This window comes from Clostridioides sp. ES-S-0108-01, from assembly GCF_020662285.1.
Lineage (GTDB): Bacteria > Bacillota > Clostridia > Peptostreptococcales > Peptostreptococcaceae > Clostridioides.
The window spans coordinates 1-47,943 of record NZ_JADGMN010000027.1 but is presented as its reverse complement, the minus strand read 5'-3'; the positions used below and the strand labels follow the sequence as shown (position 1 = coordinate 47,943).

The following is a 47,943-nucleotide window of genomic DNA, read 5'->3' as shown; positions in this document are numbered from 1 at the left end:
GCAAAAATGGAAAAAATATCAAAATAAGGCTATGATTTTTAAAGCCATAGCCTTACCAATAAATGTTTAATTATCACTTAAAAATAAATTTTTATTTAAAGAATACACATAAATATTTCCAGACTCATATTATTTTATGATTTTAAATTTAGATGGAATTTTAACTTCTGCCTTATCTTTTATTTTAGAAGCTTGTTCCTTAACTTTATTTAATAATTCAGCTTCATCTACAACTAATACTTTTCTTTCCTTCATTAACCATTTACCGTCACAAATAGTAGAGTCTACGTTTTCACTAGTCATAGAATAAACTATATTTCCAATTGGATTGTGCATTGGTAAACAATGAATTGTATCTGGATTTAGAATAATCATATCAGCTTTTTTTCCTACTTCAAGACTACCAATTTCTTTTTCTAATAAAGCACATTTTGCTCCATTTATAGTAGCCATTTCCAATACTTCTTCAGCTGGGACGACTGTTGGGTTTAAAGTTCTACCTTTATGTATTAATGAAGTCAAATACATGTCTCTCATAAGGTCCATTCTGTTATTTGAAGGTGCTCCATCAGTACCAATTGAAACAGGTATTTCTTTTTCTAACATTTCAGGAATTGATGCAAAACCTAGAACCACCTTCATAGCTGAACCAGGGTCATGAGAGACTTTTACATCATGTAATCTAAATAAATCAATTTCTTTATGAGTAAGCCAAACTGTGTGAGCAGCTAAAAGATTTGGTCCTAGCACACCTAATCTATCAAGATATTCAACTGTTCCAACTCCATTGTTTTGTTTTACAAATGAAATTTCATCGGCTATTTCGGCGATATGCATATGTATACCTGTATTGTACTTGTCAGCTAACTGTTTAGTCCTAACAAGTAATTCTTCAGTTGTATTAAAAATAGTTCTTAATGCAAACCATATTTTAATTCTCTCATTAGATGTGTTATTAAATTTATGGAATAAGTCTAATTGAGTATTGATTTCCTCATCAGTAGTTTTTTGCCATGCCTCAGGAAGACCATCTCCTGTATCCATAACTGATTTAGCTAAACATGCTCTAAGCCCAGTTTTGTCAACAGCTTCAACCATAGCATCTACATATTGACCACCAGATTCTAAAAATGTAGTGACACCAGATTTTATTAATTCAATACAACATGCAGTAGATGAAATCAATGAATCCTCATAATTGAAGCTACTTTCATATGGCCAGATTCTTTCTCTAAGCCAAGTTAAAAGTACAACATCATCTGCAAGACCACGTCCTAATTGTTGAGATAAGTGAACATGTGTATTGACTAGTCCTGGCATTAGTATTTTTCCTTTAGCATCGTATATCTCAGCATCTTTATCTGCAATATTAATATCAAATTTGCCAACTTTTTTTATAATGTTATTTTCAATAAGTATATTTCCATTTTCATACACCTCTCTATCTGCATTCATAGTAATTAGATATGCATTTTTTATAAGTAATTGTGACATGAATACAACTCCTTTTCTATGTATTTTTATATCTATATATTATGATAATAGATTTTCTATACAAAGTTAATAGCAAAATCAATTTATATATAATTTGATTTTGCTATTTATAAATTTAAAATAAATAAGATTTTATTCTATAGAATTTAAAATATTAACTTAGAACTAAGTTTATAACTGCAAGTAAACCTATAACCCAAAGTGTAATACTGATTTTATCAGTTTCTTTAGCTACAACATGCATTATTATATATGAAATAAATCCAAAGCATAAACCAATACTTATACTATAAGTTAAAGGCATCAACAAAACTGTAACAAAAGCAGGTACTGCTATTTTACTATCGGCAAAGTCAATTTGTTTTATGCTTTCAAACATGAATACACCAACCATAACAAGTGCAGGTGACGCAGCATAAGTAGGAACTATGCCAAGTAATGGTGTAAATATAAGTGTAGCTAAGAATAATGCTGCTGTTACTATTGAAGCAAGTCCAGTTCTTGCACCTGCTGCGATACCAGAAGCAGATTCTCCAAATGTTGTAACTGTACTAGTTCCTAAGAATGAACCTATTAAAGTAGAAGAAACGTCTGCATATAACATTTTTCCTAAATCTTTTATTTCGCCATTTTCATCCTCAAGACCCATTTGTTTACAGCAAGTAATAAGAAATGCTAATGAATCAAACATGTCTATAAACATGAAAGAGAATATAGGTCCAATTAATGAGAATTTCAATGCACCTACAATATCTAATTTAAAAGCAATTGGTGCTATACTAGGTGGTGCTGAAATTATAGCTGTTGGTAAATCTACAAATCCAAATATAATAGATAGTATTGTTGCAACTACTATACTTATTAATATTCCGCCTTTAACTTTTTTGTATTCCAGTATTGCCATTAAGATAAGAGCAAAAAGAGATATTAAAACTGTCGGTGTAAAATCTGCAAGTGAAACTATAGTATCTGGATTTGCTATTATAACACCCATATTTTTTAAACCAACAAAAGCAAGGAAAAGTCCTATACCTGCCGAAGATGCTACTGCTAGTTCTCTAGGAATTGCGTCTGCAATTGTCTTTCGAAGACCTGTTACTGCGAGTGTAAAGAATACACATCCAGATAAAAATACTACTCCAAGACCTGTTTGCCATGAGATTCCTGCCCCTATAACCAAAGAGTATGTGAAAAATGCATTTAATCCCATACCAGGTGCTAGAGCAAATGGTGCATTTCCTAAAAGTGCAAATATGAGTGTACCAATAGCTGTAGCTAGTATAGTAACTGTTATAAGTGCGGCTTTATCCATTCCAGCCTCGGATAATATTGCTGGATTTACAAAAACTATGTATGCCATTGTTAAGAATGTAGTAACTCCACCTATCACCTCTGTTTTAAGGTTAGAGCCACGTTCGCTAAATTTAAACATTTTGTCTAAAAAGCTTAATGATGAATTATTTCCATCTGGTTGTACGTTTTTAGTATTTGGTACCATTTTTACCTCCAAAAAACTTTAAGATATAAACAAAAAATATATATTCATACAGATAGAATAGAATATATATTCAAAGTTGACATTCTATTCATAGAAAACCCATTTAAGGTAGGCTTGTAGAAACTATTAGACCATATTACTAATATTATATGAATATTTTCTATTTGTTTTTCTGTTGTATTATATCGTAATATTGTATTATTTACAATAAATATAATAAAATTATTCGTTTTTTTGTCAATTTTATAAAAATTTAAGGATATTTACTATCAGAAATTATTATTTTCAATAATAAAATGTGTATGTGTATAGTGTCCATTATGCTTATAATATTTTATACTATTAATGGAAGTTTACTATAAATAAGTTTGTGATATAATTATAAAAGTATTGAATACACGGATGTTTCGTAAAAACTTTTTAATATATCAAATATACATATATTAAGTTAATATATTAAAAAAAATAATATCAAAAATAATATAATTTATAGTGGAGGGGAAAATGACTAAAATTATTAAAGTACAAAAACCTAAATTTACAGGAGAATTAGAAACTATTGAAAATATTGAGGATATGATTGAAGATATATTTAATGATGAAAAAATATTTAATAAAATTATAGAAAATAAAGTTATAAGTGATTTAGATTCTGTAAGAGTTAGCTTTGAATCTTGTATATTTAGAAATGTATCTTTTGAGAATTGCAATTTAAAAAAGATTGATTTACTGGATGTGGTATTTGAAAACTGTAATTTATCAAATACATTTTTTGATGGAGGAAGTGTATATAGAGTTGAATTTAAAAATAGTAAATTGATAGGAGTTAGATTCGATGATTGTATACTTAAAAGCGTTTTGTTCAAGGATGTTTTAGGCAAGTATTCTAACTTTTCGTTCTCTAAATTTAAGATAGTTTCTATTTTAGATTCAAATTTTGAAAGTTCTGTATTCCAAGAAGTAAAAAGCGACAATTTAGTATTAGAATATACAAACTTAAAAAAATCAAACTTTAATGGAACTAAACTTTCTGGTGTAGATTTTACTACTAATAATATTGAAGGATTTGAGGTTGGGATAAATGATATTAGAGGAGCAATTTTTGATGTGTCACAAGCAATTGATTTAACGAAATTGATGGGAATTATTATAAAATGAAAAAAAATTCACAAAATATATTGGGAAAACGTTAACAATGTATGAATTTTTACTAGATTGACATTTTTCTGAAAATAAAGTAAGATTATCTTAATATTCAAAATATTTTCAAAGGGGGTAATTTAGTGTGAGTAAGCAGATGAGAGATATTTTTATAGTTGGTTTTGCTTTATTTTCTATGTTTTTTGGTGCAGGAAATCTTATGTTCCCTCCATTTCTAGGAATGGAATCCGGTAAAGACTGGTTAATTCCTCTTGTTGGCTTTGTTGTTGCGGATGCTGGTATAACAATGCTTGTTATTATAGCAACTGCACGATGTAAGGGAAGCATGGATGATGTACTTAGGAGAGCTGGTAAAGGCTTAGCGAGAGTAATGAGTGTAGCTGCTCTAGCATGTTTAGCACTTCTTGTTATACCAAGAACTTGTGCAACAACATATGAAATGGGTATTATACCTATATTTGGAGACCATGGTACAGTAGCTAAAGCAGTATTTTCAGTAATATTTTTTGGATTAACTTTAGCATTTACTATTAGGTCTTCTAAGGTTATAGACATAATAGGTAAATATTTGACTCCAGCGTTATTATTAGTATTATTTGTTTTAATAGTAAAAGGTATAATTTCTCCAGCAGGACCTATGAGTCCAGAGCATATGATAGATAAAAATCTATTTGGTGAAGGTATAGCACAAGGTTATCAGACAATGGATGCCCTAGGTGCAGCATCTATGGCTACAATAATGCTAATGTCTATAATAGGTAAAGGATATACATCAGATAAAGACCAAATAGGTATGACTATTAAAGCTGGTTTTGTAGCTTGTGTATTTTTAGCAATAGTATATGGTGGTCTTGCTTATCTAGGAGCAACAGTTTCAACTATATATGATACTAGTATACCTCAAGCATCTTTATTAGTTGAGATAACCAGTATATTATTGTATGGTCAGACTGGAAAGATAATTTTAGGTATAATTGTAGCACTTGCTTGTTTGACTACTTCTACAGGGCTAACAGCATCGATTTCAAATTATTTTGAAGGAATAAGTAAAGCAACTTATAAACAACTAGTTATAGGTATATGTGTAGCTAGTATGGTTATATCAAATTTAGGTGTTGATTCTATAATCGCGATATCAGTTCCAATCTTACAAACTATATATCCTGTTTTATTAGCAATAGTTACCATGGAGTTGGCTGGCAAGAGTATAAAAAATGACAACGCATTTAAAGGTGCAGCATATGTTACGTTAGTGGTTAGCGTATTATCAGCTGTAAATGGAATGACAGGAAATATTCCATTTATGCAAATCTTACCATTTGCGGGTTTGGGCTTTAACTGGGTAGTACCAGCTATATTGGGTGGAATAGTTGGTAACTTTATAAAAAGCAATAAACAAATAGCATAATAATTTGTAATTAATTTAATTTTATAATATATAATTTTTTAGTACTATGGCTAGGTTTAATTAAAACCTACCCATAGTACTTTTTAGATTGGATTAGAATAATATGCATATAATTTTTTATAATATAATTTTTCTTTGAAGTATGATAAAATTAGTAATAGTGATAAGAAAGTACAAATTTAGGAGGTTTTAACTAATGCTTAGAAAAATAATAGCATTTATGCTATCCATATGTTTAATCATTGGACTTACAGGCTGTAGTTTGCTTGCAGGTAAGAAAGATAAAAAGAAAATTATAGATGACTTTAAAGTTGCGGTAGTAACTCAACCATTATCTGAAAATAAAGTACAATACAATATGGTAGAAGATATGGTAAAAGAATATGAGGAAGCTAATGAAATTGATAAAGAAAAAGATGGTGAATCTAAAGTTAAACAAACTATAAAACATGTTGTATTACCATCAAATTTTACTTCTAATATAGATAGTTCTATAAATAAGATAGTAAAGTTGGCTGATGATGAAGAAATTCAGGCGATTGTAGTATCAACTGACCAAGCAGGGCTTTTGCCTGCTTTACAAAAGGTAAAGGAAAAGCGCCCAGAAATAATAACTATTTCTGCACCTATGGGAGATGACAAAAACCAATTAAGCCAATATGTTGATGTAAACTTAGGAATTGATACAGAAGAAAGAGGAAAGGTATTAGCTGAACGTTCAAAAGAAATGGGAGCAAAAGCTTTTATTCATTATGTTTCTACGGATGACTTGAAAGATGCTAATATAGCTAAAAGACTAGAAAAGATTAAGGATACTTGTAAAAATATAGGGTTGCAATTTGTACAAGTTAATACACCAAATATAAACACTGAAGAAGATAAAAACAAAGTCAAGCAGTTTTTAAATGAAGATATTGAAAAACAAGTTAAAAAATATGGAAAAGATATAAATGTATTTGGTGTAAATGAGTATATGGATGAAGTTATATTGACTAAGGCTTTAGAATTAAAGTATATAGTTGCAGAGCAAAGTAATCCATCACCAATACAAACGTATCCTAGTGTTATGGGCTTAAAAATATCTAAAAAAGATTCTCAAAATTATGATAAAATAAACGATATGATAAGTGAAAAGGCTAAGGCTTTTGGTATGTCAAATAGGCTTGGAGGATATCCTATGCCAACGGATGCTTTTATACAATCACTAGCAATTTATCTTGCTACTGAAATGGTAAAGCAAGACTTAACGCAAGAAGATGTATGTGACCCAGACTATTTAGAGGCATTTGCAGAATTAAAATTTGGAATTGGTTCAGAATTTACACCTTTAACAGACGTACTTTATAATTATCAGTCAATAATCTTAAATCAATTAATTTATTAATATTAAAAGCTATGAAATTAGTAATAAAATGCTAATTTCATAGCTTTTTCTGATAGAAGTAAGTTTTATTCTTTTCTAAAAAAATTTATAAAAAATTTATAGAAAAATAAAACCTTATAATTATAGATATAAAATTTGATAAAGTAAAGATGAATTACTATAGATTTAAATTATATTATTTTCTATTATTTTTATGCTTTTTTCAGTTATAGATGAACCCTTTCTTCCTTTACCAGAAATTAAGTATCCATTGAGTGTTAAATATTCTAGCATATTTCTTACTTCATATTCTGTAACATTATATTCCATAAATTTCATTAGCTTTGTTCTTCCCATTGGTTTCATGTACAATGATTTTAGGATAGAAATACATATGTTTTTGTCATATTGACTTAAATCATTGAATATAGATACATCATTTGACAGATGATTATTATTTAATTTTGAAGCTATATTTTGTGGCAAATCATTTATTGTAAGATAATTAGAGCCCATGTAAGCCATATATTCAATACAATTTCTTAGTTCTCTAATATTACCCATCCAAGTGTATGAATTTAGAGCTTCTAAAAGACTTTTATCGAGTTTGATGTTTTTATAGGGAAGTTCTTTTAAAAATGATTCTAAAAGAAGAGGTATATCTTCTAATCTGTTTCTAAGAGGAGGTAAATCTAAAGTGAACATACTTATTCTATAAAATAAATCCATCCTAAATTTATTTTCTATAATTAATTTTTCTAAATCTTTATTTGTGGCAGCTAATATTCTCACATCAATTGGAATGATACTTGTACCACCAATCTTTCTGATTTCTTTTTCTTGTAAGACTCTTAAAAGTTTAACCTGTAAATTATGTGGCATGTCTCCTATCTCATCTAAAAATATAGTGCCAGTGTGAGCTAATTCAAATAATCCTTTTTTTCCTCCTTTTTTTGCCCCAGTAAAAGAACCATCTTCATATCCAAATAGTTCACTTTCAAGTAATTCACTTGGTAATGAAGCACAATTTATTGCTACAAAAGGTTTATTTTTTCTATTTGAATGATTGTGTATTGATTGAGTAAAAGCTTCTTTACCCGTCCCTGTTTCACCTGTTATTAATACAGGATTATCTGTGAGAGCCATTTTTTTTGCTTTTTTAATACAATCTTTTATAATAGCACTGTTTCCAATGATATTATTAAATTTATATTTAGCTATATAACCTCTTTTAACAGAATCACTTCTTATTTTCTGTTCCAATATTTCTATATTGTTCACATCCTTTAATGTAATTAAGCAACCCTCTATATTTTTATAAAGATAAAATGGTTTTTTAGAAAGTATGAATTTTTTATCTATTTCATCTATGTATATAATCATATTATCTATATTTAAATTCTTTGTAATTTTATCTAAGAAACTCTTTGGCAGATATTCCATTAAGGAGGGAGATTTTATAAGTTTTTTATCTAGTTCCAACATACTAAGCAAAGATTTATTTACAAAAGTAACTTTGTTAAAGGTATTAAAAAATATTAGACCGTCACCTATTTCATCAATAGTCATGTAAAGTATAGTTTTTAATTTAGATATATTATCTAATGACGTATTCAAGAAGTCATGACTTAGTGTCTCTTTGGATAATTTGTATAATTTTTCTATGAATTTCTCGTTTTTTAGCTTTAGTACTACTAATAGTGACATATATGTATCCAATGAAATTTTTCTCCATCCTAAATCAACAATATTTTTTATGTATTTTGGTATAAATCTAATCTGACCTGGTGTTATGGCTGTATCTAAATCATATATTTCGTCACAATCTGGATATGTTGGTACAAAATCTATATGATTTATTCCAATTTTATATAGATAAGTAGCCATCTCAAATGCTGAAGTTTTATTGGTGGTCATAAGCAATGATTTTGTACCTGGAGGTAATTGCATCATTTTTTCATAGCCAAGTTTTGAAAGTGCTTTAGCTCCATGAATAATTTCAATGTCTTCTTTAAAATGCTTTATTAAAAAATTACTAGTTAAAGGTGATAGAGAAAGAACTACATCTCCCTCTAAATTTTCTTTTATACCATCAAGTATATTTTGTGTTTCTATGATTATTTCATCTCCAAAAAAGCTTATCAACTCTTCTTTGTAGTGGTCACTGTTTAATTTATCATATGTTATAAGAATTAATTTTTTTTTGTCCATTTTGTTTCTCCCCGAAAAGTAGTATTTATTTTTCTTTAAAGTATAAGATAAGTTATATTATACAACAAATAATAGAATAAATTTAGAGATTTGATTAAATAATAGGTTTTTTTAGGCTTTTATCCTATAAAAACCTATTTATAAGTGTATTTTGAAAGATAAGTAAGGTGATTTTCTGTATTGTGAGGTTTATATTGGTAAGTAACAAAAAAAATAATCTACTTATAAATTTAAGAAGTTAGTAATTATAAGTTATTTGGTTATTGGCATAAATTTACAGTAAAAATATAAATAAAAAACCCTTATCATTAAAGTATTGGCACAAGTTTTGCTTATTGAATAAATGTACTAATAAATTTTATTCAAATAGGAGGGAGAATTTACATGAGCAAATTGGAATCAACAACAGAAAAAGTAGAGGTAAAATGGTATGGGTACGTGGCATTAATATTGGGTGCATTATTTTTTTCAGGAATATTTAAAGATGCACCAGGTCCATTAAAAGTATTGGACTTTAACAATGTATTGGGTTCTTTTGGAACGCTAGGAACCGTTAATGATGGTGTAGGTACATTGGCTGCAAACTTTAGAGGAGATGGAGGTACTGGTCCTAGAGATGGGTGGTTATATGCATTGACACTAATACCATCAGTTATGTTTGCACTTGGAGTAGTTAGAGTTATAGACCATCTAGATGGAATGAAGGCAGCTCAAAAACTTCTTAGTCCACTATTAAAACCATTATTAGGATTACCTGGATTTGCAGGGCTAACTTTAATAGCTAGTCTGCAATCTACAGATGCAGCTGCATCTATGACCAAAGAACTTAAGGATGATGGATATATAGATGAAAAACAAAAGGCTGTATTTTGTGCATTTCAATTTTCAGGTGCATCTGCAATAACAAATTTCTTTGCTTCTGGAGCAGCATTATTTCCATTTATAGGAGATGTACCAATATTTATACCACTTGCTTTAATATTAATTATGAAATTTGTTGGGGCAAACTTGCTTAGATTATATTTAAATAAATTTGACAAGGGGGAAGCTTAATATGAGTGAGGTAGCAAAAAAAGAAGTAAAAGTTAAAAAAGGAAATGTGATAGACGCATTTATTGGAGGCGCTAGAAATGGATTTCAAATAAGTACAAATTCAATGGCTCCAAATGTTATCTTTGGTTTTGCTATAATTTCTGTATTCAATTTAACAGGTCTTTTAGATTTAATAGGTACAATATTTACACCTGTAATGAGCATATTTGGTCTTCCAGGTGTTGCAGCAACTGCTATAATGACAATATTTATATCAATGGGAGGAGCATCTGGAGTAATAGCAGGTTTGTTTACAGCAGGTCAGATAAACCAAGCACATGTTGCAATTCTCTTACCAATGTTATTGCTTTCAGGAGCTCAGATACAATTTATGGGTAGACTTTTAGGAACAGCTGAATTAAAGACAAAATACTATCCACACATGTTTGTAATAGCAACCTTAAATGGATGTATTGCAATGCTTATAATGAATTATTTCGTAGTATAGGTAATTATAATAAAAATTTAAGATAAATTTAAGGTTTAAAATTTTAAGGAGGAATTATATTATGGAAACTACCAAAGATTATATTGAGTATGTACATAAAGTGTATGACTATCTACACACTATACCAGAAAAGGGATTTGAAGAATACAAGACATCAGACTTTATTTTAAAAGAGCTTGAAAAAATGGGGTTTGAAAATATTAATAAAGGTATTGCAGGAACTGGTATTATTGTAACCATAGACTCTAAAAAAGAAGGACCAGTATTTGCTATAAGAGCAGATATGGATGCGTTGGAATTTATAATAGATGGAGAAAAGAAAATGATACATGCTTGTGGTCATGATGGTCATACTTCTATGCTTTTAACAGCTGCAAAGTTAATAAAAGAAAGAAATCTGGTAAAGAGAGGAAAACTAAAAATACTTTTTCAACCAGGCGAAGAAAAATTATATGGAGCATTAAGAGTAATTGATTCTGGTTTGTTAGATGATGTAGAAGAAATGGTGGGCATGCATTTAAGACCTGGGCAAGATTGTAGGTTGGGAAAGGCTATACCTGCAATGTATCATTGTGCTAGTTGTATAATGGAATTTACGATTAAAGGTATTACTTGTCATGGTTCTAAACCACATTTGGGAGTAAATGCAGTAGATGCTGTTTGCTTAGCTGTAAATGCAATAAATGCTATAAGAGTAAATCCAGCTGTACCAAACTCTATAAAAGTAACAAATGTATCGGTTAAAGGAGAAACTTATAATAATATACCAGATGAAGCATTTATGGCTTTAGATATAAGGGCAGAAAGTAATGATATAATAGAGGAATTAAAAGAAAAAGCTATACATGCTGTAAAAACTGCTGCAAGTTCTATAAATGCAGAGGCTGTATTACTTTCAAAGGATGGAGTACCGGCAGCCGAATTTGATGAAGAGCTTGTAAACTTAGCTGAAGAAACTATAAAAGATGTATTGGGAACTGATGCATCAATAGGTATATTTAAAAATTCTGGAGGAGAAGATTTCCACTATTATACACAAAACCTAAAGTGTAAAACTACATATATTGGATTGGGAGCTGATGCTACACCAGGATTCCATAATCCAAATGTAACATTTGATACAAAAGCTTTAGAATATGGTGTAGATATATGGTGTAGATTGGTTGAAAAGAGATTAGGATAATATCCAAACTAATAATTCTCTATTTAAAATTATATAAATTATAGAAAAAGATTGCTTATGTTAATTGAAAAACAATTAATATGAGCAATTTTATTTTGATATAGTGAAATTGTTTTTGCAATGTTGAAAAAAATTATGTTAATAAAAATAATTATATTTTAAACCTATTGGTCAAAAAAGTGTTATTATTATAATATGTATAATTGTAAAAATATGCTAAATTTCATCTAGTAATAGACTTAATAATTATATAATTTGTATTTTTAGGAGGGGTAAAATGAGTAAATATAATTTTGACAGAGTAATAGATAGGGTAGGAACAGATTGTATAAAATGGGATTTTAGAACTAATTGTTCACCAAAAGCGCAAAAAGATGGTTTACCTTTTTGGATTGCAGATATGGATTTTGAATGTGCAGAACCAATAATAGAAGCATTATATAAAAAAGTTGACCACAAAATATTTGGATATAGTTCTAATGATAGTGAGGAATACTTCAATGCAGTTTGTGGATGGTATAAAAGGAGATTTAACTGGGAAATAAATAGAGAAGATATTATTTTTAGTCCAGGTGTTGTACCAGCTATTGCTATTTTAGTAAGAATATTAACTGATTCTAATGAAGGTGTGATAGTTCAAAAGCCAGTGTATTACCCATTTGAAGCTAAGATAAAAAGCAATAATAGGGAAGTTATAAACAATCCTCTAGTATATGAGAATGGGACTTATAGAATGGATTATGATGATTTAGAAGAAAAAGCTAAGTGTAGTAAAGTACTTATACTTTGTAGCCCTCATAACCCTGTGGGAAGAGTTTGGAGAGAAGATGAATTAAAAAGGGTTGTAGAAATATGTAAAAAATACAATCTGTGGATAATAGCTGATGAGATACATTCTGATTTAATTAGAAAAGGATTTAAACATACTCCTTTACAATCATTATGTCCAGAGTACAAAGATAAAATAGTTACATGTATAGCTCCAAGTAAAACGTTTAATCTGGCTGGAATGCAATTGTCTAACATAATAGTAAATAATGATGAATTAAAAAAGAAATATCAAGAAGAGGTTACAGCTGTTGGAGTTGCAACTTCACCAAATCCTTTTGCTATTGTAGCCACAATAGCAGCATATAATGAAAGTGAAGATTGGCTTAATGAATTGAATGAATATTTAGATAGTAATATAAAATTTATTGATGAATACTTAAAAGAAAATTTACCAAAAGTAAAACTTATTTATCCAGAAGGAACGTATCTAGCATGGTTAGATTTTACTGCTTATGGATTGAATGAAGTAGAACTTGAAGATTTAATGTTTAAAAAAGCTAATGTATTATTTGACGAAGGTTATATATTTGGAAAAGAAGGAATAGGATTTGAAAGAATAAATGTAGCATGTCCACAGTCTCTATTAAAAGAATGTATGGATAGATTAAAGACTACATTTGAAAATTTATAAAGTATAGGTAAAAAGTTATAAGGTGTGTAAAAATAACAAAATAATAAACTTGACAAATTTTAACTAATCACTTATCATACTATTATGAACAAATAGAACACACAAGAGAGCTAAATTTTACTGAATTAAACTCTTAAAGACGTTGAAAGGAAGAGTAGTTATAGAATGTAATTAAAGCGAGTTGGTGATGGTGTGAGACCAATATGAAGTCTATAGTGAAGAACATCCTGGAGTTGCTAACCGAAATTTTAAAAGAGTAGGCTTAGTCGGAACCAAACCGTTATCATATTGGGATGTATCGAGTAATATCTGTACATTATGAGCTGGGTTTGGATTTATTTCAAGCTAATCAGGGTGGTACCGCGGAAAAGCAACCTTTCGTCCCTTTTATATAGGGATGAAGGGTTTTTTTAATGGAAAAATATATAAATTAGGGAGTGAATAATATGAGCACAATAATACCGAAGGATTATAAAAGTAGTTTGAATGTAATTGATACACAAATAGCTATAAAAAAATTAAAAGATTTTTTTGAAATGAGACTAAGCAATGAATTAAATCTTATAAGAGTTTCTTCACCGTTATTTGTACTACCTGAGACAGGTACAAATGATAATTTAAATGGAGAAAAGGCTGTAAGTTTTGATATACCATTTATGAATAAAAATGCAGAGATTGTTCAATCACTTGCAAAATGGAAACGATTAGCTCTTAAAAAATACGGTTTTGAAGTTGGTAGTGGTTTATATACAGATATGAACGCAATAAGAAAAAATGAAGAATTGGATAACATACATTCTCTTTATGTAGACCAGTGGGATTGGGAATTGGTTATAGATAAAAGTAGCAGAAATGAAAAGACTTTAAAAGATGTTGTAAAAAGATTGTATGGAGTGTTTAAAGATACTGAAATATTTGTATGTAGTATGTATGAAGGTATAAAAGAAATATTACCAGAAGAAATAACTTTTATAACATCACAAGAATTAGAAGATATGTATCCAGAATTATCTCCAAAGGAAAGAGAAGATAAAATTGTAAAAGACAAGAAGGCAGTATTTATAACTCAAATAGGAAAGACATTAATATCAGGAGAAAAACATGATGGAAGAAGCCCTGATTATGATGATTGGGAACTGAATGGAGATATATTATTTTATAACCCTATTTTAGATTCAGCATTAGAATTATCTTCAATGGGAATTAGAGTTGACGAAGAATCTCTTGATAGACAATTAAAACTTGCTGGATGTGAAGATAGAAAAGAATTTGACTATCATAAGATGCTTTTAGATGGTGAGCTTCCATATACAATTGGTGGAGGAATTGGTCAGTCAAGAATATGTATGTATTTCTTACAAAAAGCTCATATAGGAGAAGTACAAGTTGGAGTATGGCCACAGGATATGATTAAAAATTGTAGTAGTGCAGGAATTGAGTTACTATAATTTATGAGTTACTATAATTTAAATGTAAACTAATTGATAAAATTTATATCTAATATATTCATCAAATTAATTATATCGGTTATAATGTAGAATAACCTATAATTATAAGAGGTGATAAATATGGATTTTCTAAAAAGAGTTATTAATATAATTTTAGATGTTCTTAAAAAAATTTTGGTGAGATTTAAAGATGCTAAATTTGGTTTGGTTTTTGTATTTGATTTACTTAAACTACCGGATTTTATGACAGATAAAAGAATCAATATAGTTGATAAAATAAAAGTAGTTTCTGTATTAATTTTTACTATATCCTACTTTGTATCTGGAGTTGATATAATTCCTGAGATGATTGCAGGGGCATTTGGTTTTATAGATGACGCTATAGTATTAATTTGGAGTATAGGTATCGTGAATGAAGAAATTAATAAGTATAGAGTTATTGCAAAACAGGATAAACATTCAAATATAATTGAAAATGTAGACTTTTCTATAAAAGATGAAGAAGAATAACAATTTATATCTGTTATTCTTTTTTTTATTAACAAAAAATGGTTAAGTTGTTGACGGAGAGGTAAAACTCTATTATCATAATAAGTGGATATCCAATATTTAACTAAGTACTCAATGTACAAGGATACTTAATTTAAAAAAGTTATGGAGGGTAAATATTATGAAGAAAAAACTAGGTTTAGTGCCCAAACTAATCATCGGTATCATAGTCGGTATTTTAATCGGAAGTTATGCACCAGAAATAATTGTACAAATATTAGTAACAGTTAGTACTTTATTCTCAGCATTCCTAAAATTTGTTATACCATTTATAATTATAGGTTTTGTAACAGCAGGTATAGCTGATTTAGCAACAGGTGCAGGAAAGCTATTGGGAATAACTACAGCAATAGCATATGGTTCTACTCTAATAGCGGGATTATTGTCATTTGTAGTATCTACATTAGTCTTCCCAAATTTTATTGATGCAAGTGTTGCAAGTCAAATTGGAGACCCAGAGGCAGGAATGTTAGCTCCAATATTCACAATTCCATTAGAGCCTATGGTAGATGTAACAGCAGCAATAGTGTTTGCATTTGTAATGGGACTTGGAATATCAGCTTTAAGAAATCACGGAAAAGGAGAGACTTTATTTAATTTCTTCCAAGAATTCCAAGATATCGTAACGAAAACGTTGTCAACAGTAATTATACCTTTATTACCTTTATATATAGCAGGAACTTTTGCAAATATAACTATAGCAGGACAAGTATGGACAATATTAGGGGTATTCTGGAAAGTATATTTAGTAGTAATCCCTTTACATTTTGTATACATGGCATGTCAATTTACAGCAGCAGGAATGTTTTCAGGAAAAAATCCAGTAAAAATGTTAAAAAATCAAGTGCCTGGATATTTAACAGCGATAGGTACTCAATCTTCAGCAGCAACTATACCAGTTAATGTTGGTTGTGCAGAAAAAAACGGAGTAAGTAAGCAAATAAGAGAGTTTGTTGTACCTCTTTGTGCAACAATACACTTATCAGGTAGTATGATATCAATAACAGGATTTACAACAGCTGTTTTGATGATGAATGGTATGCCACATGGCGTAGATGTATTATTCCCTTATATTGCAATGTTAGGTATAGCAATGGTTGCAGCACCAGGAGCCCCAGGTGGAGCTATAATGAGTGCACTTCCTTTCTTACCAATGGTTGGAATACCATCAGATGGTGGTCTTGCAAGTTTAATGATAGCTTTATACTTAACTCAAGACAGTTTTGGTACAGCATGTAATGTATCAGGAGATAATGCAATAGCAGCAGTAGTAGATAAAATAAATGATGGAATGAGTAAAAAAGGAAATATAGAAAATCAAAGTGTTTAGTTTGTAAATAATGAAAAAGGAGGCTGTCTCAAAATAGATAAGCCTCTTTTTCATTGTTGAAATGATGAAAATATATTTGATTTAATATAAAAAATTATAAAATAAAGTAATTTTTTATTTAAAAATTGCCTTAAGAGATGATATTAGTAATTTATTTTCATTAGGTTTTAATATACATACTCTAAAGAAATACTCATCTAGACCTTCAAATGAATAACAATCTCTTATTATTATTTTTTGCGGAATTAGTTTCTCGCGAAGAGATTTAGCAGTCAATTCCCTTGTCTTAATTTTACACAGTATGAAGTTACCCTTAGTATCATATACATCTAAGCTTTTTATATTTTTAAGTTCTTTAAGTAAGTAATCTCTTTCAGTGTTCATTAAAGAAATAGTACTTGATATAAAGCTTAAATCACTAAACATGATTTCTCCCATTTTAGAAGCTATTATGTTTATATTCCATAAATCTAGATTTTTATTTATTTCATTTTTAACATTAGTATCAGATATAAGACCATATCCAAGCCTTATGCCAGGTGTTGAAAAAAACTTTGATGTACCCCTTATAACGAATAAATTAGAATAATCATCAACTACTTGAGTACAAGAGTATATATCTGTATCAGTAAACTCTACATAAGTCTCATCAATCATCAAAAATGAGTCTGTGTTTTTTAAAATTTCTATTACTTCTACTTTAGTAAATGCAAATCCAGTTGGATTATTAGGATTACAAATTACTACCAAATCATAATCTTTAGCGTTTATAGTCTTTATAAGATTTTCCAAATTTATATGAAAATTATCTTCTTCTTTGGCAAAGTATTTATCTATAGAACAATTAATTTTGGATAGCTCTTTTTCATACTCTGAATAAGCAGGAGAGAGTAAAAGAGCATGTTTAGGATTAATTGTATGTATAAATGATGAAATTAGTTCTGTAGCTCCACTACCAAGTACTATATTATCTATAGAACATTTGCAGTAACTGGATATAGAAGTTTTTAAGTCTATGTAATCAGGGTCAGGATACATAGATACTATATCCATATTGTTTACAATGTATCGTTTGGCTAAATTTGATGTACCAAAAGGATTTATATTTGAGCTAAAATCCATAAATTCTTCTTTTGAAAAGCCATATTTACTAGATAAACTATATAGATTAGCTCCATGGTTTGTGCTCATAAAAGTACCTCCAAAAATAAAATTATATAATTGATAAAAATAGCTGATTAATATGTGTACATATAGATTATAATACAAAGGAATATTTATTCCAAATTTTTAATGGAAAAAGCAAGAAAGTATGGATAAGCTGTTAATTTAGATTTAAAAATCCTGAAAAAGATTTTAATTGATATTTTGGTATGCTATAATATATAAGTTAATAGAAGGAAAGCGGGAGGATACAAAATGTACAAAGTTACAGGAAAAATGTTGACAGAAAAACAAATAAAAGAAAAAGTTTATGAATTAGGAAAAGAAATAGAAGAAGACTTTAAAGGTGAAGATTTACTAGTGGTAGGTATACTTAAAGGAGCTAGTGTATTTGTTTCAGATTTAATAAGATGTATAGATTTGGATGTAAATATAGATTTTATGAGTGTTACAAGTTATGGAAACTCAACAGAGTCTTCTGGAACAGTTAAAATATTAAAAGATTTGGATGTAGATATTGAAGGAAAGAATGTGTTGATTGTAGAGGATATAATAGATTCTGGTTTAACATTAAGTAATCTAGTTGCAGCTTTAAAAACTAGAAATCCAAAATCTTTAAAACTATGTACTCTACTTGACAAACCTCAAAGAAGAAAGGCTAATATACCTGTAGACTATGTTGGATTTGTTATAGAAGATAAGTTTATTGTTGGTTATGGAATAGATTATGCTGAGAAGTATAGAAATTTACCTTACATAGGTATAGTTGAGGATGTAGAATAGACTTAAATGTGAATCAAAAGCACTAATCTCTAAGGGAGTTAGTGCTTTTTGGTTAAGTGTATAAAATTTTAGTAAAGGAGATACTGTATGGATATTCAATTAAGTATATTATTATTTTTCCAAAATTTTAGAAATCCAATTTTAAACTTTATATTTCTTTTATTCACGATAAGTACAGAAGCACCATTATTAATATTAATTACAACAATCATATACTGGTGTATAAATAAAAAATATGGACAGAAAATACTGTTTGCTATAATTGGAAATTTTGTTGTAAATTTAGGTATCAAAGAGTTTGTAAAAGCCCCCAGACCAATAGGAATAAAGGGTATTGAGTCACTTCGAGTTTCTACGGCTGGAGGTTATTCTTTTCCAAGTGCTCATACTCAAACTGCAACCACGTTTTGGGTTAGTATTATGACTATATTTAAAAGGAGATATATCCATTTAATAGGTGTAGTAATGGTTTTAGGAGTAGGATTGTCTAGGCTATACTTAGCTGTTCATTGGCCAATAGATGTGATAACTGGTTGGATATTAGGTATATTTTTTACAGTAATATTTGTAAAAATATTTGACTATATTGATGATAATAAAAATTATATTTTACTTGTAGCTTTACTTGTACCATTTGTAATAGTAGCTATATTTCTAAATAGCCCAGAATATTTTGAAAAGTTTGGTATTATAGTAGGGTTTGTGTTTGGATATATAGTTGAGGATAGATTTGTTAAATTTAACACAGATAATAATAACAAAAAAATTAACTTTAGTAGTAAAAGCAAGAAGAGTAAAAATATAATTTTTTCAAGAATATGTAGGTTTTTGATTGGGATAGTAACAATAGGAATGTTATATATTGGCATTAAGTTGTTTATTTCAATGCTAATAGTCACTTTAAATATAAGTGACTCTAGTATTAGTATAATTTTTATGAATTTTATTAAGAATACAGTGGTTGTTTTTTATGGAGTAGCAGGAGCTCCTGCACTGTTTAAACTTTTGAAATTAAATTGATTTGAGTTATATGGTAAATGGTTTAAATTAAAAATATTAAGGGTAGAAAAGAGTGATTATTTGAAGAAGGTAGTAGTAATAGGTGGTGGACCAGCAGGAATGATAGCTGCATCAACTGCATGTGAAAGAGGCTGTGATGTAATATTAGTTGAGAAAAACCATAAATTAGGAAAAAAACTTGCAATAACAGGGAAAGGTAGATGTAATATCACTAATACTTGTGATATAGAGGAATTAATAGAAAATGTTCCTACAAATGGAAAATTTTTGTATAGCGCTTTTTATACTTTTACAAATGATGATGTAATAAGTATGTTTAATAATCTTGGGGTAAAAACTAAAACAGAAAGAGGGAAAAGAGTTTTTCCAGAAAGTGATAAAGCATTTGATGTTGTAAAGGCTCTTGAAAAACAACTCAAAATTAAAAAAGTAAATATATTATTAAATTCGAAAGTAGAAAAAATAATATCTAAAAATAATAAAATTGAGAAAGTAATTTTAAACAATAAGAAAGAAATTAAGTGTGATTCAGTTATAGTAGCAACTGGTGGATTAAGTTACCCACTTACTGGTTCTACTGGTGATGGATATAAATTTGCAATTTCACAGGGACACACAATTGTAGATACAAAACCATCTTTAGTTGGTATAGAAGTACAAGAAAGTTTTACAAAAGATTTAGAAAAATTATCATTGAGAAATGTTGAGATAAGAGTGTTTAATAGCAAAAAAAAGAAAGTTTATAGTGATTTTGGAGAACTTGAATTTACTAAATTCGGTTTAGATGGACCTATAATCAAGTCTGCAAGTTGTAGAATGAAAGATACGAGTAAAGAAAATTACACTATATTGTTGGATTTAAAACCTGCATTAGATGAAGAAAAATTGGATAAAAGAGTTCAAAAAGATTTTCAGAAGTATACAAATAAAAAATTTGAAAAATCATTGGATGACTTACTTCCAAAAAAACTGATACCTGTAATAATAAACTTAAGTGAAATTAATCCAGATACAGTTGTTCATCAAATTTCTAGAGAACAGAGAAAAAACTTAGTCCATTTATTAAAAAATTTAAAGTTTACAGTAAAGAGATATAGACCTATTGATGAAGCTATAATAACTTCTGGTGGTGTAAAAGTAAATGAAATAAACTCAAGTACTATGGAATCAAAATTAGTAGAAGGTTTATTTTTTGCTGGAGAAGTAATAGATATAGATGCATATACAGGAGGTTTCAATTTGCAAATAGCTTTTTCTACTGGACATTTGGCAGGTTTTAATTGCTAAAAATTACCTGAATTAAAAATGTTTAAAATCACATAATATTATCAGCAACACAAAATAAATTAAACAGAAGGAAGGTAATCAACATGGCAAGTAACAATAACAACAACAGAACAGTAGTACCAGGAGCAAAAGAAGCTTTAAACCAAATGAAATTAGAAATAGCTAATGAACTTGGTATGACTAATTATCAACAAGTTGATAAAGGAAACCTTACTGCAAGAGAAAATGGTTATGTAGGTGGATACATGACTAAAAAATTAGTTGAAATGGCTGAACAACAAATGGCTGGAAAAAGCAACAGATAGTTAATAAATAATTATTTGTAACTATTGGCTATTAGTTTAGCTAGAGCTATCTCAAATATAGAAAGGAATTTCTAAATTGAGATAGCTTTTTTTATTAAATTTTAGATAGATACATTTTTATGGAATAAATTTTATGGATTTGGATAAAATAATACAAATGAATATGTTACATAAGGAGTGATGTAAAATGAGTAGTGTAAATTTTGAGGATTTAAAAAACAAATTTATTAATAGTGACCTAGATGAAAAAATAAGAATATATACAACAACAGAAGGTTTATCAGTAGAACAATTTAAAGAACTATTGAAGTATTATCCAATACAACATTTATCTAAATTAGAAAAGGCACTTGGATAGTATTGTTTAGTCCAAAATTAAAAAGGCAATTTATTTAATATTAAAAGTATTTTTTATTAAATAAATTGCCTTTTTATAATAAATTTAGATTATCAAGCTTTTGATATATAATTATAGATTCTCTCATTTCCAAGTTCAATAGACCCAGTATTAATAAGAGTAACGATTCCTTCTATATCTTTAGAAGTTAAGTATTTATATGGAATTAATAAGTTATAGCCAGTACTACTTAGTAAGTTTTTTAATTGGGTTATTTGAGAGATATTGAAACACTTTGCAGTTTTAGTAGATTTTTTTCTTAGGTTAAATAAATTTTCATTCTGAATCTTTATTAAAGTTTCGATATAGTCTATATAAGATGCCTTAAAGTCTGATTCATTAACTATTTTTTCATCAACTATACTACCGATAAAATCATGAGATAATATATTATCTGCAAATTTATCTGCTGTTAATTTTCCAGATGTTATGCATTTTTGGTATTTTCTAAGAATTTTTTTAGTGTAGCAGTATATTTTATTTCTCGTTTCTAAATCAAGTTGTTCTATTTGCACAAAAACACTTCCTTCTAATTATAAAAATATTTATTAAAAAATCTATACTTAACTAATAAAGCTTCAATAACTTATTTACAATAAATACTAAATCATAAAATATTTGTTATTTTTTATTATTACCAAGTATAAAAAATATTATAATTGTAAAACTTACAAGTATATGTAAAATATTTAGAAAATATTTAGGAGTGATGAAAATGTTAAATGGGATAATAAAACTTTTTTATTCAGAAATTGTAAAAACAAAGATTAATAATTTAGATTCAAGTGGATATTCCTTAAGAGATGAATGTAAAGAAATTAGAAATATAACTTTAAAGATAGACAGTGTATTTTTTAAACTCTTAAAGCTAGCTTTTGGTTCAATATTGCTTATGGTAGCATTTAATTTAAACTTGGTATTAGGTATAGGAGTGTTTTTAATTGGCGTAGTTTACATTCTCTATAAAAGAAATATGGAAGAACAAGTAAAAGAGCATATAAATAATGTAAAGAATAATATCGACATTTCCAAAATTACTTTTATGGATGAAAAAGGGAGAACAGGTCTAAATACATTAATTACATTGCTACTTATAGGATTATTGACAGGATTTAACTGGATATTAGTTGCTAGTTTTGTCGTTATTTTTGTTTTTACTATAAAGAATGTATGTTAAAATACTAATAAATAGTTTAATATATAGGGGGAGAAATTGAGTATGACTAATGGCAGTTATAAAATGAAGAATTTAGTGGAGATATCCGCTATGGTGACTGAATCTACAGATTTTTTTAATATAAAAGATGACATAATAGAAAAAATGTTAGAAGTTGTTCATCCCACAAAGGCATGTGTAAATCTATTTTATAAAAATGATTCTAAATATGCCTACTTAGTATGTTCACAAACCTTAGAATATGTACCTCAAATTTTTCCAATAAATAGTCTTAAAGGTGCAAAAATTGATTTTGACACGTATCCAGAGTATATACATGAAGCTGTAAATGAAAAAAAGATAATATATGTGGAAAATGTATTTGAAGATTCTAGGGCAGAAGGTGAACGAGATTTAGCAAAAGCTGAAGGTTATATTGGGAGAATCGTTTTTCCTTTTATAATAAATAATGTAGTTGTTGGATTTATGACTTGCTTTTTAAAAGAGGATGATTATTTAACAGAACAAGATATAGATTTTATATCCTCTGTTGCATCACTCCTAAGTTTGTCAATAGAAATAACTAATAAAAATAATAATGTACAAATTTTAATTGATAAGTTAAGAGGCTCAATAAGTGCTATAAATGAAGCTACGAAAAAACTATATCTTAATAAAAGTATTGATGGGTTTTTAGAAAATTTAAGTAAACAAGCGTGCAATATTACTAATAGTAAAGAAGCTTTAATAATTATAACTGGTCATCGTAATAAGGATACTATATTTAGCTGTTACAATGTTGAGCAAAAAAAGAAAACTAATTTATATCCTATGATTGATACATTTTTAAAGAAAGAATCATTAGGAGGGTACCTAAATAACTTAAAACCATGTTCAAAAAAGGGAATAAATTTGGAAAGTTATATATATTACAAACTTCAGGATAAAAATGAGACTATAGGATGTATAGTTTGTGCAAACAGTAAAAGCTATACTAGTGATGATTTAAATATTCTTAGTATATTGTCCAAACAAGTTTCTGTTGGGATGCAATTATATGAATATAATGAAAAGGAAGTAAAACACAAAGTTCTTGAAAATGAGTTGAATATACTAAATAAACAACAACAGCTTATTATGGATAAGGGTAAAATGGATTGTAATGATGAGAAAGAACTTTATTTTTACCATAAACCAGCAAGGGTAGTAGGTGGAGATTTTTATTATGCTACAAAAGTAGATGATGAACATATAGTTTATATTGTTGCTGATGTAATGGGACATGGAATGGTATCAAATTATGTTGTCGCAATGATAAAAGGTGCTTTTAAAGTATTATGTAATCAATATAATACACCAAGAGAAGTAATGACTAATTTAAATAGAATGCTATATGATGAGTTTGACAAAATGGGGGTATTTACAACGTGCTTGGTAGGTATTATAGATACTAAAGAAAATATTATTACAATATCTAATGCAGGTCACTATAGTCCTGTAGTTGTAAAGAAGGATGGTACAATAGAAACTAATTTAAATTGTAAAAAGGGTATACCTATTGGAATAATGGAAGATGCTACTTATGAAAATAATACTCTTTCAATGGAAGATTATGCAATGGTATGTATGTATACTGATGGAATTTTAGAGATAAAGAATTCATCAAAAGAAGAGTATGGTATAAACAGATTAGAAAACTTTCTAAAAGAAAACTTTAGATTAAATCAACAGTTAATAGTAGAGAATCTAAAATTGGATTTAAAGAACTTCTCATCAAAAGATAGTTATGATGATGATATTTTAATAGTTATGTTAAAGGATAGGTAGATTGATTATGGGTTTGAATGATAAAAAAGAACTTAAAAGTCCAGAGATTATGATAATAAATGGAAGTCCAAGAATTAATAAAAATTGCAGTTTTATAGCGAATGAAGTAAAATCTATGCTAGAAGAGCATGGATTAAGTTGTAAAATATTTAATATATACGATATGGATATTGAATATTGTACAGCATGTGGGTTTTGTGAAAAAACAGGATATTGTAAGTTTAATGATGATATGAAACCATTATATAAAATGTTTGACGAGTCAAAAGGAACTATAGTAGTAAGTCCAGTACATTTTGATTCAATATCAGCTAAATTAAAGACTGTTGTTGATAGAACTCAAGCTATATATGCAAGTAAATATGTATTAAATAAACCTTCAATTGATAGAAATAAGAAACGGATAGGCATGTATATTGCAGTAGGAGGTAGTAAATCATATGACTCACAATTTAAAGGTGGACAGATTGTTATGGACTTTTTCTTTAAGAGTATAAATACTAAACTTTTACACAATATATATTTAAACAATACAGATAATGTATCCTATATAGATAATCAAGAATTTAAAGATATAATATATAAAAATTTAAAGATATATATTGATTCAATATAATTTGATTTTGTAGGTAATATTATGTATAATTGTATTGCAATAATTTAAAATAATTAAAAGGAGGGAATTTCAATGAAATTACCAATAGCATTATCTAACAAACATGTTCATTTGAGTCAAGCTGATATAGACATATTATTTGGAGCAGGTCATGAGTTAACTAAGTTTAAACCATTATCTCAACCAGGACAATATGCCTGTGAAGAAAAAGTGGATTTAGTAGGACCAAAAGGAACTTTAAAAGGAGTTAGAGTACTAGGGCCAGCTAGAGCTCATACTCAAGTTGAAATATCTTTAGCAGATGGTTTCCCATTAGGAGTAAAAGCACCAATAAAAGAATCTGGTGATATAGCTGGAACTCCAGGTGTTAAATTAGTAGGGCCTGCTGGGGAAGTTGAAATGAAAGAAGGAGTTATAGTTGCTTCTAGACATATACATATGAGCAATGAAGATGCTGCTAAATTTGGTGTAACTGATAAACAAATAGTAAAGGTTAAAACATCTGGACCAAGAGCATTAGTATTTGAAAATGTATTAGTAAGAGCTAGTGATAGCTTTAATTTAGAGATGCATGTTGATATGGAAGAAGGAAATGCAGCAGGCGTTAAAAACGGAGATTTAGTAGAATTAATAGTTGATTAATATTATAAATTAAATTTATGCTAGTAGATATTTTATTTGCTAGCATATTTTTAAATGTAATAAATTTCTATAGGATAAATTTAATCTATTAGATTAATTTATAAAATAAAGGGGTATTATAAAAAAGGTAATAAAAACTTACAAAAATATGATGTAATATGGTAAAATTATATATATAAAAATTTACATGTAATAAGGATGAGCATTTTACTTTTTATACTAATATGAACAAATAGATAAAAAAGTTTGAAAAATCTAACTTAATTTATTATATATTGTATACAAAATTATGAAAAAAACTTAACATATTTAATTTTAAAAAAAATCTACTTAAATATGTAATTAATTTACAATTTTCAAAGGAATTTTATCTAATCTGTAGTATTATATTAGAAGATAGAGTATTTGCGCGACTATATGTGTGTTTATAGTTTTGTTGTGTAAATTATATGTAAATATAAAAAATAGACTTGTTATAAACAAGTACAATTGTAGCTATCAAGGAGGATACATATTATGGCTAAGTTTATGAAAACACTTGATGGAAATACAGCTGCAGCTCATGTTGCCTATGCGTTTACAGATGTAGCAGCTATATATCCAATCACACCATCTTCAACTATGGCTGAAGTAGTTGATGAATGGGCATCACAAGGAAGAAAAAATATATTTGGACAAACAGTTAATGTTGTTGAAATGCAGTCAGAAGCAGGGGCATCAGGAACATTCCATGGTTCTTTACAAGGAGGAGCTTTAACTTCTACTTTTACAGCATCTCAAGGTTTATTATTAATGATACCTAACATGTATAAAGTTGCAGGAGAGTTATTACCAGGAGTATTCCATGTAAGTGCTCGTGCTTTAGCATCTCAAGCTTTATCAATATTTGGTGACCATCAAGACGTTATGGCTGCTAGACAAACTGGATGTGTATTATTAGCTTCTGGTTCAGTTCAAGAAGTAGCTGATATAGCGCCTGTTGCACATTTAGCTGCAATAGAAGGTAGATTACCATTTATACATTTCTTTGATGGATTTAGAACTTCACATGAAATCCAAAAAGTAGAATTATTAGAAAATGAAGATTATGCAAGTTTATTAAATTTTGAAGCAGTTCAAGCATTTAGAGATAATGCTTTATCTCCAAATCATCCAGTTGCTCGTGGTACTGCTCAAAACCCAGATATATATTTCCAAACTAGAGAAGCTTCTAATAAATACTATCAAAATATAGTAGGTATAGTTGAAAAATACATGGAAAAAATGAGTAATTTAACAGGTAGAAAACATAGTTTATTTGATTACTATGGAGCAGAAGATGCTAAATACGTATTAGTAGCTATGGGTTCAGTAACAGAAACAATAGAAGAAACTATAGATTACTTAAATTCTAAGGGAGAAAAATATGGTTTAGTTAAAGTTCATTTATATAGACCATTCTCAATGAAACATTTCTTAGATGCTATGCCATCTACTGTTGAAAGAATATGTGTACTTGATAGAACTAAAGAACCAGGTTCAACTGGTGAACCATTATACTTAGATGTACGTGATGTATTCTATGGAAAAGAAAATGCTCCTATGATAATAGGTGGAAGATACGGATTAGGTTCAAAAGATACTACTCCTTCAGATATAAAAACTGTTTTTGATAACTTAGTTTCAGAACAACCTAAAAATGGATTTACAGTAGGTATAGTTGATGATGTAACTAACACTTCTTTAACTCCATCTGAACCAATTAAAATAGCTTCTAAAGGAACTATAAGATGTAAGTTCTGGGGATTAGGTTCTGATGGTACTGTTGGAGCTAATAAGCAAGCTATAAAAATAATTGGTGACTATACTGAAAAATATGCTCAAGCTTACTTTGATTATGACTCTAAAAAATCTGGTGGTGTGACTATGTCTCACTTAAGATTTGGTGATAGTCCAATAAGAGCTACTTATTTAATAGATGAAGCTGACTATATTGCCTGTCATAAACAATCATATGTTTATCAATATGATTTATTAAAAGGTCTTAAAAAAGGTGGTACATTTGTACTTAACACTATATGGGACCAAGCAGGGATTGAAGAACATTTACCAGCTCATATGAAACAATATATAGCTAAAAATGATATAAAATTCTATACAGTTAATGCTGTTAAACTAGGACAAGAAATAGGTCTTGGAAATAGAATAAACATGATAATGCAATCTGCATTCTTTAAATTAGCTGAAATAATACCAGAAGATGATGCTGTTAAATACTTAAAAGATTCTATAGTTAAAGCTTATGGTAAAAAAGGTGAAAAAATAGTTAACATGAACTACGCTGCTGTTGATGCAGGAATAAATGCTTTAGTTAAAGTTGAAGTTCCAGCTTCTTGGGCAAATGCTGTTGATACAGATAAAGAAGAAGTTAAAGAGCCAGAATTCATAAAAAATATACTAAGACCAATGACTGCACAAGAAGGAAATAACTTACCAGTAAGTACATTCAATGGTATAGAAGATGGAACATTCCCTTGTGGTACTGCAGCTTATGAAAAACGTGGTATAGCTGTTGATGTTCCTGAATGGATAATAGATAACTGTATCCAATGTAACCAATGTTCTTTTATATGTCCTCATTCATGTATAAGACCAGTATTGGTTACTGAAGAAGAATTAGCTAATGCTCCAGAAGGATTTGAAGCTAAAAAAGCATTAGGTAAAGGATTAGAAGGATTAAAATATAGAATTCAACTTAGTCCACTTGACTGTACAGGATGTGGAAACTGTGCTGATATATGCCCAGCCAAAGAAAAAGCTTTAGTTATGAAGCCAATAGATACTCAACTTGACACAGAGTTAGATAATTGGGCATTTGCAGTAAATCCTGATAAGGTAGCTCCAAAAGGTGATGTTATGCCTGTAAACACTGTTAAAGGAAGTCAATTTAGACAACCATTAATGGAGTTTTCAGGAGCATGTGCTGGATGTGGAGAAACTGCATACATTAAAGTAGTTACACAATTATATGGAGATAGAATGATGATAGCTAATGCTACTGGATGTTCTTCTATATGGGGAGCTTCTGCACCATCAATTCCTTATACTTGTAACCATGAAGGTAAAGGTCCATCTTGGGCAAACTCTTTATTCGAGGATAATGCTGAATATGGATTTGGTATGTACACAGCTGTTAAGCAAATAAGAAATAAAATAGTAGATGCTATGACAGAGTTAGTTTCTATGGATATCTGTGAAGATGCTAAAGCAGTATTTACAGAGTGGTTAGATTCTAGAAATGATGGAGAAGCTTCTAAAGTAGCAAGTGCTAAGGTTGTTGAATTATTAGAAAAACCAGCTTGTGATTGTACAGATGCAAAAGCTAAAGAATTAGTAAAAGCTATAAAAGATAGAAAAGATTATCTAGTTAAGAGATCTCAATGGATACTAGGTGGAGACGGTTGGGCATATGACATCGGTTATGGTGGATTAGACCATGTTCTTGCATCTGGTGAAGATGTAAATGTGCTTGTATTTGATACAGAAGTTTATTCAAATACAGGAGGTCAAGCATCTAAAGCTACTCCAGCTGCTGCTATGGCTAAGTTTGCTGCTTCAGGTAAAAAATCTAGAAAGAAAGATTTAGGAATGATGGCTATGACATATGGAAACGTATATGTAGCTCAAGTTTCTATGGGTGCTGATAAAAATCAATTTATCAAAGCAGTTATAGAAGCTGAAAAACATGATGGACCATCATTAATAATAGCTTATGCTCCATGTATAAACCATGGATTAAAAGAAGGTATGGGAAGAACTGTAGCTAATGAAGCACAAGCTGTTGCTTGCGGATACTGGCATTTATATAGATTCAATCCAGAAGCAAAAGCTGAAGGTAAAAACCCATTCACTTTAGATTCTAAAGAACCAACTGCAAGCTTCAGAGATTTCATACTTGCACAAGTAAGATATTCTGCTATAGCTAAACAATTCCCAGAAGAAGCTGATGGATTATTTGCTAAGGCTGAAGCTGATGCTAAAGAAAGATATGAAGGATACAAAAAATTAGCTGAATAATATTAAAGTATTATAATGCTTATATAAAACTGATAAAAAGGGGTGTCTCAAAGTGAACTTTTGTTCATGAGGCACCCTTTTTTGTATGAAATCAAATTAATTTATCATGTTATTTTATTCTTTTTTTGTTAGTATATAATAAAAGAAATTTAATGGCACCTATAAGGAAGTTTTTATTTTTTTATAAGTGATTTTTAAAGGATATACTGTTAAATAATATTTATGGTATGTATACTTGGATTTAATAATTTTAAATATAGATACAAAAGAGTATCTCATTTGTGATTTTTTTTATCACTGAGAGATACTCTTTTGATATGTATGGAAAAAGAGTACTTTATCCTACAAAGATTTGTGTCCAATAAATTGAACCACCATTTTTTTGTGCTACTCCAACACCTATTTTACTGAAATTTGGATTCATTATATTTTTTCTGTGACCTTCAGAATTCATCCATGCATTTACAACTTCTTTTGGAGTCTTTTGACCCATAGCTATATTTTCACCAGCTGTTTTATAGCTTATTCCAAACTTTTTCAACATGTCAAATGGAGAGCCATAAGTTGGAGAATTGTGTGAAAAGTAATTGTTATCAATCATATCTTGAGATTTTTTTGTAGCAACATTTGATATAGAAGAATCAAGAGTAAGAGGATTTAATCCAGCTTTAGATCTTTCTATATTCACTAAGTCAACAACTTCTTTTTGGTAAGCTGAAAAATTTTCACTTGTAGAACCCGAGTTGTTATTATCATTAGGCTTATCAGTAGAGTCTGAATTATTGTTGTCTTCAGGTTTATTAGACTCTGGTTTATTGTTATCAGGTTTATCAGTAGAGCCTGAATTATTGTTATCCTCAGGTTTATTATTGTTGTTGCAATTCTTGTCATTATGATTCTTATCTTTGCAAGAATTATCTTTATCAGGCTTAAGTTCTGGTTTTGCAGAACAATTTGGTTTTGCAGAAAATTTGTATTTAGTATTACTGTATACTAAACTTTTGTTACTTATATTTACATTATTTTCAAGTGATGAAGCACTTGCAGTAACAGCACTGGAAGCTGTTGCTAAGGTTAGCACTCCTAAAGCTAATATAGTTTTTAATTTTGTTGGTATATTTTTTCTCATTATTAAACACCTCTCAATCTAAAAATTCTAAAAATGTTACTGATTTGTAACCTTTAGTGTAGGGGGTACCCGTGAATCTATACTAACATAAGAACAAGCATTTTTTTACTGTAAAGATATGTAAAAAATATATATATGGAATAAATAGGTATATTTCAGGAGTCTGGAAATTTGTATTAAAAATCTGTGTAGTATGGAATTACTACTTTAGAGCAAATAATATTTTTATAATAATTCTATAATGTAAATTTATACTTATAATAAATTTTTTTATATATTTAGTGAAATTTATTAAATAGATGATTTAGTATTAGTAAAAAATTATAATTATTCAAATCTTTAAGAAATAAGAAGGGGCTAAAATAAGAAGAGGCTGTCTAAAAATAAAGATAAGCATCTTTTTTATTGTTGAAATGCTGAAAATATATTTTATTTCATACAAAAAAGAGTGCCATGAACTAAAAAGTTCATTTTAAGACACTCATTTTATACTATAAATTCTAATTTGTTTTAGTTTAATACATTAATAATCCTAATGTAATTACAATGATTTCTGCTATTAATGAGCCAACTGCAACTACAATGAAAGTTTCTTTAAATCCAGTTTTATGTGTTAACTTAGATAAGCTTAAGAATGTAAGAAAAACACCACTTTGTGGAACTATAGTTAGTATATTTGAAGCTATTGTAGCAACACGGTGAATTAACTCTGGATTTAGACCAGTACTTAAATAATAATCTGCAAAGTTTGGCATTACTATTCCTAATGCACCAGAAGATGACCCTGTTATTGCTGACATTGTTGAAGTCAAAACAGTAAGACTTATAAGTGGACTACCTGGTATTGACATTATAAGTTTACTAAATACATTAAAACCTGGTGCAGCCATTATTACCGCTCCAAATGCAACAGCAGAAGATGTAGCAAATATAGGACCTATAGAACCACTAGCACCTATACTCAATGTCTGAATTTTAGATGACAAAAATTTACGGAATAAAAGAGCAGATAAAAGAATTGCAACTATTAAAGCTATGTAAATTACATTTTTTTTCATAAATTCTGAGCCAAAAGTACTTCCAGTTATAGCTATAATTACAAGTGCTAATAGAGGAAAAATACTTGCAAAAAATCCTGGTAATTCTCTATCTAAAGATTCTTCTTCTAATTCTGAGGTATAAGTTGCATAAGTTTCACCTTTTCTAAGGCTTTTGTTCAGAGCATATTTCATGTAGATAAGTCCAAACACAGCACAACCTATACTACCTGCGATACTTGGTATAGTAGCTGCAGTAAGAGAAGTATTTAGGTATTGAATAGGGATAACATTTTGAATGGCTGGTGTTCCAGGAATTATAGTCATAGTAATTGTAGCAATACCAAGCCAAAGAGGTATCTGAATAAGGTTCCAAGAAATATCAAGTTTTTTAAATAGAGTTCTTGCAAGTGGAATGACTGCAAACATAACTACAAATAGACTTATACCACCATATGTTAATATAAAACTTACTATAAATATAGCAACTAAAACTCTATAAGGATGATTAGAGCCAAATTTATTTAGGATAAAATCAGCTATGGATACAGTAGCTCCACTTTCCTCCATAAATTTAGCAAGTATTGAGCCTAATAAGAATATTGCAAAATAGCTCATTATATAGTTTCCAAGTGCTCCCATATAATTGTTTTTGTCAGCACCTAGCATTGATGTTACAACATCCATTTTGTTTAAGAGAACAACTATTAAAGTTGCTATTGGAGCAGCTATAGTTATATGAATTTCTTTAATTGAAAAATATATAATAGCTATGATACCAACAATTATACCAATTGGTGCGATAATACTCATAAATATCCCTCCTTAGTAGAAGGACCTGAAGAACAATTTCTTCAAGCCCTAAATATAATAACTATTGTGCAGTATATCCTCCATCTAGAAGGCAAGCTTGTCCTGTAATACCCTTAGCCTTATCACTTGCTAAGAACATAGCATAATCGGCAATTTCTTGGACATCTAATAGGCGTTTTTGTGGTACAAGTGGGTATAAAACCTCTTCTAAGACATTTTCTAATGGTATATTACGAGTTTTTGAAAGGTCATTAAACTGACCTCTGACAAGTGGAGTGTCTACATATCCAGGGCATAAAGCATTAACTGTTATACCAGAATCAGCAGCTTCAAGAGCAGCAACCTTTGTTAATCCTATAAGACCATGCTTTGCTGAGTTATAAGCAGCCTTGCCAGCAAATCCTATTACACCATTGATTGAAGCCATATTTATTATACGACCGAAACCTTGTTTTTTCATTATAGGGAACGCTTTTTTAGTAGCTATAAAAGGTGCTGTTAGCATTATTTTTATCATAAATTCAAATTTGTCAGTTGGGAAATCTTCTATCATAGAAACGTGTTGAAGCCCAGCGTTATTTATTAATATATCTAATCTGCCATATTTTTCAACAGTTTTGTCTATAGCGTGGTTAATTTCTTCTTCTTTAGTTACATCACACTTTACATTCATGCAATCATAACCTTCTTTTTGTAACTCTGCTGTAGCCTTATTTAAGGCTTCTTGATTTATATCAGAGAACATTACTTTAGCACCATTTTTTAAGAATGATTCAGCTATTTGCTTACCTATTCCACTTGCAGCTCCTGTTACGAATACAACTTTGTCTTTAACCATTTTTATTTCCTCCAATTTTATTTTATTTTTATATTAATATTTTAAGTAATGTAAATTTATATCTAATACATTTTTATTTTCTAGTTTTAATTACCTTAAACAACAGATGTGCTTCCATTCAATGAATCTGATAATATTAAAGGTGCTTCAGTAGCAGAAATAACATCGTCCAATGTGAAAGCTGGATTTATTTCCTTAAGTAAAATTCCATCTGATGTTACTTCCATAACTCCCATTTCAGTAACTATCAAATCTACAGCGTTTGTTGCAGTAAGTGGAAGGGTACAACTATTTAATATTTTTGCTGAACCTTTTGAAGTATGTTCCATTGCTACAATAACCTTCTTAGCTCCAGTTACTAGGTCCATAGCTCCACCCATACCTGGAACCATCTTACCTGGAATCATATAATTTGCTATGTTACCATATTTGTCAACTTGAAGGGCACCAAGAACAGTTATATCAACATGACCTCCTCTGATTATTCCAAAAGAAGTAGCACTATCAAAGAAACACCCTCCAGGAAGTATAGTAACTGGTTGACCACCTGCATTTACAATAGTTTCATCACTTGAATGTCCATCTTCAGCTGCTCCTAAACCCAAGAAACCATTTTCAGATTGTAAGATAACGTTTACATCATCTGGAATATAATTTGCTACTTTGGTTGGTAAACCTATACCAAGATTTACAACAGAACCATCTTTTAATTCCTTAGATACTCTGTTTGCAATATATTCTTGCATTTCTAATTTATCCATTATAAATTACCTCCTTCAACGATGTAATTCACAAAAATACCTGGTGTATTAACTTCATTTGGGTCAATATCACCAATTTCAACGATTTTATCTGCTTCAACTATTGTAATTTTGGCAGCAGAAGCCATTAAATTATTAAAATTGTTCATAGAACCCTTATAAACTAGATTACCTGCCTTATCAACTTTTGATGCAAATAGAAGAGCAATATCTGCATGAAGTGGTTTTTCAAGAAGGTATTCTTTATCATCAACAACAATTTTTTGTTTTCCTTCTTCAACAAGAGTACCAATACCAGTAGGTGTTAGTATACCTCCCAAACCATAACCAGCTGCACGTATTTGTTCAGCAAGAGTGCCTTGAGGAACTAATTCAACGTCTGTTTCATTGCTGTTCATTTGTCTTCCAGTTTCTTTATTTAATCCTATGTGAGAGGCAATTATCTTTTTGAATTGCTTATTTACAACCATTTTGCCAACACCTTTGTCAATAAAGCCAGTATCATTACAAATTAGTGTCAAATCTTTTATATTTTTACTACATAAATAATCAATTAAATTTTCTGGTGAACCATTAGCCATGAATCCACCAACCATTATTGTATCTCCATCTTTTACATGAGATAGAGCTTCATCGATGCTAACTATTTTATTCATATTTCCTCCTATCGTGAAACCACCATTGATATTCCTTGACCACCACCAATACAAAGTGTTGCAAGACCAGTTTCAGCTTTACGTTTTTGCATTTCATAAATTAGGGTAACAAGTATTCTAGCACCACTTGCCCCTATTGGATGTCCTAATGCTATTGCACCGCCATTAACATTTAACTTTGATGAATCTATTTGAAGTTCATTTTTAACAGCTAATGCTTGAGCAGCGAATGCTTCATTTGCTTCTATTAAGTCTATATCATTGATATTAAGCCCAACTTTTTCTAATGCTTTTTTAGTTGCAGGGATTGGACCAGTACCCATTATTTCAGGTTCAACACCAGCTGATGCATATGATTTTATTTTAGCAAGTGGTCTAATTCCTAGTTCGTCTGCTTTTTGTTGGCTCATTAGTATCAACATAGCTGCACCATCATTAATACCAGATGCATTTCCAGCTGTTACAGTACCATTTTTTTTGAATGCAGGCTTAAGTTTAGATAAATCTTCAAATGTCATACCTAATTTAGGATATTCATCTGTGTCAACAGTTTCCATTTTTCCACGACGTATTAAAACATCTACTGGAACGATTTCCTCTTTAAAACGATTGTTTTTTATAGCTTTCTCAGCTTTATTTTGACTTTCTAATGCTAATTTATCTTGCATTTCTCTAGTAAATTCAAATTTAGTTGCAATATTTTCTGCAGTTATTCCCATGTGATATTGATTAAAAGCATCAATAAGACCATCTGTTAACATACTATCTACCATAGTTATGTCTCCCATTTTATTACCAAAACGGGCAGTTGGAACAATATAAGGAGCTTGGCTCATATTTTCAGTGCCACCTGCAATGACTACATCATTTTCACCAGATGTGATGGATTGAGCAGCTAGCTGAACACTTTTAAGCCCTGAACCACACAATTTATTTACTGTATAACTTGGGACAGCATTTGGTATACCTGCATTTATGGCAATTTGTCTAGCAACATTCTGTCCAAGTCCTGCTTGAAGTACATTTCCAATTATTACTTCATCTATTTCAGATAAATTAAGCCCTACACGTGATATCGCTTCTTTAACAGCTATAGTTCCAAGTTGAACAGCAGAGGTATTTTTAAATACTCCTCCGAAACTTCCTATAGGTGTTCTGACTGCTGATACGATTACTACATCTTTCATATCTAATAGTTACCTTTCTTGAATGATAATTAAAAATTTTCTGAATAAAAAAATTAAGGAACTCTATAATTTACTTTTAATACAAGCTTGTTTTTAAGTATTTCAATTATTTTTATTCCTAATGCTTTAGGTTTTCCTGTTTCTAATTATAGATTACGGCGAAAAAAGCGTTTTGTCTAAGTCTAATTTTTTATATAGTGTATAAGAAAAATTTATAGGATAAAAATTTAGAGAAGATTTAGAAAAATATTTTGTTAAAATATTAATGAAATTATGTTGATTTTCCTATAAAATGTTCTTATAAGAAAAAATATAATCTAAACTATACTTTTAAGAAAGGTGGTTTAAAATGGATATAAAACAGTTAAAATATTTTGTTGAGATAGTTAAGTCTGGTTTTAATTTGTCAATAGCATCTAAGACACTCCATATATCCCAACCAGCACTAAGTCAAATTATAAAAAATTTTGAAGAGTGTGAAGATGTATATTTATTTGAAAGGTATAAAGGCAGATTAAATGGATTAACACCAGCAGGAGAAAGATTTTATGTAAATGCAGAACATATTATAAATGAATACAAAAATATGATGGAAGATTTAAGAGAAGATTCAGTTCAATTTAAGGGAAAAGTTAGAATAGGAATACCTCCGCTTATACTTGGAATAGCCTTTTCAGATGTAGTTGCACAGTTAGTTGCAAACAATCCAGATATAGAATTTGATATAGTAGAGAAGGGAGCATATGATTTAAGTAGGATGCTTATCTTACAAGAATTAGATTATGCAGTACTATTACATCCACATAAAATTGATAAAAGTGTGGTAACAGAACATGTACTTCAAGAAGATGAACTAACAGCCTTTTTAAATGTAAATCATCCACTTGCTAAAAAAAATAAGATAGATTGGAATGATTTGAATGAGCAGTTACTTGCAATATTTAACCCCACTTTTATGATACACCATAAACTAATACAAAAGTTCGCTGATGAAAATGTTAAGTTAAAAAGGTATATTATGTCTGGTTCATGGGATTTTTTATTGCTATCAACTACAAATTCTGATTTTATAACCATTTTACCATCACCAGTCCATGACTTCTTTGAAAATAGTAAAATTATAGAAAAACCATTTAATCATCCTATTACGTGGAAAGTTGTACTATGTAGACCTAAAAAAGAACGTTATAGCCATGTGGACCAGTATGTATTTAAATTTATTATAGATTTCTTTAATAAAAAGAATTTATAATATGTTATTAAAATAACGAAAAAAATGAAAAATTTCAATCTTATTTAAAGTGAACTATTAATTTTTCAACTACATATTAATTAAGGGATAATATATTCTACTTAATGTAGACAGTTATCTAAAACTAGAATCTATAAAACATTTATTTTAAAAAATAGGAAATAGTTTTCAATAATTTACTTGACATATATATTTATTTATAATAGAATAAAATCATAAATTGAATACAATATTTATGATTATTAACAAACTGGATTGTTACTGGAAAGCAGGCAATACCTAAGTTAAGATATACAGGTGAATTGTATCTTAATTTAGGTGTTTTTTTATGAATAAGGGAATTTGTATTTTGGGAGAGATATTGATTATGATTATTCAACAAATTTATAATAATAATGTTGTATTAGTTCTAGATGAAAATATAAAAAAAGAATTAATACTAACAGGATGTGGAATTGGGTTTCAAAAAAAGAAAGGTCAAGAAATAGACGAAAGTAAAATTGAAAGAACTTTTGTAATACAAGATGAAAGTTTTGTAGATAAAATTGGAAAACTAGCAAGCCAGGTTGATGAGAAGTTTTTTGAGATTAGCACAGATATAATTGCTTATGCAGAAAACATTTTGAATACTGAACTTTATGAATATATTTATGTGGCACTTACTGACCATATTGCATTTGCAATTAAAAGGTATAATGAAAATATAACTATAAAGAATGATTTACTACATGAGATAAAAAGGATTCATAAAAAAGAATACGAGATTGGTAAATGGGCTGTAGACTATATAAATAGAGAATTTAATGTGGAATTTCCATTAGATGAAGCTGGTTTTATAGCAATGCATATAGTAAACTCAAATTATAAAGGAAGTTCAAAAGAATCACTGTTAATTACTAAAATTGTAAAAGACATACTCAATATTATAAGATACTACTATAGAGTTGAATTTAAAGAAGATGATATAAATTATGATAGGCTTCTTACTCATTTAAAATTTTTTGCAAATCGATTAGTAAAAAGAGAGGAAATCGATGATACAAATAATGAAATTGTAGATATAATCAAAGTAAAGTATGAAAAAGATTATAATTGTGCATATAAAATAAAAACTCATGTAGAAAATAATTATGATTACTATGTAAGTCAAGATGAACTACTTTATTTAACATTACATATCAAAAGAGTTATATTTGTATTAAATTTATAATGAAGAGTAATTTAATGCAAAGTATATGAGTTTAATATATTATGTTTAATTTTAATATATTGTTTAAAATTTAATATCAAATAATAATTTTAAAACATTAAGATTGTTACTGATAACGCAGGCAAGACTTATGTTTATAAAAAAATTATAATAGTTTATTTTTAATTCTAAGATTAAGTTAATATAGGTCTATTTATATTAGCATAAATTTTATTTTAGGATTAAGTGTACTAATGTAATTTTTTATAAACTTAAGTCTTTTTTATTTAAAAAAATATAAAATAATAAGGGGAGAAAAGTAAATGAAAAAAATATTTGGTGTTTTACAAAAGGTAGGAAAATCTCTAATGCTACCAGTTGCATTACTTCCAGCAGCAGGTATATTGCTTGGTGTGAGTAATGCTTTAGCAGGAGACGCGTTGTTGGCTCATTTTCCAGCTTTGGAGAATCCTACATTTCAACTTATAATAAGTATAATGGAAAGTTCAGGTCAAATTATATTTAATAACTTACCACTTATATTTGCAGTTGGGGTAGCTGTTGGTTTGACTGAAGGAGAAGGTGTTGCAGCATTGGCAGCCATAGTAGGTTTTTTAATTCTTAATACATCTATGGGTGTCATGGCGGGTGTTACAGAAAATATGATAGATAATTCTATGTATGCAAGTATTGTTGGAATACCAACAATTCAAACAGGAGTATTTGGTGGTATTATTATAGGGATAGTGGCTGCTTATCTTTACAAAAAGTTTTATAAAATTGAATTACCTCAGTACTTAGGTTTTTTTGCAGGTAAAAGATTTGTACCAATCATTACTTCATTAACTGCTATAGCAATAGGAATTATATTAGCTTTTATTTGGCCACCAATACAAGAGGGATTACTTAGTTTTTCAAAAAATGTTATAGAAGCAAATCAAACACTAGCAGCATTTATGGAAGGTTCTTTAGAAAGACTATTAATACCATTTGGTTTACATCATGTTTTCCATAATCCATTTTGGTATCAATTTGGAGAATATGTAAATAAAGCTGGTGAGCTTGTAATGGGTGACCAAAAGATATTCTTTGCTCAACTTAAAGATGGAGTAAATTTCACAGCAGGTACTTTTATGGCAGGAGCATTTCCATTTATGATGTTTGGACTTCCAGCAGCAGCTCTTGCTATGGTGCATGAAGCAAAACCAGAAAAGAAAAAATTTGTAGCAGGGATAATGGCATCAGCAGCATTGACTTCTTTTTTAACAGGAATAACTGAACCAATAGAATTTGCATTTTTATTTGTTGCACCAGCATTATTTGCAGTACATTGTCTATTTTCAGGTTTATCATATGCAGTTATGCAACTATTAGGTGTTAAAATTGGTTTTACATTCTCAGGAGGATTAATAGACTTCTTGTTATTTGGTGTTCTTCCTAATAGAACTCCATGGCACTTAGCTATTTTAGTAGGTCTTGGATTTGCAGTATTATACTATAGTGTATTTAGATTTATGATAAGAAGGTTTAACTTAAAGACGCCAGGAAGAGAAGATGAGTCAGAAACTAATATTGAGGCTATTGAAATGTCTAAAAATGAGTTAGCATCAAAGATTTTAATTGCTTTAGGAAATAAAGAAAATCTAAAGAGTCTAGATGCTTGTATAACAAGACTTAGATTGGTTGTAAATGATATAGATAAAGTAGATAAAGAAAAATTAAAATCACTTGGAGCAGCAGGTGTTATGGTTATTGGGAACAATGTTCAAGCTATATTTGGCCCAAAATCGGATGCAATAAAGTCTGATATAAAAGATATAATAGAGGGAAAAACAAAGGTTGAAAATACTGCTAATAAAAATATTGATAAAAATAAAATGAAAAAAAATAATACAGAGGTTGACAAGATAGTAGATACTTTATTAGAAGAAGAGATTTATTCACTAACAAATGGAGAGATATTAGATATAGAAGAAGTGCCAGACTCTGTATTTTCAAGCAAATTGATGGGTGATGGCTTTGCAATTAAATCTAGTGATGGATTAATCTATTCACCAGTTGATGGAACTATTGGAGTTATATTTCCAACCAAACATGCAATAATAATAAAATCTAACAAAAGTGGAGTAGAAATACTTATACACTTAGGTATAGAAACTGTAAACTTAGAAGGAAATGGATTTGAAGTATTCGTGAATGTAGGAGATGAAGTCAAAGCAGGAGAAAAGTTAGTTAAAATGGACTTAGAGTATATTGAGAAAAATGGTCTATCAACTATAAGTCCTGTAGTATTTACGAATTTAGAGCAAAATCAGAAATTAAATATTAAAAAAGGAATAACTACAGCAAAAGAGGAAAATCGAGTGAGTATATTAAGAGATGATATTGAAAAAATAGGATAGATACATGATAATGTAATTAAAATTTATGTTAAATTTAATAAATATATATGAATAGGTTTAGTTAATATCCAATTTAGTTAATATATGTTTTAAGTGATAGAAATATATAAACTTATATTTTAATATATTTTGAAATATTAGTAAACTTGAGGTATTAGTAAGAAAAATACACTAATACCTCAAGTTTTTATCAAAATAAAATTTACATGAATTGTTTATTCATCTAAAAGAGTAACATCTAAAGGATTTTTATTGTTTATATAATTTTTAGGAGATACACCATAGTATTTTTTAAATGCCCTTACAAAGCTAGAATAATCGTTGAATCCACATTTACTACAAACTTCACTCATAAGATGACCATTAATTATTAGTGATTTTGCCAAAATTAATCTTTTTTGCACTATATAATTGTGTATGGATGTTCCAGTATGAGATTTAAATTTTCTCATAAGATAGTATTTGCTTATAAAAAATTCTGACGATATACTATCTATTGAAAGTTTATTATCTATATTTGAATTTATATAGTTTAATACTTTCTTAATAGTCTCATCATAAAAAACATCTTCTGTTGATTCTATATTTTCATTTTTTAGGAAAATTCTGTTTAAGAATATCATAAGTTGTATAAATAATGCATTTCTCAATATTTCATTTCCAAATTCAGTATTGGATTCAGAAATATTTATTTGTTCAATAAAAGTCTTAATGGATTCAATATCATGTATATTTAAACGCAATCTATTACATTTATTTTCTGTAGCTATTTTAAAACATTTTTCTAAATCACTAGTAGTATCACTATTTTTTTTCATAAATTCTGGGCTAATCCATATTGCAATTCTTTCATAAAATACATTTGAATCTATAACTGGTTTATGGATTTCATTATTGCTGATAAAAAGTATATCCCATGGCTTTAGTTTATAAGGAATACCTTCAACAAAATAAGTTACATTTCCATTTATAAATATAATTATCTTGTTAAAATCGTGATTATGGTATTCAAATTTTATATCTTTTTTATCTCTAATATTAAATATTTTAAAGTTATCATTTAAGTACCCGATTTTATTATCCATAGTTTTTATAGAAGACCTTTCCTCAGTTATATTATAGAAAATTATAGAGCATTTTTTGCAATATTTCAAGCATTTTTAACCATTCACATAGTAAAAAATTCTTAATATAATATTATATGTAGTGTAATTTTAGCAGAAAGAGTTTAAAGGGAGGAAAGCATTTATGAAACTAAATGATATTATACAGGGTTTGGATATAATCAATGTCAAAGGTGAATTAAATATAGATATTAATAATGTACAATATGATTCAAGAAAGGTCACAGAAGGTACATTATTTATATGTATAAAAGGATTTGTATCAGATGGTCATAAGTATATAAAAGATGCCATAGAAAAGGGAGCAAGAGCCTTTATTATTGAAGAAGATGTAGAAATAAAAGGATATACATTTATAAAGGTAAAAGATACAAGAAAAGATATGGCAAAAATAGCTGATAATTTTTACAATCATCCATCTCAGAAATTTAATGTTATAGGAGTTACAGGTACTAACGGAAAAACCAGTATAACTACTATACTAAATGAGATATTAACTTTAAATAAAAATAAAGTTGGTCTTATAGGGACTATAAAAATTTTTGATGGAAAAAAAGACATTGTTTCTAATTCAACAACTCCAGAAAGTATAGATTTACAATATCATTTTAATAATATGTTGGATAATGGATGTGACTACTGTGCAATGGAAGTTTCATCACACTCATTGGCATTAAATAGAGTTGATGAAACAGACTTTAAGCTAGGCATATTTACGAATTTAACACCAGACCATTTAGACTTTCATGAAGATTTAGAGGATTATAGAAAAGCCAAAGAAAAATTATTTTTTAAGACTACTATGGCAAATATAATAAACATAGATGATGAAGGTGGAAAAAAGATATACGAAAATATAAAAGATATAAATGTACCTTGTTACACTTATGGTGTTGATACTAAAGCTGATTTTATGGCTAGAGATATAAAATCAGATTCAGATGGAGTATCTTATAGATTGATAACGCCTTCGTATGAAGAAGTTATATTTATACCAGTTCCAGGAATGTTTACAGTATATAATACTTTAGCAGTTATAGCTGCTTGTTATGTACTTGGCATACCTAAGCCAGTATATAAAGAAGGTCTTAGACTTTCTAATGGAGTATCAGGAAGATTTGAAATAGTTCCAAATGATAAAGGTATAAGTGTAATTGTAGACTATGCTCATACTCCTGATGCACTTGAAAATGTACTAAAGACAACTCAACAATTTGCAGAAGGAAAAATAATTTCTGTATTTGGATGTGGTGGAGATAGAGATACTGAAAAGAGACCTTTGATGGGAGCAATTGGACAAAAATATTCTGATTTATGTATTATAACTTCTGATAATCCAAGAACCGAAGAGCCAGAAGCAATAATAAAAGATATACTTGAAGGAATTGATAAGAAAAAAGAAAATTATCATATTGTTGTTGATAGAAAACAGGCTATAGCAAAAGCTATAAGTATGGCAAAAAAAGATGATGTTGTGATTATAACAGGCAAGGGACATGAAAATTATCAAATTATAGGTAAAGTTAAGCATCATTTTGATGATAAAGAGGTTGCAGGTGAATATTTAAGTAAAATGTAATATGAGAGTTCAATAAAATGTGTCACTTAAGAATGTAATATCAAATTTTATTTTGATATTACATTCTTATTTTCTATATGGAAATTATTGTAAAATAGATAATATGATAATATAAATTCTAATATCCACATTAATTAATTTATTATTGTAATAAGGTTTATAATTTTGTATAATTACAGTAAATATGGAAAAATAAGTATCATTATAAAATGCTTACAATAATTGACATAAGATAATAATTATATACATACAGGTTCTAGAAAGGCAGGAAGCATAATGTTAAGTGATGCAAAAAATAATAGGCATGGTTTGTCCATAATTGCTGTCATAAGTATCTTAGTAATTACAATTTCCTGTTTGATTTATGGTTCAAGGTTGAATAAGACATTAGGTGAAGAAACGAATCAATATCTTTCAGAAATAGCAAATCAAAGCGTAAATGTATTAAAAAAACAAATTAATGGAGATATAAGGTTACTAGAGTCAATTTCAATATTTATTGAAGGAGAAAAGTCTTTTGAGGTAGATAGTATCCTTTCTATACTGAAAAGAGAGGCTGTTAATAGTTCATTCAAAAGAATGGGAGTTATTTTACCAAATGGTACAGCATACACCACAGATGGTTATATAGAAGACTTCTCTAAAAGAGACTATTTCTTAAAATCAATGCAAGGAGAAGTGGTTATAACAGGAAAGTTAAAAGATGTAATAGAAAATGATAAAAATACCAATAGTGATATTAATGTGTATTCTGTACCAATTTATGAAGATAATGAGGTTAAAGGAGTTATATTTGCTACACATAGCACAAAGCTGTATGAAAAAATACTTTCTGTACCTACATTTAATGGAAAAGGATATTCTTATATAACTAATAGTAATGGTGATATTGTTTTAAATCCAAGTGGTAAAAACACCAATTCTACTAAAGAAAATTTATTTTCTTACATTGGTAAAAGTTATGTACTATCAAAATCTACCCTTAATGATATGAAGTCAAATATAAAAAACTTTAAATCAGGTTCATTAAGTTATAATATGTCTGGAAGTGGATATTATTTAAGTTATGCCCCAATAGGAATCAATGACTGGTATCTTTTTTCTGAAGTTCCTAAAACTGCTATATCTGCGAAATCATATGCTATTATAAAACTTACATTATCAGCATGTGTAGTATTGATTATAATATTTACGGCATTAACAATTTATATATTATTTATACAAAAAAAGAGTAAGGGAAAATTAGAAGACTTTGCTTTTAAGGATAACATTACAGGTATTGGCAACTCAAATAAATTTAATCTTGAAGGAGGAAAGTTTTTATCCTCTCATGAGAAAAAAAATCTAGTTTTAATTTATTTCGATGTAGATAAGTTTAAGCTAGTAAATGATAGGTTTGGGTACGAAGAAGGAGATAGAGTACTAAAAGAAATAGCAGAGATAATTAAGAATATATTTAAAGAGCAATCTGTATTTTCAAGAATTTCAAATGACAATTTTGCTATAATATTTGAAAAGAAAAAGGATAGGGAGTCAATTATAGAAATATGTGAACTTATACGTAAGAAGTTGTCAATGATAAAAACAAGTTTGGGAGTAGAACTCAATTTAATTCCATCTATAGGTGTATATTTTGTTGGAGATGAAGAAACAAATATTTCTACCTGTCTTGATAAAGCTATGATTGCAAAAACTACAGTAAAAAGAAAATATTTAAAAGTTTATGAGATTTATGCCGAAAATTTAAAAGAAATTCTCATAGAAGAACGTGATATTGAACAAGAAATGCATGATGCTTTAAAAAATAAGCAATTTAAAGTTTACTTACAACCTAAAATTGAGTTGTCAACTACTAAAATTGTAGGTGCTGAAGCCCTTGTACGTTGGCAACATCCTAAAAAGGGATTAATAAGTCCAGGCGTATTTATTCCCATTTTTGAGAAAAATGGTTTTATAACAGAATTAGATATGTTTGTATTTACTCAAGTTTGTAAAAATATCAAACGTTGGGAGAATGAAAACTTACCTATATTTCCTATATCAATAAACTTATCAAGAGTACATCTTGAGAATCCAGGTTTTATATCTGAGCTTAAAAACATAACAAAAGAATATGGAATTGAACCAAATTTAATTGAGATTGAATTGACAGAAAGTGCAATTTTTGATAACACAAAAATATTATTTAAAATAATGCACACTTTGAAATCTGTTGGATTTAGAATTTCTATGGATGATTTTGGTTCAGGTTACTCTTCTTTAAATATGCTTAAAGATATGCCAATTGATGTATTAAAATTGGATAGACAATTCTTTATAACAGTTGGAGATACAAAGAAGAGCCAAATTGTAGTTTCAAGTATTGTTCAAATGGCAAAGCAACTTGATATAAAAGTTGTTTCAGAAGGGGTTGAAACCTTAGATCAAGCAGAGTTTTTAAGATTTATAGGTTGTGATATGGCTCAAGGATTTTTATTTGCTAGACCAATGCCAATAGGAGAATATGAAAAATTAATATTAGATAGATATAGTGTAAAAGGAAAAGAAACAAATTAAATAAATCTACAAAACATAACATAAAAATTTATAAAAAGTGAACTTTGTTAATAAATGTTCACTTTTTCATATAAAAAAGAGAGTTTTTCATTGTGATTATTATAAATCATTTGGAATAACTCTCTCTTTTATAAAAAATATATATTATTATTACAAGATAATAAAAAATTTTATTATTATAACTATAATCATTTAATCATAGTACTTACAATAGTCAAAGTTTATACGATTAATCGTTTTAAACATTAAATCTAAATAATATCACATCTCCATCTTTAACTATGTATTCTTTGCCTTCCAATTTAACCAATCCTTTTTCTTTAGCAGCGGCCATAGTACCATGCTCAACTAAATCATTAAAAGCTATTGTTTCAGCTCTGATAAATCCTCTTTCTATATCAGAATGTATCTTTCCTCCTGCTTGAGGTGCTTTACTTCCAACTTTTATAGTCCATGCTCTAACTTCTTTTGGACCAGCAGTTAAGAATGAAATTAAACCAAGTAAAGCATAAGATGATTTTATAAGTTTATCAAGTCCTGACTGTTCAAGACCTAATGTCTCTAAAAACTCTTTCTTTTCTTCAGCAGAATCAAGCTCAGAAATTTCTGCTTCTATTTGTGCACATACAACAACAACTTCAGCATCCTCTGTTTCTGCAAATGCTTTAACTTGTTGAACATATTTATTATTTTCTCCATTATCTGCCAAATCATCTTCAGATACATTTGAAGCATATATTACAGGTTTAGATGTAAGTAAATCCAATGAATTTACGAATATTTGTTCATCTTCTGTAAATTGCATAGTTCTTACACACTTACTTTCCTCTAAAGTAGCCATAATTGATTTTAATAAATCAAGTTCAGAACCTAAAGTTTTATCAGCTTTAGCAGCTTTTTGAGTTTTATGAATTCTTCTTTCAAGAATTTCTATATCAGAGAAAATTAATTCTAAGTTTATAGTTTCTATATCACGAAGTGGGTCTACAGAACCGTCTACATGTACAACATTTTCATCCTCAAAGCATCTAACAACATGTACTATTGCATCAACTTCTCTTATATGTGATAAAAATTTATTTCCTAAACCTTCTCCTTTAGAAGCACCTCTGACCAAACCAGCTATGTCACAAAATTCTATAGCAGTAGGAACTATTTTTTCAGAATTATATAATTCTTGTAATTTGTTTAATCTTTCATCTGGAACAGATACAACACCAACGTTTGGGTCTATTGTACAAAAAGGGTAGTTTGCAGATTCTGCACCTGCTTGAGTTATTGCGTTAAATAGTGTGCTTTTACCTACATTCGGTAAACCAACTATACCTAATTTCATATTAATCGTCCTCTCTCTTATTCTTTTTATATTCTTTATATAACTTTAAACAATCAATCTGTGGGATTACAAAATTGTTTTAATTATAGGCATACATATTAATTATACATCATATATATCAAGCTTGTAAACTAGACTTTAAAGTATATTGACTTAAATAATATTTGTATTTAATTTAAATAAA

38 protein-coding genes, 1 riboswitch and 1 other annotated feature are annotated in these 47,943 nt (G+C 28.7%); of the genes, 25 read left to right on the top strand and 13 right to left on the bottom strand.

Translation table 11 applies throughout. The features are described from left to right. Nucleotides 1-129: 129 nt before the first annotated feature. A complete protein-coding gene (locus IR152_RS17560) occupies nt 130-1,494 on the bottom strand; it encodes an amidohydrolase (RefSeq protein WP_227453184.1) in 1,365 nt (454 codons plus the stop codon). A gap of 154 nt (nt 1,495-1,648) precedes the next feature. Then, on the bottom strand, nt 1,649-2,992 hold the full coding sequence (locus tag IR152_RS17555; RefSeq protein WP_227453183.1) for an NCS2 family permease: 1,344 nt from the start codon (nt 2,990-2,992) through the stop codon (nt 1,649-1,651). Between the two features lie 71 nt (nt 2,993-3,063). Continuing rightward, nucleotides 3,064-3,165: riboswitch (purine riboswitch) on the bottom strand. 331 nt (nt 3,166-3,496) lie between these two features. Here IR152_RS17555 and IR152_RS17550 point away from each other — a divergent pair. From IR152_RS17550 to IR152_RS17540, 3 genes are all read left to right on the top strand, one after another. Next, the gene (locus tag IR152_RS17550) at nt 3,497-4,150 is read left to right on the top strand and encodes a pentapeptide repeat-containing protein (RefSeq protein ID WP_227453182.1); all 654 of its coding nucleotides are present in this window, start codon (nt 3,497-3,499) and stop codon (nt 4,148-4,150) included. A gap of 139 nt (nt 4,151-4,289) precedes the next feature. Beyond that, nucleotides 4,290-5,561: a branched-chain amino acid transport system II carrier protein gene (gene brnQ / locus IR152_RS17545; RefSeq protein WP_227453185.1), complete on the top strand. Its 1,272-nt coding sequence runs from the start codon at nt 4,290-4,292 to the stop codon at nt 5,559-5,561. 196 nt (nt 5,562-5,757) lie between these two features. Next, nucleotides 5,758-6,945: a DUF3798 domain-containing protein gene (locus tag IR152_RS17540; protein WP_227453181.1), complete on the top strand. Its 1,188-nt coding sequence runs from the start codon at nt 5,758-5,760 to the stop codon at nt 6,943-6,945. Nucleotides 6,946-7,110: 165 nt separating this feature from the next. Here IR152_RS17540 and IR152_RS17535 read toward each other — a convergent pair whose 3' ends face one another. Next, nucleotides 7,111-9,135, bottom strand: a complete 2,025-nt coding sequence (locus IR152_RS17535; RefSeq protein WP_227453180.1) for a sigma-54 interaction domain-containing protein — start codon at nt 9,133-9,135, stop codon at nt 7,111-7,113. Between the two features lie 384 nt (nt 9,136-9,519). Here IR152_RS17535 and IR152_RS17530 point away from each other — a divergent pair, with 384 nt between their 5' ends. The 7 genes from IR152_RS17530 to IR152_RS17500 all read left to right on the top strand — a co-directional run bounded on the left by IR152_RS17530 (nt 9,520) and on the right by IR152_RS17500 (nt 16,647). Next, nucleotides 9,520-10,188 (top strand): nucleoside recognition domain-containing protein, encoded by a 669-nt coding sequence (locus IR152_RS17530; protein WP_074141603.1) that lies wholly within the window; start codon nt 9,520-9,522, stop codon nt 10,186-10,188. Nucleotide 10,189: 1 nt separating this feature from the next. Then, complete coding sequence (locus IR152_RS17525) at nt 10,190-10,675, top strand: YjiG family protein (RefSeq protein WP_227453179.1); 486 nt, start codon at nt 10,190-10,192, stop codon at nt 10,673-10,675. Nucleotides 10,676-10,736: 61 nt separating this feature from the next. After that, nucleotides 10,737-11,858 (top strand): M20 peptidase aminoacylase family protein, encoded by a 1,122-nt coding sequence (locus tag IR152_RS17520; RefSeq protein WP_227453178.1) that lies wholly within the window; start codon nt 10,737-10,739, stop codon nt 11,856-11,858. A 277-nt stretch (nt 11,859-12,135) separates the two neighbouring features. Further along, complete coding sequence (locus IR152_RS17515) at nt 12,136-13,320, top strand: MalY/PatB family protein (protein WP_227453177.1); 1,185 nt, start codon at nt 12,136-12,138, stop codon at nt 13,318-13,320. 133 nt (nt 13,321-13,453) lie between these two features. Further along, nucleotides 13,454-13,709: a binding site (T-box leader), on the top strand. A gap of 57 nt (nt 13,710-13,766) precedes the next feature. Then, nucleotides 13,767-14,768, top strand: coding sequence for an aspartate--ammonia ligase (gene asnA / locus IR152_RS17510; RefSeq protein ID WP_227453176.1), 1,002 nt, complete (start codon nt 13,767-13,769; stop codon nt 14,766-14,768). Between the two features lie 120 nt (nt 14,769-14,888). Next, on the top strand, nt 14,889-15,278 hold the full coding sequence (locus IR152_RS17505; protein WP_227453175.1) for a YkvA family protein: 390 nt from the start codon (nt 14,889-14,891) through the stop codon (nt 15,276-15,278). Between the two features lie 160 nt (nt 15,279-15,438). Further along, nucleotides 15,439-16,647: a dicarboxylate/amino acid:cation symporter gene (locus tag IR152_RS17500; RefSeq protein WP_227453174.1), complete on the top strand. Its 1,209-nt coding sequence runs from the start codon at nt 15,439-15,441 to the stop codon at nt 16,645-16,647. Nucleotides 16,648-16,761: 114 nt separating this feature from the next. On the opposite strand, the gene IR152_RS17495 is transcribed toward IR152_RS17500, so the two are convergent. After that, entirely contained in the window at nt 16,762-17,838 is a 1,077-nt protein-coding gene (locus IR152_RS17495) for a pyridoxal phosphate-dependent aminotransferase (RefSeq protein ID WP_227453173.1), read from the bottom strand. Between the two features lie 228 nt (nt 17,839-18,066). Here IR152_RS17495 and hpt point away from each other — a divergent pair, with 228 nt between their 5' ends. The 5 genes from hpt to IR152_RS17470 all read left to right on the top strand — a co-directional run bounded on the left by hpt (nt 18,067) and on the right by IR152_RS17470 (nt 21,564). After that, on the top strand, nt 18,067-18,594 hold the full coding sequence (hpt, locus tag IR152_RS17490; RefSeq protein WP_227453172.1) for a hypoxanthine phosphoribosyltransferase: 528 nt from the start codon (nt 18,067-18,069) through the stop codon (nt 18,592-18,594). 87 nt (nt 18,595-18,681) lie between these two features. Next, on the top strand, nt 18,682-19,614 hold the full coding sequence (locus IR152_RS17485) for a phosphatase PAP2 family protein (protein ID WP_227453171.1): 933 nt from the start codon (nt 18,682-18,684) through the stop codon (nt 19,612-19,614). A 60-nt stretch (nt 19,615-19,674) separates the two neighbouring features. Next, on the top strand, nt 19,675-20,901 hold the full coding sequence (locus IR152_RS17480; RefSeq protein WP_227453170.1) for an NAD(P)/FAD-dependent oxidoreductase: 1,227 nt from the start codon (nt 19,675-19,677) through the stop codon (nt 20,899-20,901). Between the two features lie 83 nt (nt 20,902-20,984). Then, entirely contained in the window at nt 20,985-21,206 is a 222-nt protein-coding gene (locus IR152_RS17475) for an alpha/beta-type small acid-soluble spore protein (protein ID WP_227453169.1), read from the top strand. A gap of 187 nt (nt 21,207-21,393) precedes the next feature. Beyond that, a complete protein-coding gene (locus tag IR152_RS17470) occupies nt 21,394-21,564 on the top strand; it encodes a hypothetical protein (RefSeq protein ID WP_003416012.1) in 171 nt (56 codons plus the stop codon). 92 nt (nt 21,565-21,656) lie between these two features. Here IR152_RS17470 and IR152_RS17465 read toward each other — a convergent pair whose 3' ends face one another. Continuing rightward, nucleotides 21,657-22,118, bottom strand: a complete 462-nt coding sequence (locus tag IR152_RS17465; RefSeq protein ID WP_227453168.1) for a hypothetical protein — start codon at nt 22,116-22,118, stop codon at nt 21,657-21,659. Nucleotides 22,119-22,318: 200 nt separating this feature from the next. Between IR152_RS17465 and IR152_RS17460 the strand changes: the two genes are divergently transcribed. The 5 genes from IR152_RS17460 (at nt 22,319) to nifJ (ending at nt 29,900) form a co-directional block, all read left to right on the top strand. Beyond that, on the top strand, nt 22,319-22,780 hold the full coding sequence (locus IR152_RS17460) for a hypothetical protein (RefSeq protein WP_227453167.1): 462 nt from the start codon (nt 22,319-22,321) through the stop codon (nt 22,778-22,780). Nucleotides 22,781-22,822: 42 nt separating this feature from the next. Then, nucleotides 22,823-24,586, top strand: a complete 1,764-nt coding sequence (locus IR152_RS17455) for a GAF domain-containing SpoIIE family protein phosphatase (RefSeq protein WP_227453166.1) — start codon at nt 22,823-22,825, stop codon at nt 24,584-24,586. Nucleotides 24,587-24,593: 7 nt separating this feature from the next. Further along, nucleotides 24,594-25,202 carry a flavodoxin family protein gene (locus IR152_RS17450; RefSeq protein ID WP_227453165.1) on the top strand — a complete coding sequence of 203 codons (609 nt, stop codon included), beginning with the start codon at nt 24,594-24,596 and terminating at the stop codon, nt 25,200-25,202. A gap of 72 nt (nt 25,203-25,274) precedes the next feature. Next, nucleotides 25,275-25,844 (top strand): phosphate propanoyltransferase, encoded by a 570-nt coding sequence (gene pduL / locus IR152_RS17445; RefSeq protein WP_021426645.1) that lies wholly within the window; start codon nt 25,275-25,277, stop codon nt 25,842-25,844. 516 nt (nt 25,845-26,360) lie between these two features. Continuing rightward, nucleotides 26,361-29,900: a pyruvate:ferredoxin (flavodoxin) oxidoreductase gene (gene nifJ / locus IR152_RS17440; protein WP_227453164.1), complete on the top strand. Its 3,540-nt coding sequence runs from the start codon at nt 26,361-26,363 to the stop codon at nt 29,898-29,900. Between the two features lie 337 nt (nt 29,901-30,237). Here the strand turns inward: nifJ and IR152_RS17435 are convergent, their stop codons facing one another. The 6 genes from IR152_RS17435 to IR152_RS17410 form a co-directional block, all read right to left on the bottom strand. Next, nucleotides 30,238-31,029 (bottom strand): CAP domain-containing protein, encoded by a 792-nt coding sequence (locus tag IR152_RS17435; protein ID WP_227453163.1) that lies wholly within the window; start codon nt 31,027-31,029, stop codon nt 30,238-30,240. A 515-nt stretch (nt 31,030-31,544) separates the two neighbouring features. Next, nucleotides 31,545-32,879 (bottom strand): GntP family permease, encoded by a 1,335-nt coding sequence (locus IR152_RS17430; protein ID WP_227453162.1) that lies wholly within the window; start codon nt 32,877-32,879, stop codon nt 31,545-31,547. 61 nt (nt 32,880-32,940) lie between these two features. Beyond that, nucleotides 32,941-33,717: a 3-hydroxybutyrate dehydrogenase gene (locus IR152_RS17425; RefSeq protein WP_227453161.1), complete on the bottom strand. Its 777-nt coding sequence runs from the start codon at nt 33,715-33,717 to the stop codon at nt 32,941-32,943. A gap of 95 nt (nt 33,718-33,812) precedes the next feature. Continuing rightward, complete coding sequence (locus IR152_RS17420; RefSeq protein WP_227453160.1) at nt 33,813-34,478, bottom strand: 3-oxoacid CoA-transferase subunit B; 666 nt, start codon at nt 34,476-34,478, stop codon at nt 33,813-33,815. After that, nucleotides 34,478-35,134 (bottom strand): CoA transferase subunit A, encoded by a 657-nt coding sequence (locus IR152_RS17415; RefSeq protein WP_227453159.1) that lies wholly within the window; start codon nt 35,132-35,134, stop codon nt 34,478-34,480. Before IR152_RS17415 ends, IR152_RS17420 begins: the two co-directional genes overlap by 1 nt. A gap of 8 nt (nt 35,135-35,142) precedes the next feature. Beyond that, a complete protein-coding gene (locus tag IR152_RS17410) occupies nt 35,143-36,321 on the bottom strand; it encodes an acetyl-CoA C-acetyltransferase (protein WP_227453158.1) in 1,179 nt (392 codons plus the stop codon). Nucleotides 36,322-36,670: 349 nt separating this feature from the next. Between IR152_RS17410 and IR152_RS17405 the strand changes: the two genes are divergently transcribed. From IR152_RS17405 to ptsG, 3 genes are all read left to right on the top strand, one after another. After that, nucleotides 36,671-37,573: a LysR family transcriptional regulator gene (locus IR152_RS17405; RefSeq protein ID WP_227453157.1), complete on the top strand. Its 903-nt coding sequence runs from the start codon at nt 36,671-36,673 to the stop codon at nt 37,571-37,573. 367 nt (nt 37,574-37,940) lie between these two features. Next, nucleotides 37,941-38,783 (top strand): BglG family transcription antiterminator LicT, encoded by an 843-nt coding sequence (gene licT / locus IR152_RS17400; RefSeq protein ID WP_227453156.1) that lies wholly within the window; start codon nt 37,941-37,943, stop codon nt 38,781-38,783. A 302-nt stretch (nt 38,784-39,085) separates the two neighbouring features. Further along, nucleotides 39,086-41,164: a glucose-specific PTS transporter subunit IIBC gene (gene ptsG / locus IR152_RS17395; RefSeq protein ID WP_227453155.1), complete on the top strand. Its 2,079-nt coding sequence runs from the start codon at nt 39,086-39,088 to the stop codon at nt 41,162-41,164. 215 nt (nt 41,165-41,379) lie between these two features. Here the strand turns inward: ptsG and IR152_RS17390 are convergent, their stop codons facing one another. Beyond that, complete coding sequence (locus IR152_RS17390; RefSeq protein WP_227453154.1) at nt 41,380-42,249, bottom strand: AraC family transcriptional regulator; 870 nt, start codon at nt 42,247-42,249, stop codon at nt 41,380-41,382. Nucleotides 42,250-42,412: 163 nt separating this feature from the next. On the opposite strand from IR152_RS17390, the gene IR152_RS17385 reads away from it, so the two are divergent. Both IR152_RS17385 and IR152_RS17380 read left to right on the top strand, forming a co-directional pair. Continuing rightward, complete coding sequence (locus tag IR152_RS17385; protein ID WP_227453153.1) at nt 42,413-43,867, top strand: UDP-N-acetylmuramoyl-L-alanyl-D-glutamate--2,6-diaminopimelate ligase; 1,455 nt, start codon at nt 42,413-42,415, stop codon at nt 43,865-43,867. Nucleotides 43,868-44,143: 276 nt separating this feature from the next. Further along, entirely contained in the window at nt 44,144-46,423 is a 2,280-nt protein-coding gene (locus IR152_RS17380; protein WP_227453152.1) for an EAL domain-containing protein, read from the top strand. Between the two features lie 238 nt (nt 46,424-46,661). On the opposite strand, the gene ychF is transcribed toward IR152_RS17380, so the two are convergent. Beyond that, nucleotides 46,662-47,759 carry a redox-regulated ATPase YchF gene (gene ychF / locus IR152_RS17375; RefSeq protein WP_227453151.1) on the bottom strand — a complete coding sequence of 366 codons (1,098 nt, stop codon included), beginning with the start codon at nt 47,757-47,759 and terminating at the stop codon, nt 46,662-46,664. Between the last annotated feature and the right edge of the window lie 184 nt (nt 47,760-47,943).

What these genes read in the sequence shown, in the direction of transcription:
- IR152_RS17475 (WP_227453169.1), top strand. Translation starts at nt 20,985, where the DNA reads ATGGCAAGTAACAATAACAACAACAGAACAGTAGTACCAGGAGCAAAA.
- ychF (WP_227453151.1), bottom strand. Translation starts at nt 47,759, where the DNA reads ATGAAATTAGGTATAGTTGGTTTACCGAATGTAGGTAAAAGCACACTA.
- nifJ (WP_227453164.1), top strand. Translation starts at nt 26,361, where the DNA reads ATGGCTAAGTTTATGAAAACACTTGATGGAAATACAGCTGCAGCTCAT.
- IR152_RS17520 (WP_227453178.1), top strand. Translation starts at nt 10,737, where the DNA reads ATGGAAACTACCAAAGATTATATTGAGTATGTACATAAAGTGTATGAC.
- IR152_RS17380 (WP_227453152.1), top strand. Translation starts at nt 44,144, where the DNA reads ATGTTAAGTGATGCAAAAAATAATAGGCATGGTTTGTCCATAATTGCT.
- ptsG (WP_227453155.1), top strand. Translation starts at nt 39,086, where the DNA reads ATGAAAAAAATATTTGGTGTTTTACAAAAGGTAGGAAAATCTCTAATG.
- IR152_RS17425 (WP_227453161.1), bottom strand. Translation starts at nt 33,717, where the DNA reads ATGGTTAAAGACAAAGTTGTATTCGTAACAGGAGCTGCAAGTGGAATA.
- IR152_RS17560 (WP_227453184.1), bottom strand. Translation starts at nt 1,494, where the DNA reads ATGTCACAATTACTTATAAAAAATGCATATCTAATTACTATGAATGCA.
- pduL (WP_021426645.1), top strand. Translation starts at nt 25,275, where the DNA reads ATGAAATTACCAATAGCATTATCTAACAAACATGTTCATTTGAGTCAA.
- IR152_RS17535 (WP_227453180.1), bottom strand. Translation starts at nt 9,135, where the DNA reads ATGGACAAAAAAAAATTAATTCTTATAACATATGATAAATTAAACAGT.
- IR152_RS17550 (WP_227453182.1), top strand. Translation starts at nt 3,497, where the DNA reads ATGACTAAAATTATTAAAGTACAAAAACCTAAATTTACAGGAGAATTA.
- IR152_RS17460 (WP_227453167.1), top strand. Translation starts at nt 22,319, where the DNA reads ATGTTAAATGGGATAATAAAACTTTTTTATTCAGAAATTGTAAAAACA.
- brnQ (WP_227453185.1), top strand. Translation starts at nt 4,290, where the DNA reads ATGAGAGATATTTTTATAGTTGGTTTTGCTTTATTTTCTATGTTTTTT.
- IR152_RS17435 (WP_227453163.1), bottom strand. Translation starts at nt 31,029, where the DNA reads ATGAGAAAAAATATACCAACAAAATTAAAAACTATATTAGCTTTAGGA.
- asnA (WP_227453176.1), top strand. Translation starts at nt 13,767, where the DNA reads ATGAGCACAATAATACCGAAGGATTATAAAAGTAGTTTGAATGTAATT.
- IR152_RS17530 (WP_074141603.1), top strand. Translation starts at nt 9,520, where the DNA reads ATGAGCAAATTGGAATCAACAACAGAAAAAGTAGAGGTAAAATGGTAT.
- IR152_RS17515 (WP_227453177.1), top strand. Translation starts at nt 12,136, where the DNA reads ATGAGTAAATATAATTTTGACAGAGTAATAGATAGGGTAGGAACAGAT.
- IR152_RS17495 (WP_227453173.1), bottom strand. Translation starts at nt 17,838, where the DNA reads ATGAGCACAAACCATGGAGCTAATCTATATAGTTTATCTAGTAAATAT.
- IR152_RS17555 (WP_227453183.1), bottom strand. Translation starts at nt 2,992, where the DNA reads ATGGTACCAAATACTAAAAACGTACAACCAGATGGAAATAATTCATCA.
- IR152_RS17540 (WP_227453181.1), top strand. Translation starts at nt 5,758, where the DNA reads ATGCTTAGAAAAATAATAGCATTTATGCTATCCATATGTTTAATCATT.
- IR152_RS17405 (WP_227453157.1), top strand. Translation starts at nt 36,671, where the DNA reads ATGGATATAAAACAGTTAAAATATTTTGTTGAGATAGTTAAGTCTGGT.
- IR152_RS17390 (WP_227453154.1), bottom strand. Translation starts at nt 42,249, where the DNA reads ATGGATAATAAAATCGGGTACTTAAATGATAACTTTAAAATATTTAAT.
- IR152_RS17470 (WP_003416012.1), top strand. Translation starts at nt 21,394, where the DNA reads ATGAGTAGTGTAAATTTTGAGGATTTAAAAAACAAATTTATTAATAGT.
- IR152_RS17500 (WP_227453174.1), top strand. Translation starts at nt 15,439, where the DNA reads ATGAAGAAAAAACTAGGTTTAGTGCCCAAACTAATCATCGGTATCATA.
- IR152_RS17430 (WP_227453162.1), bottom strand. Translation starts at nt 32,879, where the DNA reads ATGAGTATTATCGCACCAATTGGTATAATTGTTGGTATCATAGCTATT.
- IR152_RS17420 (WP_227453160.1), bottom strand. Translation starts at nt 34,478, where the DNA reads ATGGATAAATTAGAAATGCAAGAATATATTGCAAACAGAGTATCTAAG.
- IR152_RS17485 (WP_227453171.1), top strand. Translation starts at nt 18,682, where the DNA reads ATGGATATTCAATTAAGTATATTATTATTTTTCCAAAATTTTAGAAAT.
- licT (WP_227453156.1), top strand. Translation starts at nt 37,941, where the DNA reads ATGATTATTCAACAAATTTATAATAATAATGTTGTATTAGTTCTAGAT.
- IR152_RS17455 (WP_227453166.1), top strand. Translation starts at nt 22,823, where the DNA reads ATGACTAATGGCAGTTATAAAATGAAGAATTTAGTGGAGATATCCGCT.
- IR152_RS17450 (WP_227453165.1), top strand. Translation starts at nt 24,594, where the DNA reads ATGGGTTTGAATGATAAAAAAGAACTTAAAAGTCCAGAGATTATGATA.
- IR152_RS17525 (WP_227453179.1), top strand. Translation starts at nt 10,190, where the DNA reads ATGAGTGAGGTAGCAAAAAAAGAAGTAAAAGTTAAAAAAGGAAATGTG.
- IR152_RS17415 (WP_227453159.1), bottom strand. Translation starts at nt 35,134, where the DNA reads ATGAATAAAATAGTTAGCATCGATGAAGCTCTATCTCATGTAAAAGAT.
- hpt (WP_227453172.1), top strand. Translation starts at nt 18,067, where the DNA reads ATGTACAAAGTTACAGGAAAAATGTTGACAGAAAAACAAATAAAAGAA.
- IR152_RS17505 (WP_227453175.1), top strand. Translation starts at nt 14,889, where the DNA reads ATGGATTTTCTAAAAAGAGTTATTAATATAATTTTAGATGTTCTTAAA.
- IR152_RS17410 (WP_227453158.1), bottom strand. Translation starts at nt 36,321, where the DNA reads ATGAAAGATGTAGTAATCGTATCAGCAGTCAGAACACCTATAGGAAGT.
- IR152_RS17385 (WP_227453153.1), top strand. Translation starts at nt 42,413, where the DNA reads ATGAAACTAAATGATATTATACAGGGTTTGGATATAATCAATGTCAAA.